The sequence below is a fragment of the Beutenbergia cavernae DSM 12333 genome, from assembly GCF_000023105.1.
Lineage (GTDB): Bacteria > Actinomycetota > Actinomycetes > Actinomycetales > Beutenbergiaceae > Beutenbergia > Beutenbergia cavernae.
Map to the genome: position 1 here is coordinate 4223006 of NC_012669.1, position 54638 is coordinate 4277643.

A 54638-nucleotide genomic window follows, 5' to 3' on the forward strand; every position below is an offset into this window, starting at 1 on the left:
GGCGGGCGACGTCCAGGAGCTCACCAGCCGCGAGCTCGAGATCCTGCGCCTGCTCGCGGCCGGGTACTCCAACCGGGAGATCGCCGAGGCGCTCCATCTCGCCGAGGGGACCGTGAAGAACCACGTGTCGACGGTGCTGCTCAAGCTCGGCACGCGGGATCGCACGCGCGCCGTGCTCCGGGCGCTGCACCACGGCCTCCTGCGGTAGCCACCGAATTCCCTCGACGCCGCCGCCGGCCGAGGGGCATGCTCGCGGGCAGGCACCCGGCCCGACCCGCGAGAGGACGATCATGCGAGCAGCTTCCACGCCCCGGACCCTGACCCGTCCCACCGTGGAGCCGTTCGTTGCCCTCACCCCTGCCCTACCTCAACCTCGGGATCGTCGCGCACGTTGACGCCGGCAAGACGTCCCTGACCGAACGCCTGCTGTACGACGCGGGCGTCGTCGACGCGCCCGGGAGCGTCGACGCGGGCACCACCCGCACCGACTCGATGGATCTCGAGCGCCGCCGCGGCATCACGATCCGCGCGGCCGTGACGTCGTTCCCGGTCGACGACGTCACCGTCACCGTCATCGACACGCCGGGCCACCCCGACTTCATCGCCGAGGTCGAGCGCTCGCTCGCCGTGCTCGACGCGGCGGTGCTCGTGCTCTCGTGCGTCGAAGGGGTCCAGTCGCAGACGGTCGTGCTGTGGCGGGCTCTGCGACGCCTGCGGATCCCGACCGCGCTGTTCCTCAACAAGGTCGACCGCGCGGCCGCCGACGTCGAGCGCACGCTCGCTCAGGTGCGCCGACGACTCGACGCCGATCTGGTCACGCTCACGCGCGCCGAGCACGTGGGCACACGCGAGGCGCGCGTCCACGCCGTGCCGCTCACCGACGCGTCGGTCGTCGAGGCGGTGGCCGCCGCCGACGACTCGGTCCTCGCGCGGTGGGTCGACGGCGCCCCGGTGCGCGCCCGTCAGGTGCGCCACGCGCTGCGCCGCGGCGTGCGGGCCGGCACGCTCGTCCCCGTCGTGTGCGGCTCGGCGATCACGGGAGCCGGGACGGGCATGCTGCGGCAGGTGCTCACCGACGTGCTCCCGCGAGCGCCGCGCCGCGAGGGTCCCGACGACGGCGGACCCGCCGCCACCGTGTTCGCCGTCGACCGCGACGACCGCGGCCGGCGCGCGTGGCTCCGCTCCTGGTCCGGGACGATCCGGGTGCGCGACCGCGTCTCGCTCTCGGGGAGGGCACCGGAGCTCGTCACGGAGATCGCCGTGAGCGGGGCGTCGGGGCTGCACGCGGCGGACGAGGTGCGCGCCGGGGAGGTCGCCGTCGTCCGCGGCCCGACCACGTCCCGCATCGGCGACACGGTGGGTCGCCCCCCGGTGCGACAGGAGTACCGGTTCACCCCGCCCACGCTGCAGTCGCTCGTCGAACCGGTGGACCCCGCGCAGCGCACCGCGCTGTACGCGGCGCTCACCGACCTCGCCGACTCCGACCCGCTCATCGGACTTCGACTGGACGAGACCGACGGCGAAGCGGCCGTCAGTCTGCACGGCGAGGTGCAGCGGGAGGTCGTCGCGGCGCTGCTCGAGGAGCAGTTCGGCGTGCGTGCCCGGTTCACGTCGACGTCGACGATCTGCCTCGAGCGGGTCGTCGGCGTGGGTGAGGCGGTGGAGCAGATCAGCGCCGGCGGCAACCCGTACCTGGCCGGCATCGGCCTGCGGGTCGAGCCGCTGCCCGTGGACAGCGGCGTGAGGTTCTCCCCGGGGATCGAGCGGGGCAACCTGCCCCCCGCGTTCATCGCCGCCACCGAGGCGGGCGTGCGTGCCGGTCTGCGCGCAGGCCCGTCCGGCTGGGCGGTGACCGACTGCCTCGTCACGATGACCGCCTCCGGGTACTACCCGCGCCAGAGCCACGCGCACCAGAAGTTCAACAAGGCCATGTCGAGCGTCGGTGCGGACTTCCGCAACCTCGCACCCGTCGTGCTGCACGCCGCGCTGGCCAGCGCCGGCACGCAGGTGTGCCGACCGTTCGACGCGTTCGAGCTGGACCTTCCGGAGCGGACGCTCGGATCGGTGGCTGCGCTGCTCGGCAGGCTGAGCGCGGCGACGACGGCCTCGACGGCGGAGCGCGGCAGCGTCCGCCTGCTCGGTCACGTCCCCTCGGCGCACGTCGACGCGCTCGCCCGCGCTCTGCCGGACCTGACCGCCGGGGAGGCGGTGCTGGTCACGCGGCTCGACCACCACGCGCCGGTACCGCGCGGGACGGAGCCGCCGATACGGCGTCGGACGGGGCCCGACCCGCGGGACCGGGAGGGATGGTTCCGCGACGTGCCACGCTGAGGCAGGCGCGCCGGCGGTCGCTTCCCCCTAATCGCCGAGGGCCGCGATCGCGTGTGCCGCCAGGTGCTCGGATCGTTCCGGACGGTAGAAGCCGTAGCCGCCGTCGTCGTCGAGCACGGGTGTCTGCCCAGCACGCACCGCCTCGCGATACTCCAGGCACGCCAACCACAGTGGTCGCATGTTCAGGACGGCAGGCAGCCGGTCGATCTCCGCGTCGGTCAGCGACACGTGCTGGCGGTAGCCGCGCATCACGGCGTCGACGAACTCGGGCCGCCCCTCTGACGCCGTGCGCAGCAACCACGCCAGCGCCGGGAGTCTCGGACCACGACCGGACCCCGCCCACCCGACGATGCTGAGCCTGCCGGGGTCACCGACGGCGGCCCACACGTGGAAGTTGCTGTGCGTGAAGGCCTCGGGCAGCCCCTCGGCGTCGTCCGTGGACTCGACCTGGTCACGCAACCGCTCGAACGTCTCCCTGCCCGGGGGCGCGACCTTGTCCTCGACGCTCACCAGGAACCGCATCGCAGCCACGAGGTCCTGCCGCGGTCGCCCGAGGTGGAAGCCGCCGTCGTGCTCCTCCGCACCGCCGTCGCGGGCGGCAGCGCCGCGTCCCTCGGGCAGGGTGTGCAGGCGGCCGAGGAGGCTCGCCAGCTCGTGGAACACGTCCGGCGAGGTCACTCGAGCGTCGGCGTCGGTCGGTCGCCCACCAGGGATGAACTCGGTCAGCAGGACGCCGCTGCCGTCGACCACCGAGACGCCGCCCTCGACCGCCGGACGCTCGGCGGGAAACCCGTGGTCCGCGAGGAAGCCGAGGATCTCGGCGTCCTCCTTCACGCGGCTGACCTGGTCGGCCGGCGACGAGAAGACCCGGGCGATCCAGGGCGTCCCCTGCTCGCGCTCGACGAGCAACGTCGACGGGTAGTGGCCGGGCCAGGATCCGCGCGGCCGCGTCCGGGGATCGTCGTCGATCGGCAGCATCGACGTGATGCGGATCCCGTAGCTCGCCTCCAGGTGCGCCTTCAGCGCGTGCGGATCGAACGGCCGCGTGTCGGCGAACGGTCGGCTGATGTTCTCCAGGTCTGCCCGGGCCTGGGTGTAGCGCTGTCCGGTCCTCCGCGCGTGATCGCGAACCGCGCGCTTGAAGCTCCCGCTCTTCGTCATGACAAGCCCTCCTCGACGTGCCCTCGCCCCAGCTGCGCGGCACTCGAAAACAGGCTCGACTCGACGTGACTGACCTGAGGGCAGAGATCCCCTTCGCCGTCATGAGGATCGGCTGGGACGAGTCCTCACGGGCTGGGCGTTGGTCGACGCCGGCTTCCGATGCTGCTCGTGATCCTCACGCCTGTCAACCAGAGGCCGACGCCGTCGACCACGTTGCCGACGGCGTGCCGCGCCCGTGGTCGGGAGGCTGGGCGGCCGGGGCGGGTCAGGGGCGCGGGAGCCGGAGCACGCCGCCGGGGTCGACGGCGAGCGTGACGACGTCGCCGGGGTGCACGGCGATCTCGGCCGGCACGACGGCGACCTGCTCGCCCCAGCCGTCGACGTCGAGGACCGCCTCGACCGCCCCGCGCCGGAAGCGCACGGCCCGCACGACTCCGGTGCGCCGCGCCGAGGCGTCCCCAGGCACGACCCGCAGCGCGCCGGGCCGGAGGGCGAGCGCGACGCCGTCGTCGCCGGCGTCGGAGGCGTCGGAAGCGTCGACGACGCCGGCATCCGCGGCCGAGGGACCGTCGCCCGTGCGGCCAGCTCCCCCTGGCACGACGCCGTACCCGAGGAACGCCGCGACGTCGGCGTCGCGCGGCCGAGCCCAGAGCGCGGCGGGCGTGTCGACCTGGAGCAGCCGGCCGCGGTGCATGACGGCCACGCGGTCGGCGACGGTGAACGCCTCGTCGTGGTCGTGCGTCACGTACAGGGCGGTCGTGCCCGCGGCGAGCAGCACGCGGCGCAGCAGGGGCGCGAGCGACTCGCGCAGCGCACGGTCGAGCGCGGACAGCGGCTCGTCGAGCAGGAGCAGCCGCGGCGACGGCGCGAGGGACCGCGCGAGCGCGACCCGTTGCGCCTCCCCGCCCGAGAGCGTGGAGACGGCACGGCGCCCGAACCCGGTGAGCCCCACCAGGTCCAGGAGCTCGTCGACCCGCGCCGCGCGCGCCGCCGCAGGCAGCCGGCGCACGCCCGGCAGCCCGTAGGCCACGTTCCCGGCGACGTCGCGGTGCGGGAACAGCTGGCCGTCCTGGAACATGAGCCCGAACGAGCGGCGGTGCACGGGGACGCCGGCCAGGTCGGCGTCGTCCCACGCCACGGCGCCGGCTGCGAGCGGCTCGAGACCGGCCACGGCACGCAGGAGGCTGGACTTGCCGCACCCGCTCGGCCCGAGCAGCGCGACCACCTCGCCCGGCGACACAGCGAGCGACACCCCGGCGACCGCCGTCGTCCGCCGCTCGCCGGCTCCGTAGGTGACGACGGCGTCCGTCACCCTCAGCCCGGCGCTCACAGCTCTCCCGCGTGCGGTGGGCGCAGCCGCTCCGCGAGCGCCATCACCGCGGCGACCAGCGCGCCGAGCACGACGGACGCCGCGAGCGCCATCCCGTAGTTGTCCTCGCCGGGCCGGCCGATGAGCCGGAAGATGACGACGGGCAGCGTGGGCCGGTCGGGGCGGGCGAGGAACGACGTCGCCCCGAACTCGCCGAGGGAGACGGCGAACGCGAACCCGACCGCCAGGCCGAGCGACCGCAGCACGAGGGGCAGGTCGACGCTCGCCAGGACGCGCGCGGGGCCGGCGCCGAGCACGGCCGCCACCTCGCGCTGCCGGGGGTCGATCGCGCGCAGCACGGGCAGCACGGTACGCACCACGAGCGGGATCGCGACGACCGCCTGCGCGATCGGGATGAGCACGAGCGAGCTGCGCAGGTCGAACGGAGGCCGGTCGAGCGTGATGAGGAGGCCGAAGCCGACGGTCACGGCGGAGACGCCGAGCGGCAGCATGAACAGCCCGTCCAGCACGCCGACGGCGCGGCGGGCCGTCGCAGCCCGCGGCCGGCGCGACACGACGAGCGCCACCGCGATCCCCACCACCACGGCGAGCAGGGTGGCGTCGACGGCGACGCGGAGCGAGTTGCCGGTGGCCTCCCACACCGTGGCGCTGAGCGTGTTGGCGTCCCCGGTGGAGCCGAGGAGCTCGTAGTGGCGCAGCGACCACGCGCCGTCCACGCGCAGGGACCGGATCAGCAGCATCCCGAGCGGGAGGACGAGCAGACCGGCGACGACGACGGCCGTCACCACCGCCGGGACCGCCTCGCCCGTCGGGCGACCGTCACGCCAGAGGCGGAGCGGGCGTGCCGTGACGCGGGCTTCCTCCAGGCGCAGGGCGCGCTCCCGACGCCGGCGCGAGCGGGCGCTGACCGCGAGCGCGACGGTGACGACGGCGAGCTGCAGCACCGACAGCACGGACGCCGCCCGCAGGTCGAGGAACTGCGTGGTCTGGGTCCAGATCTCGGTCTCGATCGTCCCGTAGCGCGGACCGCCGAGCACCTGCACGACGCCGAACGCCGTCGCGCAGAACAGGAACACCACCGACGCCGCCGACGCGATCGCCGGCCCGAGCGCCGGGAGCGTCACGGTGCGGAAGGCACGCCACGGCGTCGCCCCCAGGGCGCGGGCCGCCTGCTCCGCCCGCGGGTCGAGCCGCTCCCAGACCCCGCCCACGGTCCTCACGACCACCGCGTAGTTGAAGAACACGAGCGCGGCCACCACGGCCGGGAACGTCCGGTCCAGCCCGAGGAACCCGAGCGGTCCCGTGGGGACGAGGAGCGAGCGGAACGCCACCCCGACCACCACCGTGGGGAGCACGAACGGCACCGTGACGAGCGCGCGCACGAGGCCCCGGCCGGGGAACGAGCGCCGGTACAGCACGAACGCCGCCGGCAGCCCGAGCAGCACCGCCAGCGCTGTGCCGACGGCCGCCTGCCCGAGCGTCTGCCCGATCACGCGCCACGTGCGCGGCCGTGCGAGGACGTCGGCGAACCCCGAGAGGTCCAGGGCGCCGTCCGCGGTGAACCCTCGCGCGACCATCGTCGCGACCGGCCACGCGAAGAACACCGCCAGGAACGCGAGGGGCACAGCGGCGAGCAGCACCCAGCCCGCCGCCCACGCGAGCCGACCCCCGCGGCGTCTCAGCGCCGAGTGCATGATCCCTCCCCGCGACACGCCGGCGAAGGTGGGCAGAGGTCACGCACTCGGCGACGAGGGCAGCCCGCGTCCGCGCTCAGGACCGTCACCCCGAGCGCCGCTCCGACGCTCACCCGATGACCGTGTCCGTCCACTGCTCGATCCAGGAGTCGCGGTGCTCGGCGATGTCGGCCGGCGCCACCTCGAACGGCTCGGGTGCGAGCGGTGCGAACTCCACCCACTCCGCCGGCAGCTCGACGGCGTCGTCCACCGGGTAGACGTACATCTGCTCCGGAAGGTCGGCCTGGAAGTCCTCCGACAGCAGGAAGTCGACCAGCGCCTGCGCCCCCTCCGGGTTCTCCGCCCCGGCGATCACGCCGGCGTACTCGACCTGGCGGAAGCACGTGTCGAGCAGGGCGCCGGTGGTCGATCCGCCGTCGTCCCCCACGGTGAAGGCGGGCGAGGACGAGTACGACAGCACGATCGGCCGCGGCCCGCCGCCGCCCGCCCCGGAGAAGTCGACGTAGTACGCGTCCTCCCAGCCGTCGACGACGGAGAGACCGTTGTCGCGCAGCTGCGCCCAGTAGTCGAGCCAGCCGTCCTCCCCGAACGCGCCGACCGTGGCGAGCAGGAACGCCAGGCCGGGCGACGACGTCGCCGGGTTCGTCACGACGGTCAGGTCGCGGTACTCGGGCTTGAGCAGGTCCTCGAAACCGGCCGGCTCGGCGAGGCCGCGCTCGGTGAACCAGGCGTGGTCCACGTTGAGGCACACGTCGCCGACGTCGACCGGCGTCAGCAGGTCCTCCGCCCCGTCGATCCGGTACGGCTCGGCGCTCGCCGGGACGTCGGACGGCACGTACTCCGCGAAGACGCCCTCGTCGATCGCCCGCGAGGCGAACGTGTTGTCGACGCCGTACACGGCATCGCCGAGCGGCGAGTCCTTCGTGAGGATCAGCTGGTTGACGAGCGCGCCGCCGTCGCCGGGGTTGATGAGCTCGATCGTGTAGCCGCTGGACTCCTCGAAAGCGGCGCGCACGTCGTCGCTGATCGCGAACGAGTCGTGCGTGACGAGGCGGACGACGGCGCTGCCGCCGTCCGTCGTCTCCTCACCGCCGTTGCCCCCGCCGCTGAGCGAGCAGGCGCCCAGGGCGAGGACGCCGATCGTGGCGGCGGCCGCCGTCGTTGATCGCGTCGTGAGTCGCCGACGACGCCGGCTCCGTCCTGTGGTCATGCGTGGTCCTCCCGGTCCATCTGGGAGGGCCCGGCGCGCACGGGTGCGCACCGGGGAGAGATCCCGACTTCCTTCGCCGGTGCTAACCGGAGCAGGTTCGAGGGTCTGCGGCTGCCCGCACTCTCAGCGCCCTGTGCCGGCGGGAACTCCCGACGGCGACGCTCCCCTGTCGTTCGCCGTCGAGCCTACTCCGGGTCCCGGGTCGTGGGTCCCCGGTGGCGGCCGGCTATCCCGCGACAGCCGCGCCGTCAGCCCCCGCGGCCACGACGTAGTGCCGCACCCGATCCTCCTGGGCCAGGAGGTACCCCTCGTCCTCGGGGTAGTACTTCGCCGCCTCGACGTCGTCGCCCGCGAAGGCCCGGATCGCGTCCATCCCGTCCCACCAGCTGAGCGTGAGGATCTCCGTGCGCCCGTCGGGCTCGTCGCGGGTGACCATCTGCGCGCCGCGGTTCCCGGGCGTCTCGAGGTACTCGCGCACCCCCGTCTCCTCGATGTACGCGACGTACTCGGGGAGACGTTCCGTGGCGACCCAGCCCCGCCAGACCCGCATGATCATCGCGCCAGCTCCGTTCCTCGTGTGGTGGCTCTCCCGGCCCCTCGCACGATGGCACGACGGCGGACGGCTGACTAGGGTCGACCGGAGCGAGGACTCCGGAGCGAGGAACGCGCGCAGGAGGATCGCCACCGAGCCGGAACCGAGCGCGACCAGCCCAGCGAGCCAGGAGTACGGGATGAACCTGCAGAAGATCGTCACGACGTTGTCCGTGCTCGCGGCAGGGTTCGCCGTCTCCAAGGTGCTCGAGCTCGTGTGGCGCAAGGCGACCGGCCACAAGCCGCCGAAGGGTGACGAGGAGGGCGCGAAGCTCGGTGAGATCGTCGCGTACGCGGCGCTCAGCGGAGGGCTCGCGGCGCTGGCACAGGCCGGGACGTCGCGCGCGACGGCGAAGTGGCTCGGATCCGCGGAGCCGGCCCGGAAGGACTAGGCGTGACGGCGGTCAAGCGGGTCCAGGTCACCTTCGACTGCGCCGAACCCGAGCGCGTGGGCCTCTTCTGGTGCGAGGTGCTGGGCTATGTCGTCCCGCCGCCGCCGGAGGGTTTCGCGAGCTGGGACGAGTTCGATCGCACGCTGCCGGCCGAGAGCCAGGGCGCGGCGTTCGCCTGCGTCGATCCCTCAGGTGTGGGCCCGCGGCTCTACTTCCAGCGCGTTCCCGAGGGGAAGGTCGTCAAGAATCGGGTGCACCTCGACGTGCGGGTCGGGACCGGGCTCGTGGGTGCCGAGCGCCTCGCCGCGCTCGAGGCCGAGTGCGCGCGGCTGGTCGCGCTCGGCGCGACGCGTGTGCGGCTGCTGCCTGCCGACGGCGGCGAGGAGTCGACGATCGTGATGCAGGACATCGAGGGCAACGAGTTCTGCCTCGACTGAGGACCGCCTGGCAGCCGTCGCCCAGCGGTCGCTCGGCGGCCGTCACCTACCGCCCGTCGTCGTCCTCGGCCGCGCCACGGCTCGTGCGCCGCACGTTGGTGTTCTCGGGGTCTGCCGTGGCCACGTTCGCGACGCGCGCGAGGTCGTCCGTGAGCTCGTCGACCACGAGGAGGTCGGTGCGCACCCGCCCGGTGCGGTAGCCGGCCCGGCCGACCATGTGGGCGGACACGGGCGCCGTGATGAGCTGGAACAGGACGATGAGGAGCAGCGTCCACCCGACGGCCCCGATCCTCAGCTGCACGGCGAGGCCGACGACGAACAGCACCAGGCCGAGCACCTGCGGCTTCGTCGCGGCGTGCATGCGGGACAGCAGGTCCGGGAACCGGGCGATGCCGATGCCCGCGACCATGACGAGGAAGGCGCCACCGAGGAAGCAGATGGTGGCGACGACGTCGGCGATCGTGTCGGTCACGACTCCTCCTCCTCGACGTCGGAGCCGCGCGCGTCGGCCCGTTGCCGCTCTGCCTCGATCTCTTCGGCCGTGAGGATGCGACGCTCCTCGTCGGACTCCGTGGCCGCGAATCGAGCGATCGATACCGAGCCGACGAAGCCGACCAGGGTCAGGACGACCATCACCGGCACCAGGTCCGTGCGGTGCGTCCACGCGGAGACGAGGATCATCGTGGCGAGCACGGTGGCGACGAGGACGTCGACGGCGACGATCCGGTCGAGCATGCTGGGGCCGCGCTCGATCCGGGACAGGGCGAGCACCGCCCCCACGGTGACCATGAGGCCGCACGCGACCATCACCCAGACACTCATGGCGCCGTCACCTCCGTCGAGCGACGCGACCGACGCACGAAACGGCGCGGCGGCAGCCCGGCACGTTCGATCTCCTCGTCGGACGCGAGCGCGTACAGGACCCGGCGCTCCTGGCCGAGCACCGTCGCCCGCGCCGCCTCGAGCCCGCCCGCTGCCGCGGCGTCGAGGACGTGCACGTACAGCGTGCCCGTCACGCGGTGCGCCTCCACGATGATCGAGCCCGGCACCAGGGAGCAGAGCTCGGCGGTGAGCGTGAGGTACAGGTCGGAGCGCGAGAGCAGGGGCACCCGGATCACGGCCCCGCGAGGCTCGTGGCGCCGCAGCGCGACGGATGCCACCTGGGCGGAGGCGACGACGACGTCGACTGTGAACCGACCGAGGAGCACGAGGAGGCCCGGCAGGTACACGCGGCCGGAGAACTCCACGGCCGGGAGCGGCAGGACGCGCGTCACGATGACGGCGATCAGGGCGCCGGCGAGGACGTTCGCGAGCGTCAGGTCGCCCCAGAGCAGGATCCACACGAGCGTCAGCCACAGGATGTGGGCCCACCGGGTCCGCAGGAGCCGGCGGTCGCGCGCGGGCGGGCGCGGGTACGGCGACGGTGTGCGTCCCATCAGCCTTCACCCGCCTCGGACGACTGCCCCTCGCCGCGGTCGCCGTGCACGAGCACCGCGTCCACGTACGGGGAGCGGGCGCGCAGATCGGTCGCGGCGCGGTCCGTGTAGTCGAAGAGCGGGCCGGCGACGACCGTCAGGGCGACGCTGACGGCGACGATCGCCGCCGCGGGGCCGAACATCGTGCGCGGGGTGTCGCCCTGCGGCAACCCCTCCGGCGCCTCCTGCCAGAACGCCTTGTTCCAGGCCTTGATGATCGCGTAGAGCGTGAGGAGGCTGGTCAGCAGACCACCCGCGACCAGGGCGTACGCCAGCGGGGTCCCGAGCTGTACACCTGCCTGGAGCAGCCCGAGCTTGCCGAGGAACCCGGAGAGCGGTGGGATCCCGGCCAGGTTCATGGCCGGCACGAAGAAGATGATCGCGAGGGCGGGCGCATACTTCGCGAGGCTGCCCAGCTTCTCGAGCGACGTCGTCCCGCCCCGCCGCTCGACGAGCCCCGACACGAGGAAGAGCGCCGTCTGCACGGTGATGTGGTGCGCGACGTAGAAGATCGCCGCAGCGAGCCCCGCCTGGGACGACAGCGCGATCCCGAAGATCATGTAGCCGATGTGGCTGACGAGCGTGAACGACAGCAGACGTTTCAGGTCCTCCTGCGCGACGGCGCCCACGATCCCCACCACCATCGTGAGCAGCGCCGCCCACAGGAGCAGCGTGTCGAGACGGCCGTCCGGGAAGAGGAGCGTCTGCGTGCGGATGATCGCGTACACGCCCACCTTGGTCAGCAGGCCGGCGAAGACAGCCGTCACGGGCGCGGGCGCCGTCGGGTAGGAGTCCGGCAGCCACGCGGAGAGCGGGAACACGGCCGCCTTGATGGCGAAGGCCAGGAGCAGCATGACCTGCAGGACCAGCTGCACGCCGGGATCGAGCTCGCCGAGCCGCACCGAGAGCTGCGCGAGGTTGAGCGTGCCGGTCGCGGAGTAGATGAGGGCGATCGCGACGACGAACAGCACCGACGAGAGCAGCGAGACGACGACGTAGATCGTGCCCGCCCGGATGCGCTCGCCCGTGCCGCCGAGAGTGAGGAGCACGAAGCTGGCCCCGAGCAGGATCTCGAAGCCGACGTAGAGGTTGAACAGGTCGCCGGAGAGGAACGCGTTCGCGACGCCCGCGGAGAGCACGAGGTACGTCGGGTGGAACACGGCGACCGGGGCGCCCTCGTCGCCGTCGGCGATGCCCTGCCCGAGCGCGTAGAGCAGCACGCCGAGCAGCACGATCGCCGCCACCACGAGCATGAGCGCCGACAGGCGGTCCGCCACGAGGGCGATCCCCACCGGGGCGGCCCAGCCGCCGACGTTGACGACGAGCGGCCCGGAGTCCGAGAGCACGAGCAGCGCGATCGACGTCACGAGCATCGTCGAGATCGCGACCACGCTGATCAGCCCCTGGAGGCGGGGGCGGCGCACCTGGGTCAGGGCGAGGCCCGCCGCGATGAGCGGGATCACCACGGGGAGCGGGACGAGCCAGTTCATCGTCGTCCCTCCTCGGCGTTGGCAGCGATCTCGGCGGCGGTGAGCTCCTCGGTCTCGTCGCGCACCTGCGCGGCCTCGAGGTCGACGCTCGTCGTCGCGTCGTCCGTCCGGGGGTCGAGCTCACCGCGCTCCGCGCGACGCGCGATCCGACGGTCCTCGAGGTCGTCCTGGACCTCGTCGTGACCGTGCAGCTGCCACGAGCGGTACGCCATCGCGAGGAGGAACGCCGTGAAGCCGAGTGTGATGACGATCGCTGTCAGCACCATCGCCTGGGGCAGCGGGTCGCTCATCTCGTCCTCGGGTCCGGAGCCGAGCAGCGGCGGCCCGCCGGCGGCACCTCCGGCGACGAGCAGCAGCAGGTTCGCCCCGTTGCCGATCAGTGCCACACCGATGAGCACGCGCGTGAGGCTGCGCTCCAGCAGCAGGTACACGCCCGTGCCGAACAGCACGCCGATGACCACGACGAGCACGAGGTTCGGGCTCATGTCGATCACGTCGCACCTCCGTCGTCGCGGGTCGTGTTCGTGCCTGCCGGCGCTCCGGCGAGGGCGGAGTCGCCGTCGTCGTCCGCGTCGTAGGCGACGTCCGGCGCGGCGCTCCCCTCGGTCTCCCCCTGCCGGTCGATCTCCGCGCCGAGCGTGCGGAGCACGTCGAGGGCGAGGCCGATGACCACGAGGTAGACGCCGATGTCGAAGAACAGGGCGGTGGATCCGTGGAGCTCCCCGAGCGGGCCGAGGTCGACGTCGAGGACGGCGGACTGGAGCACCTGCCCGCCGAACAGCACCGGGACGAGTCCCGCGCCCGCGGAGAGGAACAGGCCGCTGCCCAGCAGGAGGCCGGGGTTGATCGGGGCCGCCTCTGCGAGCTCGTAGCGGCCCCCGGCGAGATAGCGCACCACGAGCGCGATGCCCGCGACGAGCCCGGCGGCGAACCCGCCGCCCGGCGCGTTGTGGCCGGAGAAGAGGAGGAACACCGAGAACACGATCATCGTGTGGAAGACGAGCCGGGTGGTGATCTCGAAGATGACCGACCGGCGTTCCGGTGCGAGGGTGGCGCCGGCCGTGAGCCACTGCCGGTTGCGCTGACCCTCCGCCGCTGGTGCGTCGGAGCCGCGCAACCGGGCAATCTGCTGCATCAGCCGGCCGGACTCCTCGCCGGCCCAGACGCCGCCGAGGTCCGACGAGGCGACGTCACGAGCCCGCTCGATCCGCCCGCCGCGCAGGCGCCGGAAGACGAGCGAGGCGACGCCGGTCGCGGCGACCAGGAGCACGGAGATCTCGCCCATCGTGTCCCAGGCGCGGATGTCGACGAGCGTGACGTTGACGATGTTCTTGCCGTACCCGTACTCGTACGCCTCGGCCGGGAAGTACACGGAGATGGGCGCCTCGATGCGCGCCGTCGGGATGATGAGCGCGAGGAAGGCGAAGAACGCCCCGACGAGCACGCCGAGGGCGGCGCGCCACCACCGGCTCGCGGCGAGCGGGCGGTTCGAGAAGTACGGCGGGAGCCGGCGCAGCACGAGGACGAAGACGACGAGCGTGATCGTCTCGACCAGCACCTGGGTGAGCGCCAGGTCGGGGGCGCCCTGCAGCTCGAACAGGACCGCGACGCCGTACCCGCAGGCCCCGAGGAGGAGCACCGCCTTCATCCGCCGGCGGGAGCGGGCGGCGAGGATCGCGCCCAGGATCACGATGACGCCGACGACGAGCTGGACGGGCGTGTCCCAGGGGCGCACCGGGCCGGGCGTGCGACCGGAGGACAGCGCGGCCCAGCCGCCGACGACGACCCCGGTGAGCAGGATGATCGACAGGTACATCGGCAGCGAACCGCGCTGGGTGAAGCTCGTGATGTAGGCGGAGGCACGGTCCAGCCGGCGCATCGTCTGCCGGTAGGCGACGTCGGCGTCGAGGACCAGCTCGACACGGCCCTGTGCGGCCTCCACCCTGGTGCGCGCCACGAACAGCAGCGCGCCGAGGACGAACACGGCGAGCGTGAGGACGACGGGCCACCCGAAGCCACCCCAGAGCGTGAGGTGGCCGGGGTCGCCGGTCGGATACGTGTCGGCGAACGGCTCCAGCAGGCGCTCCCCGAGAGCGGGCACCAGACCCGCGGCGAGGCCGGCAACGGCGAGCACCGTGGGGGCCGCGAACATGGGCCAGGCCTCGCGGTCGACCTCCGTGTCGGCCAGGTCCTTCTTGATGCCGAAGGCACCCCACCAGAACCGCAGCCCGTACGCGACGGTCAGGATCGAGCCGAGCACGACGACGGCGAGCAGCATGATCGAGGTCGGGTCGCCGTCGTGCACGAATCCCTCGAGTGCCGCCTCCTTCGCGACGTAGCCGGCGAACGGGGGCAGCCCGATCATCGAGGCGGTCGCGAGACCGGCGACGACGGCGAGGAAGGGTTGCGTACGGACGAGGCCGGAGAGCTGGCGCAGGTCGCGCGTGCCGGCGGCGGCGTCGACGATCCCGACGCTGAGGAAGAGCGCCGCCTTGAACATGGCGTGGGCGCCGAGCAGGGCGAGGCCGGCGAGCGCGACGGCGCGACTCGGTTGGCCGACCAGGAGGATGAGGAACCCGAGCTGGCTCACGGTGCCGTAGGCGAGGAGGAGCTTGAGGTCGTGCTGGCGCAGCGCCCGGTAGCCACCGAGGATCATCGTGGCGGAGGCGAGCACGAGCAGCGTCCACTGCCAGGCCGGCAGGGTGGAGTACCCCGGGGCGAGCCGGGCCACGAGGTAGACGCCGGCCTTGACCATGGCCGCCGCGTGCAGGTAGGCGCTGACCGGGGTCGGGGCGGCCATCGCCGACGGCAGCCAGAAGTGGAACGGGACGAGCGCCGACTTGCTCACGGCCCCGACGAGGACGCACACGATCGCGATCGGGAGGAGCGGTGACTCGGGGGCGGAGGCCACGAGCTCCGTCAGGGAGTACGAGCCGCCCGGCAGCTCGCCGAGCATGACGAGACCGGCGAGCATGACGAGGCCGCCGAACGTCGTCACGATGATCGCCTGCATGGCCGCGCGGCGAGACACCTTGCGATCGAAGTAGTGGCCGATCAGCAGGTAGGAGAAGACGGTGGTCAGCTCCCAGAACGCGTACAGGGCGAAGGTGTTGTCGGTCGTGACGAGGCCGAGCATGGCGCCGGCGAAGGCGACGAACACCCCGGCGAAGCGGGGCAGGTTGCTGGCGCCGGAGGCGAAGTACCAGGCGCAGTACAGGAGCACCAGCGCGCCGACGCCACCCACGATCAGGACCATGAACCAGCCGAGGACGTCCAGGCGGAACGACAGGTCGATGCCGAGCGCCGGCACCCAGGACGTCGTCACGACCGGGGCGTCCCCGGCCATCACCGCAGGGGTCTGCGCGAGGGCCCACACGGTCGCGGAGAGGGGGGCGAGGGCGAGAACGGCGAACATGCGCCGCCCCCACAGGCGCACCAGCACAGGGCCGACCAGGGCCACCGCGAGGTGGACGGTCAGCAGCTGCAGCATGGGCGTCCCCGTCGTTCACGTGGAGGTCGGACGTGTGAAGTTGGCGGTCGTGGACTCGATCTCGGCCGCGGACACGCCCGGCGGGTACGCCGTCACCACCCTTGCGGGTGGTACGTGACACGGTCCGACGATCGTACCAAGGGCTCGGTGGTGGCCTGCCCGCGCATCCTCTCAGCGGGACGGCGTCGAGCGGCTCAGTGGGGCGACCTCGAGCGGCCCGCGGGCGACGGGGTCACGCGGCCGCCGCTCGGGGAGACTGCGTGCCTTCGTTGGGGTCCTCCCGCTCCCGGCGCGGCCCCGCGCCGGGAGCCTCCTGCCGCTCCCGGCGCAGGTTCGCACCGGCGGGAGCATCGCGACGTGCCCACGTGCCATCGATCGCGCGCCGGCGGACCACGCCCGACGGCGTCGTCCAGCTCGTCGAGCCATCGGCTTCCACGCTGAGCCGATGACCGGCGCGGGTCTTTAGGAGGTGATGCCGTCGACACAACGGCCGCAGGTTCCAGGCATCCGTCGGCCCCAGCGGAAAGGAGACCACGTGGTCCAGGTCGCACGACGTCGCCGGTACGGAGCATCCGGGCGCGACGCACGTGCCGTCGCGAGCACGCACGAGCCGCGCGAGCGCCGCCGGCGGGTGGTACGTCTCGCGTCCCGCGTCCCACTCAGTCGCCGCGCCTGGAACAGCTGTTGCGCGACGCCAAGCCTCGAGCTCCGCGTCGGTCACCACGACCCGGACCAGGCCCTCGGCCGCTAGCGCCCGAGCCGTCGCCGGATCGACCGCACCGTACCCGGTCAGCAGCGGCACAGGCTCCGGCGGTGCGGGCTCATCCTGGGCGCCGCCGAGCGCGCCTGCCGCGGCGCCGTCCTTCCCACCCGCGACCTCGCCCGCATCGTCCGGAAGACGACTCGGCCAGAGGTCCTCGGCGACGTCGTGCGCCGTCCCGACCCAGTCCTGCCCGCTCAGCGTCGCGACCGAGACACTGAGCTCGAGCCTGGCGGCCGGCCCGCTGAACCGGAACGACTCCACCTCCGGGGACTCCGAACGAGGGGGATGCTTCGGTTCCCTCGACGTCGTCGATTCCCGCTCACTCTTCCCCGCACGCGGGCCGGACGCCCCCAGAGCATCCCCCGCACGCGGGCCCGATTCCCGCACAGCCTCCCCCGCACCCAAGCCCGACGCCGGCACATCCTCGTCGGCGCCGGGACCAGGCGCACGGCGTCCGGCGGCGTCCCCAGCCTCCGGCGACGTCGGAGCTCCTCGATGCTCGACCGACCCCTCGGGCCCGATCCGCCCCTGCGCGAGCGCCTCAGCGCCGAGCGCCGCCAGGGCATCCGCCCGGAGCTGCTCCAGCGTGCGGGAGTCGCCCGCCGCCCGCTTCGCGCGAGCCGCCGCCTCACACGCGGCATAGACACCGGCGGCCTGCGCCGCGGTCAGTACGGCTGACAGCCGAGCCATCCCGTCCGGAAGCACGCGCACGCGCTCCACGCACCGCCTGCGCGCTGCTCGCTCGTGCCGCTCCGAGGCACCCTGCGGGTCGACGCGCACGACTGCGCGCTGGATCGCCGTCGCCACCTGGCGCTGCGAGAGCGTGGGCGCCTCGGGCAGCACCTCGTCGCACACCGCGAGGACTACCGGCAGATCCTGCTCGGCCAGCGCGTCGACGAACTCGCGCGCCTTGCCGGCGTCGATCACTCCGGCCTGGAGGGCGACACCGACGTTGCCCAGCTTCCCCGCGAGCAGCTCGCCCTCCGCGATCCATCGAGCGGCCGCCATGCGGGAGACCCCCACCCGGACCGCGATCTCGTCCCCGGCCACCGACGGCACGGACACGCGACGCCGGAGCTCCCGCCAGTCGGGCGTCTGGGAGGGACGCCGAGCCAGCGCCGCCGCCCACGCTCTCTTCGCCCCGGCCGCCCGAGCCTCCACGGCGGCCCAGCCCGCGACCACGTCGAGCACCTGCGCATCCGAGAGCGATCCGCCGTCGTGCTCCGGCAGCGCATCCAGCGAGGCCAACGCGGCGAACTCTTCGACGCCGACAGGCTCCGGCTGGAGGCCGTCGCTGACCGCCGCCGTCACATCCGCTCGCGTCTCGAACATGTGATCGATTCTGGCATGCACATCCGACATCGCGTCGTCAACTATCCACAGGCACGACACCCCGCCCTGCGCCCACTAGGTTGGGCTCCGCACGAGGCGAGGGGGACCGATGAGCCGGGACGACAGGCGCTTCCGCCCTGCCTCGGACGACGACGACGAGTACGCCGTCGGTGACGACTACGCACCTGCTCCCCCGCCCGGCTCAGCCGACCCGACCGACCCGCCCCGTGCGACCCCGCCCGTCTCGCCCAGCCCGGAACGCGAGCTCCCCGACCCGGCCGCCGCCACGGAACCCGCGGCACCGGCGACGCCCGCACTGCCCTACGCGACCCCGATCCCCATCCCGCCGCCCGGCGCCGCGACGCCGCCCGGCGGGCCGCCATCCGGCGCTACCCCGCCCGCCGGCCCACCATCCGGCGCGGCCCCGCCCGGTCCGAGCCCGTACATCCCGTCTCCCGCCGGCGGACCCTCCCCGACGCGCAAGCGCACCTCCGCCCAGGTCGGCTGCGCCGTCGCCGTCGCGTTCTTCGCGCTCATGGCGGTGATCGTGATCGTCATCGGCGCGATCGCCGGGAACGGGGACGGGGACGACGACGCCGCCGCTACCCCACCCGGCGTCGACTCGCCGCCGGACCTGGACGTCGCCTGGATCCGGTACACGGACGACATCGCCGCCGGCGTCCCCGCCGTGTCCAACCTCCTCCCGACGACCGACGGCTCGTTCGGCGGTGACGCCGTCCTCGACGCGGGGAGCACCTGGCTGATCCGGTTCGGCAACAGCGCCGGCGAAGGGCGGCTCCTCGTCGCCGTCGACCCGGCCACCGGAGAGACCGCCTGGGAGACCACCTTCGACGACGCCCTCGACATCGTGTGCGACGCCCGGGCGGCCGACGCCACCGTCATCTGCCTCAGCGAAGGCGCCGACGGCGCCTACACGGGCCACGTGCTCGACGCGGCCACGGGCACCGCACGCACCAGCTGGCCGGCTCCCGGAGTGACGTCCGTCGCGTTGATCCACCTCACCGGCGACGGCGTGATCGTGGTCGGGGACGCCGATCCGGCTCCGCACGCCCGCCTCGCCTTCCTCGGACTGGACGGCGTCGAGCGGTGGAGCCTCGACGTCGCGGACCTGGAGAACGCGGATCTCCTCTTCGACGACTTCCTCGCCCAGGACTTCTCCGACGAACCCACCCTCACGATGGAGCGCACACGCTGGCGCGACCTGCCCGAGGGGCACGTCCTGCTGTGGTCGACGCCCGGCGTGGCGCTCATCGACACGGCGAGCGGCGCCGTCGTCGTCCATGAGTGCCTGCGGGCCACCGCCCAGGGCGAGGCGTACTACTGCGTGGCGGACGACGGCGTCCAGCGGCGTGGTCTCGACGGTTCCGTCGTGTGGACCACACCGGGGGTGGACCTCGCGTTTCCCGCGGACGTCGGGCACCACGACCCGATCGCGATCAACGACCAGGCCCAGCTGTTCGCGTTCGACACCGAGACCGGCACGCTCGGCGACGTGCTGTACGACGTCGACCCGGCCACCGACTGGCTCGGGCCGAGTGCCCTCGGCAACGAGGAGTGGACGGTGGTGGAGACCCCGCGCACGCTCGTCGGGGTTGCGACCGGGTCGACGACGGCCGCCTGGACCTACGACGCCACGGATCGGATCTGGGACACGGTGCTCGTGGGCGACGCCGTCGTCGTCGACACGTCGGGGACGTTCGTCGGCCTCGACGCCGCCACGGGCGACGTGCTGTGGGAGCGCGGACGGTCCTACGACAACACCGGCTACAACGTCCAGGGCATCGGCGACGACCTCGTGCTGTCCGGGCTCGACGGCCTCACCGCCTACGACCTGCCGTAGCCGGGCCGGGCGCGGCGGGCCACGCCGGGCCGGGCCGGCGAACGCGGCACGCGCGACCCCCGTCCGGGCGCCCCGGCGCCCCAACCGCCAGGATGTCCGCATGGGAGACGTCAGCGGGATCGCGCTCATCGTGGCGCTCGGCGTGGCTGGTCAGGTCGGCGCGAAGGCCCTCCGCGTGCCGTCGATCCTCCTGCTGCTCACGCTCGGCCTGCTCGCCGGTCCGGTGCTGGGCTGGCTGGACCCGGACGCGATCTTCGGCGAGGCCCTGTTTCCGCTCGTCTCGATGGCCGTCGGGCTCCTGCTCTTCGAGGAGTCGCTCAAGCTCGACTTCGCCCGGCTCCGCGGTGGCGCCCGCCGCCCGGTGATCGGCCTGGTGACGGCAGGAGCGCTGCTCACCGGCATCGGCGCGACGGTCGTCGCGCACCTCGTTCTCGGCCTCGCGTGGTCGCAGGCGGCGGTGATCGGCGCCATCCTCATCGTGTCGGGACCCACCGTCGTCGGGCCGCTGCTGAAGATCATCCGCCCCAAGCAGCCGCTGGAGTCCGTGCTCGCGTTCGAGGGCATCTTCATCGACCCGATCGGTGCCGTCCTCGCCCTCGCCGTCGCGAACGTCGCGCTGCACGCCGAGGCGACGCACCTCGGGCTGACCGCCCTGTCCGGCCTGGGGATCGGTGCGGCGGCGGCCCTGGTGCTCGTCCTGCTCATCCGGACCGGTCTCGTGCCGAAGGAGACCGAGGTGATCCTCGCGCTGGCGTTCGCGCTCGGCGCCTACACGGTCGCCGAAGGGCTGCACGACGAGGCCGGCCTGTTCGCGACGACGGCGCTCGGCGCGGCGCTCGCGAATCAGCGGATCGCGCGCACCGAGCCGCTCCACGAGTTCGGTTCCCACCTCGGCCTGCTGCTCGTCGGAGCCCTGTTCATCATCCTTGCTGCGCGCGTCGACCTCGACGCACTCGTGCGCTACCTCCCCGCGACGCTCGGTGTCGTCGCGGTCCTCGTCCTCGTGCTGCGCCCGCTCGTCGCCGCTGTGTCGACGCTCCGGAGCACGCTCACGCCACGCGAACGGATGATGGTGGGCTGGATGGCGCCGCGGGGCATCGTCGCGGCGTCCACCGCATCGGTGTTCGCGCTGCGGTTCGACGACGCCGGGCAACCGTTCCCGCAGCTCGTGCCGGTCGTGTTCGGCGTCGTGCTGCTGACGGCGATCGTGTACGGGCTCACGGGCGCGCCGGTGGCACAGGCGCTCGGCGTGCGCTCCAGCGGCGCCGAGGATCTCGACGACGACGGCGTCGCCGTCGTCCCGGCTCCCGCCGGTCGTGTGTGAGGGCGCGCTCCCGGCCACGACCGCCTCAAGAGGCGTCGCCCTCGCCGTCGCCGCCGAGCGTCTGGGGGTCGACGAGGAACCCGTCCTCGTCGAGCACCTCCCCGCCGACGGCGTCGTGCAGCGCCGCAGCGGCCCGCTCCATGCGCACGGCCACGGCCGCCCGCCGCTCCCGGTCGAGCAGGCTGAGCCGGCCGCCGCGGCGCACGTCGTCGTCGGCCTGCCACCGCAGCTCGTACGAGATCACGCCGGCCGCCGTCCACGGCGCGAACCGCACGGCCGGCGGCACGACCTCCGCACCCTCGACGGTGACGACGACGGCGTCGGGCGAGGACGTGGATCGCCACAACGCCGAGTAGCCGTCGAGCACGTCACCGGTGGCGCGGGCCGCCGCGTCGACGCCGTCGAGCGCTTCCTGGATGCGCGCCCGCTCCGCCGGGTCGAGCGTGGGCAGACCCGCCTCGGCAGCGGCGCCGAGCCACGTCGGCGGAGCGGTCGTCCCAGGCTCGGGGAGCACGTCCAGGCCCGGCAAGGTCTCCGCGAGGACCCGTTCGAGCGCCGGCGGGTCCAGCCACACGGGCGCGTGGACGGCGAGGTCCACCGCCGAGTCGGCGTCCGGCACGAGCACCGGGCCGGGCGCGAGCCGGACGGCACCGGCGAGCCGCCGCGCCGCCGCGAGGAGGAAGTCCAGCACGTCGCGCTCCACGCCCTGCGGATGACCTCCGGGGAACGCCTCGAGCAGGTCGCCGAGCCGCGAGAGCTCCGGCGGAGGGGGCGCCGAACGGTCCGGGGTCACCCGGGTGAGGTACGCCCGGGCGGCCCACGGGGGCAGATCCAGCGTCGCGCGGACGTCCGCGGGGCACACCCACGGCCCGGTCAGCATCGCCGCCGACCCGAGCCACAGCACACGGTGGCCCGCGTCGTCGACCCAGCCCGCGCCGTCGAACCGGCTCAGCGCGAGCGCCTCGACCTCGTCGTCGGTGACGTCGTCGGCGACGACGAGAAGGTGGTGCGGCGCCGCGATCTCGGCGTCGAGCGTCGCGCTCACTCGACGTGCGTCCGGTGGAACTTCACGTGGGACCGGGACGCCGTCGGACCCCGCTGCCCCTGGTACCGCGACCCGTCGGCCCCCGAGCCGTACGGCCGCTCGGCGGGGCTCGAGAGCCGGAAGAAGCACAGCTGCCCGATCTTCATGCCGGGCCACAGCATGATCGGCAGCGTCGCGACGTTCGAGAGCTCCAGCGTGACGTGGCCCGTGAACCCGGGGTCGATGAACCCCGCTGTGGAGTGCGTGAGCAGGCCGAGCCGACCGAGCGAGGACTTCCCCTCGAGACGCGCCGCGACGTCGTCGGGCAGCGTGATCGTCTCGTGCGTGGAGCCGAGCACGAACTCGCCCGGGTGCAGCACGAACGCCTCGTCCGGGTCGACCTCCACGAGGCGGGTCAGCTCCGGCTGGTCCTCGGCCGGGTCGATGACGGCGTACTTGTGGTTGTCGAACAGCCGGAAGTAGCGGTCCAGCCGGACGTCCACGCTCGACGGCTGCACCATCGCGTCGTCGAACGGGTCGAGGGCCACACGTCCCGAGCCGATCTCGGCCCGGATGTCACGGTCGGAGAGCAGCACGCGCCTACGGTAGCGCCGTCCCGACGTCATCCGTGCGTGCGGTGATCGCCAGCTCGTTGCCCTCGGGGTCCGCGACCACGCACCGGCCCGGACGCTCGTCCTCGACGACCCGGCCCCCGGCCGCGAGCGCCGCGTCCACGCGCGCGTCCACGGCGTCGTGCGGGACAGCGAGCTCCACGTGGATCCGGCCCCGCTGCCGCCGTCGAGCGTCGTCGGACGCCTCCATGTCCTGGAAGAACATGACGGGGCCGAACCGGCGCGGGTCGTACAGGTCCGTGAGGCCCTGGCGGGGGTCCTCGACGTAGCCGAGCGCCGCGGCCCAGAACGCCCGGGTCGCCGGCACGTCGACGGCGTCCATCCCGATCTGCACGAACCGCGCGCCGTCGCGGGCCGGTGCGCCTCCCGCGGCGCGCGCGGCGGCCTGCAGCGGGCCGGCGAGCCCCGAGAACGCGGGCTGCACGTCCGGGTGCCACTGGTCCTTCCCGGTGTCGATCGTGACACCACCCGGGCGCACGTCCACGAGCAGCGGGATGCCGGCGTCGTCGGCCAGGTTCGCCACCGCGACGGCGAGGCTCGCCGCCTGCTCGGGGGACGACGTCGCGTAGAACGCCGTCCCCGCGAACACCGCCCACCAGTCCTCGGTGTCCGCGCCGCCTGGCACCCTCTCGCCCGGCACGAGGTCGACCTCGTTGCCCTCGTCGTCGGCGATCATCACGCCGAACGGCCCGGTCGGCGTCCGGGCCAGCGCCCGCTGGACGGCACCGACCGCGTCGGGTGGGCGGACGACGTCGAGGTGGAGGCGGTTCCGCAGAGGCGGCACCGCCTCGCGGACGCGGAACGCGACCAGCGGGTCCCGATGCCGCGGATCCATCAGCACGTGCTCCCCCACCGGCTCGTAGTCGAGCACCTCCCGCCAGAACGAGCGGGCGGCGTCCGGCGTCGCCGTCTCGACGACGAGCCGCACGTCCTGCAGCGCCGCCGGGTCGGCCCGCAGCCCCAGCTCCCTGGCCTCCGCCGAGATCGCGCGCGCCGCCTCGACCTGAGCGGGATCCGCGGTGCCGTCCCCCGCGCCGCGCAGCCGAACCCGCACCCCGGTGGCGCGCACGTCCACGTCGGCGGCGGCGTCGGGCAGCCCGGCCACCCGGCTGCCGAGCGCCGCGCCGGTGGCGTGGGAGGAGGCAGGGAACCAGGCGCTCGCGTCGCCGCCGAGGACCCGCCAGTCCTCGACGCCGTCGGCGAGCTCGAACGACGTCGTCATGCGCTCACGGTAGGCCCTATCGCGGACGATCGACATCCGGGTTTGTCGTCGCGCTCCACCTGCCCGCCTTCGCCCGCACCTGGTATCGCGGCTCTCCCGGCGGCGTGACGGGACCTCATGTCATGGACGTCGACGTCGCCTCGCGGGCGGAGGGGGACGGAGCGCGCGGCCGGCGTGACGAGCGGCAGCACCGCGTGCACGATCGGGCCGACGGCGAGCGCATAGAGAACGGTGCCGATCCCCACGGTGCCCCCGAGCGCCCAGCCGATCGCGAGCACGCCGACCTCGATGCCCGTGCGCACCGCGCGGAGCGGCCAGCCCGTGCGGGCCGCGAGCCCGGTCATGAGGCCGTCGCGGGAACCGGCGCCCAGCCCGGCTCCGATGTAGAGCGCCGTCGCGACGCCGTTGAGCAGGATGCCCGCGACGAGGTACGCGAGCCGCCCCGGGTAGCCGTGCGCCGTCGGGAGGACGGCGATCGCGCCGTCGAGCACGAACCCGCTGACGACGGCGTTGCTCACCGTGCCGATGCCCGGCCGCTCGCGAAGCGGCCACCACAGGAGCAGGACGGCGACGCCGACCACACCCGTCACGAGACCGATGCTGGTGCCTGTGAGGCGCGCGACGCCGTCGTGGAACACGTCCCACGGCCGCAGCCCGATTCCCGACTCGACGAGCATCGCCAGGCTGAGCCCGTACAGCAGCAGCCCGAGGTGAAGGCGCACGAGACGCTCGGCGCGGCGGTCGCTCGGGAGACTCAGGGTCAGGATGCTCACCCGGTCAGTGATGTCACCGCCGTCTTGCAGATCGCTTACAGGTCGGGCCTCGCCAGCTCGAGCACGCGCGCCGCACACGGCCCGTACGAGGCGTAGCCGGGGTCGCCCGCCGGGCGCCCGTTCAGATGGTCGGCCAGCAGCCGGAACAGCAGGGCGCGCACGAGGTGCTGCGGCGCCGCTCCGAGTTCCGTGAGGAGGTCCACCGGCTCGCGGTGCCAGCACACGGCGTCGACGGCGACGACGGCGCTCGCGTAGGCGGGCGGGCGCCAGTAGAGGCTGAGGTCGAGCAGGGCGGGCGGCAGCGGCTCCGCGAGCGTGTCGGCGAAGAGCACGTTCCCGCTGAGGTCGCCGTGCACGATGCTGGGCGCGTCGCCGGACGGCACGGGACGACGCGCGGCGGTCAGGTCAGCGACGTGCGGGACCAGCGCCGCCGCGTCGTCGCTCGCCTCGCCCCAGGCGAGCGCGTCCGCGCGGGCCCACGCGTCGTCGCGGGTGTCGAGGAACGCGGGGCGGGCGACGTCGGCGAGCAGCGCGGCGAACTCCTCGCCGACGGCGGCAACCTCCCGCCAGCGGCCGCTCTCGTGCCGGCCAGGCAGGTACGGCGCCGCGGTCCACCCGTCGACGACGAGCGCGCCGTCGCCGCTGCGCAGCGGCAGGCTCACGCGGATCGCGGCGTCGCGGACGCGAGGCGCGACCTCGGCCGCGAGCCAGTCCAGGGTCTCGGGCGAGGAGTCGAGCGGCTTGAGCACGAGGCCGCCGGCGCGCCACGACCGACCCTGCCCACCCGCTAGCGGGACGGCGTCGCCCGCCGCCCCGAACGCGGCGAGGACCTGCGGCGGCGGCGCCGAGGCCGTCACAGGCCCCTACCCGACGGTCGGCTCGACGACGAACACCGGGATCTGGCGGGAGGTCTTCTTCTGGTAGTCGGCGTATGGCGGGTAGGCCTCGACGGCACGCGCCCACCACAGCGCCTTCTCCTCGCCGTGCACCTCGCGCGCGACGGCGTCGAACGCACGGTCGCCGTCGCGCAGCTCCACGTGCGGGTGCGCGACGACGTTGTAGTACCAGACGGGGTTCTTCGGGGCGCCACCGAGCGAGGCGACGACGGCGTACGTGCCCTCGTGCTCGACGCGCATGAGCGGCGTGCGGCGCAGCTTCCCCGTCCGGGCACCGACCGTGGTGAGCAGGACGACCGGACGACCGTGGAGCGTGGTGCCCTTCGCGCCGTCCGACGCGACGTACAGGTCAGCCTGCTTGCGCGCCCAGTCACTCGTGCTCGGCACGTACTCGCCCTGCAGCGGCATCGGACCTCCGGGTTTCGAACTGGCCCGCGAGGACCGGTATGCTGGCGCGCGGCGTCGCCTTCGAGCGGCGTCACGCGGGTGTAGTTCAATGGTAGAACTTCAGCTTCCCAAGCTGATAGCGCGGGTTCGATTCCCGTCACCCGCTCCCTTCGAAGGCGCTGGCGTCACGCCGAGTCGCCGGCCGCGACGGCCAGCACCCCCTCGCTGAACGCGGCGATCAGCTCCAGCCGCTCGTCGAGCCCGGCCGCGCTCCAGATGCGCTGCTCGACGTCGATGAGCTCCGGCTCGAGCCCGAACCGCTGGGCCCACGCGGCGGTCCGCTTCGGGAACGGGCAGTAGCGACAGTGCGCCGCGAACCACGCGAGGTACGCGGTCCGCACGAGGTCGCTGGCCAGCTCGTGGAAGAGCCAGCCGTCCGACCGGCGCACGCATCCGGCCAGCTCGGCCAGGACCGCGGGCCGCATCTGGTCGAGGTGCGTCCGGGTCGTGTCGTGGAGCCGAGCGGGAAAGGCCTCGAGCCGTGCGCGGACCTCGCGCGCGAGGCCGGCGTCGTCCGCCAGGATCTCGCCGTAGGCGAAGCCGGACACCGCGAAGAGCGGCGACGGCCACTCGGACTGTCGCTGCCAGCCGGCACCGTCGAGCACCTCCGCCACCCAGCGCCTGAACTGCTCCTGCGTGTGGTGCGCGACATCGACGGGCCAGCCGTCGACGTCGAACGAGTCGAGGCCGCCGAACGCACCGTCGTGCTGGACCGGGTCGGTACCCGGGGTCGCGAGCGCCCGTGCCGGTCGGGCCGATCGAGTCGGGACGCCGTCGGCCCAGATCATCACGACGTCGAGGTCGGAGTCCGCCACGATGCCCGACAGCACCGAGCCCTGCCCGTAGGCGAACGCGAGGGATCCGCCGGGTCGGTACCGCTCGATCACCCGGGCGACGACGTCGCTCACCCCGGCCCGTCGTCCCAGCTCCGTCATCCCGACCTCCGAGCAACTCGGACGAGACCTGCCGGCCCGACAGGCTGCCCCAGTCTGCTCCGAACGACGTCCCGGAGATGTGCCGCACCGACGGCGCGCTCCCTTGTGCCAGGCTGGCCGCATGGACGTCCCCACCCTCGCCGGTGAGGCCGTGACGTTGCGGGCCTGGCGTCTCGAGGACGCCGACTGGTACGTCACGGCGCGCGACGACACGGTCTTCACGTTCACCACCGAGAGGCGCGACCTCACGGCCGCGGACGTGGTGCGCGCGATCGAGCGCGCTCGCTCCAGTGCCACGACCGCCGCCTTCGCGATAGAGGACGAGCGCGGAGCCCTCGTGGGCAACCTCGCGCTGGAACTCGACGACACCGCCGGGGTCTCCTACTTCCTCGCGCCCGCCGGTCGCGGCCGTGGGCTGGCCACCGACGCCGTCCGCACCGCACTGGGCTGGCTCCGGTCGCTGCTGGTCACCGAGGTGCGCGCGGTCACCGCCGCCGACAACGTCGCATCGTCGGCCCTGCTCGAGCGCCTCGGATTCCGGCCGGTCGGCGACGTCGAGCACGAGTGCCTCGGCCCGTCGACGCGATGGGCGCTGGAGCTCACGACGGCGCCGGCCGCCTCGGGCTGATCAGGCGCCGCGCGCGGCGCGCGCCGTCTCGCCAGGCGTCGCCGTCATCCCGGCGAGGATGCCAGGTCCCGCGACACGGCTGATGGGGAGTCCTCCCCATCGGCTGCGGCCCCTCCCGCGCATTACGGTGGTCGGCGGTACCTGTGCACAGTCGAGGTGGGGATGGCATGACCGGATCGAGCGATGACCTCTACGAGCTCCACGACGAGATCGACAGTCAGGTCCAGTCCTTCGAACGCGCTGCCGCGGCCTCGGCCGGACCAGCGGAGGCGACCGACGAGTCACGTTCCATCGAGGTGCGCGCCGCTGCCGACGGCGGCATCGAGCAGCTCACGATCCGCGACACCTGGCGCGAGCACTACCCGCCCGCGGGACTCGGCGCCGCCGTCCTCGCCACCTACGCCTCGGCCGGCGCCGAACGGGCGCGCGGGTGGTCGACGACCCTCGCCGAGGATCTCGACGACGACAGCGCACGGCCACGGCCGACGCCGTTCGCGCACGAGACGGTCGTCGGTCAGCTGCAGGAGATCATGGACGCGCAGCCCGACCGGGCCGTCGACGTCGAGACGTCGCTCAACGCGCTCGTCGGCATCCTCCACGAGATGAACCAGGGCCTCGACCAGACGGTCCGCATCGTGCGTGAGCGGGCGGCCGCGGAGCACCCGGGGCGCAGCTCGTCCGGCAAGGTCGTCGCCACCGTCAACGGGGCGGGAGTCCTCACCGGGCTCGAGTACGACGAGCAATGGCTCGAGAACCGGCACGCGTACAACATCACGCGCGAGACGACCGAGGCCGTCGAGGCGGCCCGCCGGACCGCGGCCATGGCCACGCCGTCGGACCCCATCGACGGCACCCCCCTCGCCGACGTCATCCGCACCACGCAGGACCCTCGCGCTCTGGCGGAGCGCATGCGGTTCACCGGCTGAGCCGGACCGCGCACCACCGACGAGCAGCGACGACCCGCCCCCGACCACCTAGGAGCACCCGATGTCCTTCGAAGCCGCGATGCAGGCGCTCACCGACGATGCCAACCGCTGGCGCACCGTCGCCGGTGAGCTGAACTCCGCGAGCACGTCGGCGGGCGGTCTGGGCCTGGCCGCGAGCCAGTTCTCGTTCGCCGGAGCCACGGTCTCCCAGACGTACGAGAACCTGCGGGCGCACGTGCAGGAGGTGCTCTCGCAGGGGAACACCGAGATCACCGGTGCCGCCGCCGAGCTCGACCAGGTTCGCACCACGTACGAAGGAACGGACCAGGCCGCGAAGGACCGCCTCAACGGCACCTGGAACTGGAACTGAAGCAGCAGAGACCACTGGAGCGAACCAATGCATCCCGTCATCCAGGAGGTCATGGACCTCATCGCGGAGATCGAGCGCAAGATCGAGGAGCTCCGGACCGGCATCAACGACATGCTCGAGTCCATCCCCGGCTTCCTCGACTGGATCTTCGACCGGGTCCGCGACGGCTGGAACTGGCTCGTGGAGAAGCTCGACGAGTTCTGGGGCTGGGTGAACGACGTCGTCGCGATGGCCGGCGACCCGTGGGGGCTCAGCTCCGCTGCGGACACCTGGAACACCGGCGTCGGCGAGCCCGCCATGACGCAGTCACGCGAGGTGGACGCCGGTGACCTGCTCGTCGACGACAACTGGACGGGCGACGCCGCCGACCAGTACAAGCAGAAGCTGCCGGAGCAGAAGTCCGCGATGGAGGTCATCCGCACCGAGTACGCCGCGAAGATCGCGACGGCCCTCGACGCGGTGAAGTCCGGGATCATCAAGTTCTGGACGTCGATGGCCGTCGCGTTCGGCGCGCTCGTGGCCGGCATCATCGGCGCGATCGCCTCCAGCGCCACGGTGTTCGGGCTGCCGGCCGCACCGTTCATCGCCGGCGGCGCGGTGCTCATCGCGATCATCGCCGTGACCGTCGGCGTGAAGCTGCTCGAGTCCGACTGCGCCACCGCCAACACGCAGCTGACCAACGCGCAGTCCGCCGGCCTCGCGCGCTGGCCGGCGTTCGCGCTCGCGTGAGCCCGGCGCCCGTGCCCGGCGACGCCGGCCGGGCCGACCGCCGACGCCGGACGGCCACCGCCCGCGGGGTCGGAGCAGTGGCGATCGGCGTCGGGCTCGTCGCGCTCGCCCTGGCCCTCCTGCCGGGCCGGACCTGGGACGAGGGCGGGTCGGAGGCCTGGGCGATGACCGTGTACCTCGTGGTGGCCGGAGCGAGTCTGCTGCTCGCGCTCGTCGTCGCGGCGCAGGCGTTCGCGATCGCGCGTCGGCGCGACCGCCAGGGCTCGGGCGGCGGCGCCGACCTCGTGACGGTGCTCGCCGTCGTGCTCCTGCTGGTCGGCGCCGGGGTGGCGTTCGTGCGGGGGGTGCCGGACGGCGCCGGACCGTACGTGCTCGGCGTCCAGGTGCTCGGTGGGATCGCGCTCGTGATCCTCTCCGCCGGGAACGGGAAGGCCGCCCGGGAGCGCGACTGAACCCTTGTCGGATCGCCATCGCCGCACTACGGTGGCCCCCTCGCCCGGGGGCACGGGCACGAGGGGGAACGATGGGGGCAGACCTCGAACGGCTTGCTGAGCTGCGCGAACGACTCGATCGGGTGGTGCAGGTCGCGGGCTCCGCAGCGGTCGCGCCGCGCGACGGCGAGGCGGCGGACCCGTCCGGAGCGGTCCACGTCCACCTCGGCGCGGACGGCGAGCTCGCCACGCTCGTCGTGAGCGAGACGTGGCGCGAGCACCATGCGCCCGGCTCGCTGGGCGCCGTCGTCCGCGACACGTTCATCGCCGCCCAGACTGCCCGGGCCACGGCCGCCGCCGAGGAGCTGGCGGCACGTCTGGCGGAACCGGAGCCAACGACCCGTCCGCTCGTCCCCGACGGCAGCTCGACGGCGGACCGGCTCCAGCGGATCCTCGCCGACCAGCCCTCCGGACCCCACGCCGCGTCGATCGCCATGACCGGTCTGGAGGGCTTCCTGACCGAGGCGCTCACGGCTCTGGACGACGCCGCACGTGAGGCCGAGCGACGTCGGCACGTCGAGCACACGGCCACCGTCGGCAGCGCGGTCGCCGCGCGTGTGGACGGAGCCGGGCACCTGATCGCCGTCGAGTACGACGAGCGCTGGCTCGCCGACGCCAGCGCGTTCACGATCTCGCTCGAGACCACCGAGGCGATCAGCGATGCCCGTGCCGCAGCTGCGGCGTCGCTCGACGAGCCGCTCGCCGGCACGGCGCTCGCCGACGTCGCCCGCACCATCGACGACCCGGTGCTGCTCGCGCAGCGTCTCGGGCTGAGCGTCTGAGGCGGGACCGGAGATGGCGTTCGAAGAACCGGCAGGTGAGGCAGGGTCGTCCGGGGCGCAGCCGAGCGGGCCACCCACGTTCGAGGCGGCGATGGACGCCCTGAGCGCGGACGCCGTGCTGTGGGAGGGCGTCGGCGAGTCGCTCGCGTGGACCTCGGAGGTCACCGCAGGCCTCACGCTCGAGTCCAAGGCGTTCTCGTTCATGGGCTCCGACACCGCACAGAGCTACGAGGAGGCACGCCTGCTCGTCCAGACCATCCTGCTCCAGGGCTCGGCGACGACGCAGGACGCGGCGCACACGCTGAGGATCGTGCGGGAGACCTACGAGGGCGCGGACGAGGCGGCCAAGGCCCGCCTCGAGGGCACCTGGGACTGGGAGTGAGGAAGGGCCATGGTGGACGTGCAGCAGCAGGTCCGGGAGCTCGCGGGAAGGACGAAGCAGAGCCTCCTGGAGGCCAGGCAACGAGCGATCGACGAGGTCGAGATCACCTCGCCCGGTGACGTGCTCGGCGTCGCGGTCCTGGCGGAGGTCCTCGAGGAGTTCGACACGACCGTCGACGAGTTCTACACGTGGCTTGACGACAAGATCGACTACCTCGGGATGCCGGACGAGCTGCAGCTGACCGCGTCGAGCTGGATCGAGAACGTCGCCGGCACGATGACCGGTCTCGCGCAGAACGTCGAGACCGGTGACCTGCTCGTCGACGACAACTGGACGGGCGAGGCCGCCGACCGCTACAAGCAGCGGGTCCCGGACCAGGTGGACGCGCTGGCGGCGATCCGTGGGGAGTACGCCCTGCCGCTCGCGAGCGCGCTCAACGGTGTGAAGGACGGGGTGATCGCGTTCGTCGCCGGCCTCGTCGTCGCGCTGCTCGCCCTCGGCATCGCCCTGCTGACCGCGACGACCCTCGTCGGCGCGCTGGGCGCGCTCCTCGTCGCGGCCGGGGCGGTGTACTTCGCCGTCGTGATGCTCCAGGGCGGACTCGAGTCCGCCGACGCGACGCTGCGGGGCATCCTCACCAGCCTGCTGCAGCGCTGGCCGGCCTTCGCCCACTGAGCGGCCACGTCGCCGCTCACGTGCGCAGGACGACGACGGCGTCCCGGCCGTCGTTGCCGAACGTGACGGTCCCGTCGTGGTCGGGGGTGACGACGACGCCGTCGACCTCGACCTCACGGGGCGCCGGGCCGTGGACGACGAGCCGGAACGCGGTCCGCGCGAATCCCTCGTAGCCGGCGCCGTCCGCCGCCGCGACGACGGTGATCTCGTCGCCGGCGTGGCGCAGCGTGAACGTGGTGCGCACTAGGGCGCCGTCGGCGGCGGCGTTCGTGACGCCGTCGTCCTCCTGCAGGGCGCTGACCCACTCGCCGTCCTGGCCGGGCACGAACACGTGCAGCTCGAGCAGGTCGGGGCGCAGGCCCGCGGTGGTGGCGGGCGCCTCGGGGAGGAGCGGGACGACGGCGCCGCCCCGGCCGTACAGCGGGATGCGTTCGCGCGGGGTCGCCACGGTGCGCGTGGCGGGACCCGTGACGACCTCGCCGGTGTGCCAGCAGTGCCAGGTGCCTGCCGGGAACACGACCTCGCGCTCCGTGGCGCCGGCCGCGAGGACGGGGGCGACGAGCAGGTCGCGCCCGAGCAGGAACTGGTCGTCGAGGTCGCGCACGCGCGCGTCGTCGGCGTGGTCGAAGACCAGCGGTCGCTGCACGGGCTCCCCCGTCTCGCCCGCGCGCACGAACGCGGAGTACAGGTAGGGCAGCAGCCGGTAGCGCAGCCCGACGGCCTCCCGCACGAGGTCCGCCACGTCGTCGCCGAACGACCACGGGTACTGGTCCACGGTGCCCGCGACGGTGTGGTTGCGGAAGAACGGAGTGAGCGCGGCGTACTGCATCCACCGCAGGAACAGCTCGGGCTCGGCGTCCCCGCCGAACCCGCCGGCGTCGGCCCCGACGAACGGCTGCCCCGACACCCCGAACCCCGCCGCCATGGGCAGGCTCATCCACAGGTGGTCCCAGCGGGAGACGTTGTCACCGAGCCAGTTCGCGGCGTAGCGCTGGATCCCCGCCGAACCCGCGCGGGTGAGCACGAACGTGCGCAGCTCCGGCATCGCCCGACGCAGCCCCTCGACCGTGCCTCTCGCCATGAGCAGCGCGTACGCGTTGTGGAACCGCTCGTGCGACGCGCGACCGCCGTCGAACAGCATCCGCTCCGGCGCGATCTCGCCCGTCGCGGGCTCGTTCATGTCGTTCCAGATCCCGGCGAGACCGGACGCGACGTGCGCCGCGTTGAGGTCGCCCCACCACTCCCGCGCCTCCGCTGTCGCGAAGTCGGGGAACGCGGTGTCGCCCGGCCACACCTGGCCGATGTAGGTGTCGCCGCCCTCGGTGCGGCAGAACACGTCGCGCGCGACGCCGTCGTCGAACACGGCATACCCCGGCTCGTACTTCACGCCGGGATCGATGATCGTGACGAGCTTGAAGCCCTCACCGGCGAGCCCGTCGATCAACGCGGCCGGGTCGGGGAACTTCTCGGCGTCCCAGGTGAAGACCCGGTAGCCGTCCATGTAGTCGATGTCGAGCCACAACGTGTCGCACGGGATCCGCTCCGCCCGCATCCGCGCCGCGAGCGCCGCCACGTCCTCCTGCCGGTAGGCGTGCCAGCGACACTGGTGGTAGCCGAGGGCCCAGAGCGGCGGCAGCGCGGCGCGGCCGGTGAGCCAGGTGTACGCCTCGAGGACCCGGGCCATCGTGGGGCCGGCGAACACGTACTCGCAGTACTGCCCGCCGCCTGCGTGGATCGCGTACTCCGACTCGGGCGTGAAGTCGTAGGCGGTGCGGTAGCCGTTGTCGAGGAACGAGCCGCCCACGGCGCCGGTGGCGGCGTCGAGATGGTGGAAGAAGGGGATCGACACGTAGTACGGGTCGAACTCGGTGCTCATGCGGTCGGCGCGCGGGTCGTCGGCGTCGCGGCCGGCGGTGAACTCCCCCGACGACGTCGGGTTGAGCACGTCGGTGTTCCACAGCGTGAAGTCGCGGCCGCGGCGGTTGAGGCGACCCGACTTCTCGCCCAGGCCGTAGATCGCGTCGGGGGGCGCGATGCGACGCCGGACGACGAACGCGTCGTTCAGGGTCGCGTACGCCCAGGGGGCGCCGGCGTGGTCGCGGGCCGTCTCGATCACGGCGCTGCCGTCGGCCCGGTGGACGTCGATCGTCAGGTCGACCAGGCCGATGCTCACGGTGAGCTCAGCGGTGCGGACGCGCGCGACGTCGTCGTCCACCTCCGTGGTGACCTCGACGTGGGTGGCGAGCGGGTCGACGCACACGGCGGGCGACGGCGTCTCGTCGAACCGGCCACCGCGGCTGATCCGGATCCGGACGACGTCGGGCCGCACCGCGACCACCTCCAGCCGCTCGCCGTGCAGCTCCGCCAGCAGGCCGCGCTCGGTGGGCGTGACGGAGTCGACGCGGTGGAACCGGCGGTAGTGCTCGGTTCGCGGGAACGTCGGGGTGCTGGCCGGGGCGGCGTCACCGGCGTCGGCGACGGACAGGGGCGGGGTGGGAGCCACGGCACGATCCTGCCGCACGCCTCGGCCGAGCGTTCGCCCGCACCGTCAGAACACGGCCCTGCCGCCCGTCACGCCGACCACGGTGCCGCTGACGTACGAGGCGTCGTCGGACGCCAGGAACACGAACGCCGACGCGACCTCGACGGGTTGGCCCGCGCGCCCGAGCGGCGTGTCCGCTCCGAACGAGGCGACTTTCTCGGCGTCGAACGTGCTCGGGATCAGCGGGGTCCAGATCGGTCCGGGCGCGACGGCGTTCACGCGGATCCCCCTCGGGCCTAGCTCGGCCGCGAGGTTGACCATGAGGTTGTTCAGCGCCGCCTTCGTGGCGGCGTAGTCGAGCAAGGGCTGCGATGGGTCGTACGCCTGGATCGACGTCGTGATGGCGATGCTCGCGCCCGCGCCCAGGTGCGGTGCGACCGCCTTGACCAGCCAGAACGTGGCGAACACGTTCGTCTCGAACACTTGCCGGAGCTGAGAGTCGGTGAAGTTCTCGATCCCCGTCTGCCTGCCCATCTGGAAGGCGGCGTTCGAGACGAGCACGTCGATGCCGCCGAGGCCCTCCAGCGCGGCCCCGGCCAGGTCGCGGTTCGCCTCCTCGGTGCGCTGATCGGTCGGGAGCACCAGGCAGCGCCGGCCCGCGGCCTCGACCGCGCGGCGCGTCTCCTCGGCGTCGCCCTGCTCCTCGGGGAGGAAGCTGATGGCGACGTCGGCCCCCTCCTTGGCGAACGCGATCGCCGTCGCCCGCCCGATGCCGGAGTCCCCGCCGGTCACGAGCGCGCGCTTCCCGGTGAGGCGGTCCCGCCCCACGTAGCTGGACTCGCCGTGGTCCGGGCGCGGCTCCATGGCGTCGGTCCGGCCGGGCCACTCCTGCTGCTGCGGCGGGATGTCCGTCTCGGAGCCGCCCATCACGAGTTCCGGAGGGCCTTGATGAGCTCGCCCTTGCGCATCGACGAGCGGCCCGCGATGCCGATCTCCGCGGCGCGCTTGCGGAGCTTGTCCACCGTCCAGTCGTCGTAGTCGCCGGCCTTGCCGCCCTTGCGGCCGACCTTCGAGCGCGACGACGCCGCCGCCGCGTTCGCGATGCGCGCGGACTTCTGCTTCGAGCTGCCCTCGTCCCGGAGCTTCTCGTACAGCTTCTCGTCCTTGACGCTCGGTCCGGGGCTGCGCTTACCAGGCATCTGATCCTCCTTCGGCTCCTCCACGTTAGGTCGGCCGTGGCAGCCCTGCATCCGCGGTGCTCCACGCCCCATGACGTGCGCCGGCGCCGATGCGGTGCCACGGTGGTGGGCGGCGCGTGGAGGTTCGTCCATCGAGACCGAGGACCGACGCATGACGGCGAAGAAGCAGGCACGACCGAAGCTGCTCTCGGGCGGCAACCCGCAGATCCCCAAGGGCGACGGGAACGGCCCGGTGCAGGACTACCTCGACGCGATGCCCGGCTGGAAACGCGACGTCGGGCGGCGCCTGGACGACCTGGTCGTGAGCACCGTGCCCGACGTCAACAAGGCGGTCCGGTGGAACCAGCCGTTCTACGGACTCGACGGCTGGTTCCTGTCGTTCCGGTGCTACACGGACTACGTCCAGGTGCAGTTCCTCACGGGCACGTCGCTCGATCCGATGCCCCCGAAGGACTCCAAGCACGCGGACATGCGCTACCTCGACATCCGGGAGGACGACGAGGTGGACGAGGGCCAGCTCCGGTCCTGGATCGAGCAGGCCGGCAAGCTGCCGGGCGAGCCCTTGTGAACGCACGGGCGCGGCGGGACGGACGACGACACGACACCAGGGAGGACCCATGCCAGACCTCGTGATCGACTTCATCACCTCGCTCGACGGGTACGCCTCGGCCGAGGGCTGGCCGGGATGGTGGGGCCTGGAGGGACCCGAGTACCTCGGCTGGCTGGAGGAGGACGGCAAGATCGAGTCCACCATCCTCATGGGGGCGAAGACCTACCGGCTCATGTCCGGTTTCGCGGCCTCGCAGTCCGAGGGTGTGGAGGAGCTCGACGCAACCCCGAAGGTGGTGTTCTCCTCGACCCTCACCGAGCCGCTGGAGTGGGTCAACACCCGGCTCGTCCGCGGGGACGCCGCCGACGCCGTCCGCGAGCTCAAGCGCGACGGCGACCGGGAGCTACGCACCCTCGGCAGCCTCTCGTTGTGCCGGTCGCTGCTCGAGGCGGGCCTCGTGGACCGCTTCCGCGTGGTCATGTTCCCGGTCATCACCGGCAGGACCGGCAGCGAACGGATCTACGACGGCTACCCCGACGTCGCGCTCGAGCTGGTCGAGACCCGCACCTTCGACGGGCGCACGCAGCTGCTCGAGTACGTCCCCACGCTGCTCGCGGGACCGCCGGGTAGCGACTCGGCAGGAGCGTCGAGCGACTGAACCCTGACGCCACGGGCCCACCTCAGGTGAGCTGCGCGTGCTGCCCGAAGGAGCGAGAGCATGGAGGACGACTCCGAGACCACTGGCCGTGACGAGACGCGCACCGAGCGCGCCGACCGCAACTGGGACGAGCTTCTCCAGGAGCTCCGCGTCACCCAGACCGGCACGCAGATCCTCACCGGCTTCCTGCTCACGCTGCCGTTCCAGCAGCGCTTCGCCGAGCTCTCGTCCGAGCAGGTGGCGATCTACCTCTGCCTGGTGGGACTGGCCCTGCTCGCGACGGCGTTGGTCGTCGCGCCCGTCAGCATCCATCGCGTGCTGTTCCAGCAGCGCCGCAAGGCGGAGATCGTCGACCTCGGCAGCACGCTCGCCCGGGTGGGACTCGTCGCGCTCGCCCTCGTCGTCACCGGGACCGCGCTGTTCATCTTCGACGTCGTCGCCGGTCGGACGGCCGGGCTCGTCGCGGCCGGCGCCGTGATCCTGCTGCTCGTGGTCGTCTGGGTGATCGTGCCCGGCCGCCTGCACCGCGGCCGGCAGGCCTGACGGGCGCGGTCAGCGCAGGTCGAGCCGCATCAGCACGCGCGGAAAACCGTTGAGGACCGAGTCCGTGTCCGCGACCTTCGTGAAGCCGGCGGCCTCGAACAGCGCACGCGTGCCGACGTACGCCATCGTCAGGTCGACCTTCCGCCCCTGGTTGTCGACCGGGTACCCCTCGACGGCCGAGGCCTTGTGCGCGCGGGCGAACGCGACGGCGCCCGCGAGCAGGTGATGCGAGAGGCCCTCGCCGCGGTGGCCGGGGCGGACGCGGATGCACCACACGGACCAGACGTCGACGTCGTCGACGTGCGGGATCTTGCGGTTGCGCGCGAAGCTCGTGTCGGCGCGCGGGTGGACGGCCGCCCACCCGACCGGCTCCTCGCCGTCGTACGCGATGACGCCGGGTGGCGGGTCCTCGGCCACGAGCTGGGCGACGCGTTCGCCGCGCGCCGGTCCCCGGAGCGCGACGTTCTCCTTCGACGACGTCAGCCGGTAGCTCAGGCACCAGCACACGTTGGCGTCGGGGCGCTTCGGGCCGAGCACCGCGCACACGTCGTCGAACACCGTCGCGGGCCGCACCTCGATCGCCATGCCTCAAGATTGGCTCAAGATCGGCTGTCGTGACGCGATCGCCATCGCGTTTCCCCCCGCGGCGCCCGACGGACCCCTAGCGTTCTGGCGTGCCCGCCACACGGACGTCGCGCCACGGCCGAGTCCGACGACGGCGCCTCCGCCGTGCGACGGCGCTCGTGGCGCTGGCGGTCACGTCCTTCTCGGTGACGTTCGGCGTCGCCGCGTACGCGGAGCTCCAGCGGCGGGTCGACACCCTCGACATCGGTGGGCTCGTGACGGCGCAGACGGCCGACGCGTCCGCGGACGGCGCGCACCCGGAGGACCCGAACGCCGGACGTGCGCTCGACATCCTCGTGATCGGGTCGGACAGCCGGAGCGACGGCGCCGTCCAGGACGAGGTCACCAGCGAGCTCGCGGACACGCACCTCCTCGTGCACGTCTCGGCTGACCGGTCCCGCGTCGAGCTCGTCTCGATCCCGCGCGACGTCATGGTCGACGTCCCCGCGTGCACGACGACCGGCGGCGAGACGATCCCCGCCCGGTTCGACCAGTTCAACAGCGCGTTCGCCGTCGGAGCGTCCGTCGGCGGCGACCTCACGTCCGCCGTGGCGTGCGACGTCGAGCTCGTCCAGTCCGTCACGGGGCTGACGCTGGACGGCTTCGTCGTCGTCCAGATGGGCGGGTTCATCGAGGTCGTCGACGCGCTCGGCGGCGTCGACATCTGCATCCCGGCACCGCTCGACGTGCCCAAGGCGTCCCTGGCGCTGCAGGCGGGCCAGCAACGCCTCGACGGCACCCAGGCCCTCGCCTACGCACGCGCGCGAGTGGGTGTGGGCGACGGCTCGGACCCGGACCGGATCGCCCGGCAGCAGCATCTGCTCGCGGCGATGGTCGAGGAGGTCCTCTCCCGCAACGTCCTCGCCGATGCTCCGGCCCTGTACCAGGTGGTCGCGGCCACGCTCGGTTCCCTCACCACGAGCCCGAACCTCGCGTCCATCCCGGAGATGGTGAGCCTGGGGCTGAGCCTGAGGTCCGTGGGCCCGGGGAACGTCACGTTCATGACGACGCCGTTCGAGGAGTACGAGGCGGAGCCCGGGAGGCTGGTGTTCACGGACGGGGTCGAGGTCCTGTGGGAGTCGCTCGCTGCCGACGTCCCGCTCGCGTCACCGCCGGTGTCACCGAGCGCTCCGCCGTCGGCCGGCGAGGCCGCGACGACGCCGCCGGCGGCGGACGATCCGGACGCGGCGACCGAGCCTCCGCCCGACAACTCCGCCGAGGCGCTCGACGCCGAGTGCTGAGGCGCGGCGGCGCGGCGCTTCTCGTGGCCTGTCACGAACCTCTCGCGAACGGGCCACGAACCTCTCGCGAAGGTCAGGGCGCCGCGAGGAGGACCGCCGAACCCTGACCGCCGCCGCCGCACAGGGCGGCGGCGCCGACGGAGCCGGACCCGAGCGCGCCGAGCCGCCGGCCCAGGTGGCCCACGATCCGCGCCCCGGACGCCCCGATCGGGTGCCCGAGCGCGATCGCGCCGCCGTTCGCGTTGACGATGGCCGGGTCGACGCCGAGCAGGTCGGTGGACGCGATGCCGACGGCCGCGAACGCCTCGTTGATCTCGACGGCGGCCAGGTCGCCGGCGGCGAGACCGGCGTGCTTCAGGGCCGCGTTGACGGCGTTCGCGGGCTGCGCGTGCAACGCCACGTCGGGACCCGCCACGAGCGCGTGCGCCAGGACCCGCGGGCCCGTCAGCCCGTGCGCCTGCGCGTACGCGTCGCTCACGACGACGAGCGCCGCCGCGCCGTCGGAGATCTGCGACGCGTTGCCCGCGGTGATCGTGCCCTCGGGCGAGAACGCCGGCCGGAGTCCCGCAAGCACGTCGGCTGTCGTGTCCGGCCGCACGCCGTCGTCCGCCTCGACGGTGACCCCACGGCGGCCGCTCGTCGTGAACGAGGCGATCTCCTCCGCGAGCGCCGCCGCACCGGCCGCCGCCCGCTGGTGCGACGCCGCCGCGAAGGCGTCCTGCGCCTCGCGCGAGAGCGCGTACGACGCGCCGTGCCGCTCCGTGCTCGCCCCCATCGAGTCGCGCTCGAACGCGTCGGTGAGCCCGTCGTGCTCCACGGTGTCGAGCAGTGTCACGGACCCGTACCGCTGCCCGGCGCGCGAGGAGACCCACACGTGCGGCGCCAGGCTCATCGACTCCTGCCCCACCGCCGCGACGACGTCGTACTCCCCCGTGCTGATGACGCGGTGCGCGTGCACCACTGCCTCCATGCCCGAGAGGCAGACGGCGTTCAGCGTCGTCGCGGGGACAGTCATCGGCACCCCGGCGCCGACGGCGGTCTGCCGCGCCGGGTTCTGCCCGGCACCGCCCTGCAGCACCTGACCCGCCACGGTGAGCTGGACCGCCGGCGCCGGCACCCCCGCCCGCTCCAGCGCGGCCCGCAGCGCGTGCGCCCCCAGCTCGGTCGCGGGCACCCCCGTGAACACCCCGTTGAACCGGACGAACGGCGTCCGCGCGTACCCCACGATGACGCTCATGACCGAGCCTCCTCCTCCGAGACGGGATCGAGGGCGACGACGACGTCGGCCTCCGTCGCGGCCAGCACGTCGTCGGCGCTCACGTCGGGCGCGAGGCGACGCAGCACCAGGCTCCCCCGGGCGGGGTCGACGTCGAGCACCGCATGGTCGGTGACGACGCGGTCGACGACGCCGCGCCCCGTCAGCGGGAGCGTGCACTCGCGCTTCAGTTTGGGTGAGCCGTCGCGCGCGACGTGGTCCATGAGCACGACGATGCGCGGCGTGCCCGCGACGAGGTCCATGGCGCCGCCCATGCCCTTGACGAGCTTCCCGGGCACCGTCCAGTTCGCGAGGTCCCCGGTCTGCGACACCTCGAGCGCGCCGAGGATCGCGATGTCGATGTGCCCGCCGCGGATCATCCCGAACGACGCCGCCGAGTCGAAGAAGCTCGCGCCCGGCAGCACGGTGACCGTCTGCTTGCCGGCGTTGATGAGGTCGGCGTCCTCCTCGCCGTCGAACGGGAACGGCCCGAGGCCGAGGATCCCGTTCTCGCTCTGCAGCGTGATGCGCACGCCCGGCGGCAGGTGGTTCGCGACGAGCGTCGGGATGCCGATGCCGAGGTTCACGTCGTCGCCGTCGTGCAGCTCCGCGGCGGCGACCGCCGCCATCTCGTCCCGCGTCCAGACCATGGGTCCTCCTCCGCGTCTAGGGGGCGACGTGAGCGGCGTCGTCGCCGGTCACGGGTGCGTCGGCCCGCTGCGCGTCCTCGCGCGGCCGGACCGTGCGCTGCTCGATGTCCTTGACCCGCTCGCGCGCGAGCACCAGGCGGTCGACGAAGACGCCGGGGCTGACGATCGTGTCCGGGTCCAACGGCTCCTCCTGCACGATCTCGGCCTCGACCACCGTGACCCGACCCGCCGTCGCCACGAGCGGGTTGAAGTTCCGCGCGGCCATCCGGTACACGAGGTTGCCCCAGGCGTCGGCCCGGTACGCGTGCACGAGGGCGAGGTCGGCGACGATCCCCCGCTCGAGCACGTACTCGACGCCGTCGAAGATCTGCGTCTGCTTGCCCTCCGCCACCGGCGTGCCGACCCCCGTCGCCGTGTAGAAGCCCGGGATCCCGGCGCCGCCGGCGCGCAGCCGTTCCGCGAGCGTGCCCTGCGGCACGAACTCCACGTCGAGGACGCCGTCGAGGTACTGCTGCGCGAACAGCTTGTTCTCCCCGACGTAGGAGGAGAGGACCTTCGCGACCTGGTTGTTCTCGAGCAGGAGCCCGAGGCCCTTGCCGTCGACGCCCATGTTGTTCGAGACCACCGTCAGCCCCGTGACCCCGGAGTCGCGGACCGCCTCGATGAGGTCGGACGGGATCCCGCACAGGCCGAACCCGCCGACGGCGATCGTCATGCCGTCGCGCAGCGTCCCGTCGAGCGCCTCCGCGGCGCTGTCGTACCGCGTCGTCATGTGCTGACCTCCTGGTTGGTTGGTCGGCCGCCCGCCGTCGCCTGTCGGTCGAGAACCTCCCGCGCGTGCAGCAGCACCGGCCCGTCGACCATCTGCCCGTCGTGCACGAACACCCCGTCGTGGTCCTGCGCCGCGGCGAGGATCGCGGCGGCACGGGCGACGGCGTCCGGCGCCGGGGCGTACGCCGTCCGGATCACCGGCACGTGGGACGGGTGGATGCACGCGGTCGCCGAGAAGCCGACGGCGGCGGCGTCCTGGGCCTCGTCGCGGACGCCGTCGAGGTCGGGAATGTCGAGGTGGACCGCGTCGATCGCCGCCTTCCCGGCGGCCGCCGCGGCGAGCAGGACGGCGGAGCGCGCGTGCTGGGCGACGTCCCGGTACGGGCCGCGCTGGCCCCCGGACCGACGGCTCGACGTCCCTCCGAGCGAGGCCACCAGGTCCTCGGCGCCCCACATGAGCGCGACGACGCCGGGACGCCGCGCCAGCTCGGGCGCCGCCAGCACGCCCGCCGCGCTCTCGCACAGGGCGACGACGGCGTAGGGCAGCTCCGGGAGGCTCGCGTCCGCCTTCGGCACCATGACGTAGCGGTAGTCCGTGCCGGCGAGAGCGGCGAGGTCGGCGGCGTGGTCCGGCGTCCCGACGGCGTTGACCCGCACGATGGTGCGCTCCGGATCGAGCGTGCTCGCGCGCACCTCATGCCGGGCGGCGTCCTTGTGCGCCGGAGCGACGGCGTCCTCGAGGTCGAGGATGACGGCGTCGGCGCGCTCGGCCGCCTTGGCGAACCGCTCGGGCCGGTCGCCCGGGCAGAACAGCAGCGCCGGACCCATCGCGAAGCCCGCGGGACCACCGGCGCCAGGGACGTCGTCGTCGGTCCCGGAACCGCCCATCCCGACGTCGCTCATGCGGAGCCGCCAGACGGACGGTCGGCGTGCGCCCGATGACCCTCGACCGTCCAGAACAGGGCCGTCCGCACCGCGCGCGCGACGACCACGCCGTCCTGGTTCCGCCCGACGTGCTCGAGCGTGACGACGCCCTGGCCGGGCCGCGACGACGACGGCCGCTTCGCCGTCACCGTCGTCTCGGCGTACAGCGTGTCGCCGTGGTGCATCGGGTGCGGGAACTCGACGTCGGCGAACCCGAGGTTGGCCACGATCGTGCCCTGCGTCAGCTGGCCCACCGAGAGCCCGACGAGCGTGGCCAGCGTGAGCATCGAGTTCACGAGGCGCTGCCCGAACGGCTGCGTCGCCGCCCACGCGGCGTCCAGGTGCAGGGCCTGGCCGTTCATCGTGAGCGTCGTGAACAGCACGTCGTCGGCCTCGGTGAGCGTGCGTCCGGGCCGGTGCCGGTAGACGACGTCGGGCTCGAGCTCGTCGTAGTAGAGCCCGCGCTGGGTGATCTCCCGCATCAGCCACGCCCCTTCGCTAGGCGGAGAGCCCGAGGCTGCGGGCGATGACCATGAGCTGCACCTCGGTCGTGCCCTCGCCGACCTCCAGCACCTTCGCGTCGCGGTAGTGCCGGCCCACGGGCGACGAGTTGAGGAAACCGTAGCCCCCGAAGATCTGGGAGGCGTCCCGGGCGTTCGCCATGGCCGCCTCCCCCGCGACAAGCTTCGCCATCGACGCCTCGGCCTTGAACGGCAGCCGGGCGTCGATGCGCTGCGCGGCGTCGTAGTAGGCCAGGCGCGCGGTGTGCGCGCGGGACTGCATCCGGGCGAGGGTGAAGGCGATGTGCTGGTTCGCGCCGATCTCGCGGCCGAACACGTGCCGTTCCTTGGCGTACCGGAGCGCCTCCTCGAGGCAGCCCTGCGCGGCTCCGGTGGCGAGCGCGGCGAACGCGACCCGCCCCTCGTCGAGGGCGCGCAGGAAGTTCGCGTAGCCCCGACCGCGGTCGCCGAGCATGTCCGACGCCGGCACGCGCACCCCGGAGAGGGTGAGCGGATGCGTGTCCGAGGTGTGCCAGCCGACCTTGTCGTAGCTCGGCCCGACCTCCAGGCCGGGGGTCCCCGACGGCACGAGGAAGCTCGACAGCTCCTTGACCGTCGCACCGTCGTCGCGCACCACCTCGCCCGTCACCGCGGTGATCGTGATGACCGACGTGATCGGCGTGCCGGAGTTGGTGATGAACTGCTTGCTGCCGTCGATGACCCACGCGTCGCCGTCCTGGACGGCGGTGGTGCGGGTGGCGCCGGCGTCCGAGCCGGCCTCGGCCTCGGTGAGCCCGAACGCCGCGAGCGCGCGCCCGGTGAGGAGGTCGGGCAGCCAGCGCTGCTGCTGCTCGGGCGTGCCGTGCCGGTAGATCGGCATGATCCCGAGCCCGACGCCGGCCTCGAGGGTGACGGCGATGCTCTGGTCGGCCCGGGCCAGGGCCTCGACCGCGAGGCACAGCGACAGGTAGTCCTTGCCCTGGCCGCCGACCTCGGTCGGGAACGGCAGCCCGAAGAGCCCCAGGTCGCCCATCTGGGCGATGATCTCGACCGGCAGGCGGCGCTGGGTGTCGTACTCGTACGCGGCCGGTGCGACGACGTCGTCGGCGAACTCGCGCACGACCTGGCTGAGCTTGGCCTGCTCGTCGGTGAGCTGGAGGGTCATGGCTCTCCCTGGGGGTGGTGGGGACCTGGGGGTGCGCCCGCGGCGGGGTGTGCCGCGGGAACGGGGGTGGGCTCGGGCTCGACGACGGCGACGACCTGGCCCGCGCGCACGAGGTCGCCGGTCCGCACCTCGAGCCGGGCGAGGCCGGCGTGCGGTGCCGTGAGGGGGTGCTCCATCTTCATGGCCTCGACGACGACGAGCGTGTCGCCGGCCTCGACCCGCGCCGAACCGTTCGTCAGCTCGGCGACGGCGACGACGGTCCCCGGCATGTGGGCGAGCACCTCGGGACCGGTGGGTCCGGACTGCGTGGCGGCGCGTTCCCGCGCCTCGGGCGTCCTCAGCTCGACGGTCGCGCCGCCGAGCGCCACCCACACCGCCCCGGTCTCGGGGTCCGACGCCAGGTGGACGACCTCGCTGACGCCGTCCACGTCCAGGCGCCAGGCGTGCGCCGCTCCGCCGGGACGCAGCGCGGCGGCCACGGGCGCCACGCCGTCGACGCCGACCCGCGCGTCGGACGACGCCCCGACCACCTCCACCACCGACTCGACGCCGTCGAGAACGAACCGGATGGCCGTCGCCCGGGGCGGGGCGTTGAGCCGCCACCCGTCGCGCGCGGCCCACGGCCCGAGCCCCTCGGCGGCAGCCTCGACCTCGACGAGCCGGAACAGACCCGCCGCAACGAGATGGAGACGGTCCCGACCGGCCGCCCCCGGCGACCGAGGCGCGTCAGCCGAGGCGAGGAACCGCCCGATCAACCCGGTGTCGAGACGGCCGGCGCGGACGTCGTCGTCGGCGAGGAGCGCACGCAGGAAGCCGACGTTCGTCTCGACGCCGAGGAGCACGGTGCCGGCCAGGAGCGCGTCGACGCGCCTCAGAGCCTCGGCGCGATCGGCGCCGTGCGCGACGGCCTTGGCGAGGAGCGGGTCGTACTCGGTGCCGACGCGCTGGCCCTCGACGACGCCGGCGTCCATGCGCAGGCCCGCGCCGTCGGGGTGGCTGAAGGCGAGCACGGTCCCGGTGGCGGGGAGGAAGCCGCGCGCGGGTGACTCGGCGTAGACCCTCGCCTCGATCGCGTGGCCGCGCAGCTCGACGTCGCCTTGGCGCAGGGGCAGCGGTTCGCCGGCGGCGACGCGCAGCTGGAGCTCGACGAGGTCGAGACCGGTGACGAGCTCGGTCACGGGGTGCTCGACCTGGAGCCGCGTGTTCATCTCGATGAAGAAGAACTCGTCGGGGTCGTCCGCCGGGACGAGGAACTCGACGGTCCCCGCCCCCGTGTACGCGACGCTGCGGGCGACGTCGCAGGCGGCGGCGCCCATCCGCTCGCGCATCGCCGGGGTGAGCAGGGGCGACGGCGCCTCCTCGACGACCTTCTGGTGGCGGCGCTGCAGCGTGCACTCGCGTTCGCCGAGGTGAACGACGGCGCCGGCCGCGTCCGCGAGCACCTGCACCTCGATGTGGCGCGGGGTCTCCACGAGGCGTTCCAGCAGGAGGGTGTCGTCGCCGAACGACCCGCGGGCGATGCGGCGCGCGGACGCGAGCGCCGCGGGCAGCTCGTCGGCGGACGAGGCCACGGCCATGCCCTTGCCGCCGCCGCCGGCGGACGGCTTGACCAGCAGCGGGAACCCCAGGTCGGCGGCGGCCTGCACCAGGGCGTCGTCGTCGAGACCCGCGGCCTGCGTGCCCGGGACGACCGGAACGCCCCGCTCGGCGACGCGGGCCTTGGCGGCGAGCTTGTCGCCCATGAGCTCCAGCACGTCGGGCGACGGGCCGACGAACGCGATCCCGGCACGCTCGCACGCCCGGGCGAGCGCGGGGCTCTCCGAGAGGAAGCCGTAGCCGGGGTGGACGGCGTCGGCGCCCGTCGCGTCGGCGGCGGCCACGATCGCGTCGACGTCGAGGTAGGACCGGCCGATCCGCACGGCGACGTCGGCCAGCGCCACGTGCGGGGCACCGTCGTCGGCGTCCGAGGACACGGCGACGGACCGGATGCCGAGCTGCCGCAGCGTGCGCAGGATCCGGCACGCGATCTCGCCGCGGTTCGCCACGAGCACCGTGCCGAACGGCCGCGCCCCGGCGAGCGCCGTCGTCGTCGCTTCAGCGTGCTCCCCCACGGCGCTCACATCCGGAACAGCCCGAAGCGCGGGCCGTCGTCGTCGGGCAGCGGGGTGCGGGCGCACACGCCGAGGGCGAGGCCGAGCACGCGGCGGGTGTCGGCGGGGTCGATGATCCCGTCGTCCCAGAGGCGCGCCGTGGCGTAGTACGGGTTGCCCTGCTCCTCGTAGCGGGCGTGCATCGAGGCGCGGAAGGTGGCCTCCTCCTCGGCGGGCCAGTCCTCGCCTCGGGCATCCACCTGGTCGCGCTTGACGGTCGCGAGCACGCTCGCCGCCTGGGCGCCGCCCATCACCGAGATCCGGCTGGCGGGCCACGACCACAGGAACCGCGGCGAGTACGCGCGCCCGCACATCGAGTAGTTCCCGGCACCGAAGGAGCCGCCCACGATCACCGTGAGCTTCGGGACGCGCGTGGTGGCGACGGCCGTGACCATCTTCGCGCCGTCCTTCGCGATGCCGCCGGCCTCCGCGTCCCGCCCGACCATGAAGCCGGAGATGTTCTGCAGGAACAGCAGCGGGATGCCGCGCTGGTCGGCGAGCTCGATGAAGTGCGCCCCCTTGAGGGCCGACGTGCCGAACAGCACGCCCTGGTTGGCCAGGATCCCCACCGGGTGGCCGTGGATGCGCGCGAAGCCCGTGACGAGCGTGGTGCCGTACTCCCGCTTGAACTCGTGGAGCTCGCTGCCGTCGACGAGCCGGGCGATGATCTCGCGCGGGTCGTACGGCGCCTGGACGTCGGTCGGCACGACGCCGTAGATCCCCTGCGGATGCTCCGGGTCGACGGCGGGTGGCCGGGTCTCGGCGACGTCCCAGGCGGGGTCCGGGTCCGGCGGGAGGGTTGCGACGATGCCGCGGACGATGCGCAGCGCGTCCTCGTCGTCCTCGGCCAGGTGGTCGGTGACGCCGGACGTGCGGGCATGCAGGTCGCCGCCTCCGAGCTCCTCGGCCGTCACCACCTCGCCGATCGCGGCCTTCACGAGCGGCGGGCCGCCGAGGAAGATCGTGCCCTGGTTCCGCACGATGACCGTCTCGTCGCTCATCGCGGGCACGTACGCGCCGCCCGCCGTGCACGAGCCGAGGACGGCCGCGATCTGCGGGATGCGCGCCGCCGAGAGCCGGGCCTGGTGGTAGAAGATGCGGCCGAAGTGGTCGCGGTCGGGGAACACCTCGGCCTGGAGCGGCAGGAACGCGCCGCCGGAGTCCACGAGGTAGACGCACGGCAGCCGGTTCTCGAGGGCGATCTCCTGGGCCCGCAGGTGCTTCTTGACCGTCGTCGGGTTGTACGTGCCGCCCTTCACGGTCGCGTCGTTGCTCAGCACCATGACCTGGCGGCCCTCGACCACCCCGATGCCGGCGATGACACCCGCGGCCGGGGACTCGCCGTCGTACATCCCCTCGGCGGCGAGCGGGGCGATCTCGAGGAACGGCGTCCCGGGATCGAGGAGGTGCTCCACGCGTTCGCGCGGCAGCAGCTTGCCCCGCTCCACGTGCCGCGTCCGCGCGCGCTCCGGCCCGCCCCTGGCCGCCGCTGCGGTGCGCTCGCGCAGCTCGGCGGCGAGGGCGCGCTGGGCGGCGTCGTTCGCCCGGGCAGTGGCCGGGTCGACGGCGCTGGCGAGGGTGGTCATGCGGCCCCGCCGGCACCGGAGAGCACGAGCGCGAGGGCAGGGTCGGCGAGGAGCTCGCCGAGCTGCGCCAGGAACCGGGCCGCCTGCTCGCCGTCGACCATGCGGTGGTCGAACGAGAGGCCGAGCTCGACCACGTGCCGCAGCGCGATCTGGTCCTCGTGCTCCCACGGCCGCCGGCGCACGGCCCCGAGCGCGAGGATCGCCGCCTCGCCGGGCACGAGGATCGGAGTGCCGCCGTCGACGCCGAACACGCCGACGTTCGTGATCGTGAACGTGCCGCCCGTCAGTCGCTCCGGCGTGGTGCGGCCGGCACGCGCGGTCTCGACCAGGTCGGTGAGCGCGGCGGCGAGGGCCGGGAGACCGAGTGCCTCGGCGTCGAGCAGGTGCGGGACGACGAGGCCGCGGTCGGTCGCGACGGCGATCCCGAGGTTCACGTAGCCGTGCTCGACGATCTCGGCGCCCGCATCGTCCTCGGCCCACGCGCTGTTGAGCGCCGGGTGGCGCGGCAGCAGCAGGCAGACGGCGCGCGCGACGAGGGTGAGCATCGTGACGCGCACGTCGCGGGTGAGCGGGTGGGCCCTCAGCCGGTCCAGGAGCTCGAGGCTCGGCGTGACGTCGACGGTGAGGTGCGTGCTCGCGTGCGGCGCCGTGAACGCGCTGGCCACCATCGCCGCGGCCGTGTGCTTCCGCACCCCCCGGACCGGCAGCCTCCGTTCGCGAGAGGAAGTCTGCGCCACCGCGAGAGGTTCTCTGTCGGTCCCCGAGAGGGTTTCTGCGGCGTGCCCGTTGGCCGGGCTCTCGACGGCGGCTCCGGCCGCCGCCCCGGATGACGCCAACCCTCTCGCGGAGGCGCCGCGGTCCTCCCGCGCCTGGGCGGCGAGGACGTCGTCGCGCGTGACGAGGCCCTGCTCGCCGGTGCCGGCGACGCCCGCGATGTCCACGCCCAGGCGCAGGGCCAGGGCGCGCACCGGCGGCGTCGAGCGCGGCCGTTCCGCCGGTGGTGCGGCCTCGGCGGCGGCGGCGCCGTTCGACGGCGTCGAGGCGGCAGCGGTCCGACGACGGCGACGTGCGGGTCGGCCGGACCGCTCCGGCCGGGCGCCGTACCCGACGAGCGTCGCCTCGCGCGCCGGAGCCGGCTCCGTCTCGGGCGCGCCCTCCGGGGCGGCGTCACCCGCCTCACCCGAGCCGGCACCGGCCGCACCCGACGACGCCGCGGCCGCGCCGCCGTCGTCCTCGGCCCCACCGCCGCCCGCCACCGCGACCTCGAACGTGACGAGCGGCTCGCCGACCTGCACGGTCTGCCCCGGCTCGGCGTGGAGCGCGGAGACGACGCCCGCGTACGGCGAGGGCAGCTCGACGAGCGCCTTCGCCGTCTCGACCTCGGCGATGATCTGGTTGAGCTCGACGCTCTCGCCCGGGGCAACCCTCCAGGAGACGATGTCGGACTCCGTGAGTCCCTCGCCGAGGTCCGGGAGGCGGAACTCGCGCACGGCCATCACCCGAGCACCTCCTCGAGCGCCGGCGCGCCGGACCGGACGCGGTCGACGCCGTCGAGCATCCGGTCGAGGTCGGGCACATGCGGGCCCTCGAGCTTGGCCGGCGGGTACGGGATGTCGAAGCCGGTCACCCGCACGGGTGGGGCCTCGAGGTGGAAGAAGCAGCGCTGCGTGGCGACGGCGACGATCTCCGCGCCGAGCCCCGCCTGCCCCGGCCCCTCGTGCGCAACGACGAGTCGCCCGGTGCGTCGCACGGAGGCGGCGACGGCGTCGTGATCGATGGGCGACAGCGACCGCAGGTCGATGACCTCGACAGAGACGCCCTCGTCGGAGGCCGCGACGGCGGCGTCGAGCGCCACCGGGACGAGGCCGCCGTACGTGACGAGCGTGACGTCGGACCCCTCGGCGACCACGCGCGCGCTCGTCATCGGCGTCGCCTGCGCGAGGTCGACGTCGAGGTCGACCTCGCCCTTCGCGTGGTAGCGCCGCTTCGGCTCGAACACGATGACGGGGTCGTCGCACGCGATCGCCTGCCGGATCATCGTGGCGGCGTCCTGCGGGCTGCTGACCTCCACCACGCGCAGGCCCGCCGTGTGCGCGAAGTACGCCTCGGGCGACTCGGAGTGGTGCTCCGCCGCGCCCGTGCCCCCGCCCACCGGGACCCGGATCGTCAGCGGCAGCCGCACCTTCCCGTTCGTGCGCGCGTGCATCTTCGCCACCTGCGACACGATCTGGTCGAACGCCTCGTACACGAACCCGTCGAACTGGATCTCGCACACGGGCCGGTAGCCGCGGAACGCGAGCCCGATCGCCGTCCCGACGATCGCGGCCTCCGCGAGCGGGGTGTCGATCACGCGGTGCGGCCCGAACTCGGCCTGCAGCCCGTCGGTCACGCGGAACACGCCGCCGAGCCGGCCGACGTCCTCGCCCATCACGAGCACCCGGTCGTCGTCGGCGAGCGCCCGGCGCAGGCCCGCGCCCATCGCCTTGGCCAACGTCAGCGTCGTGGTCATCGCACGGCCTCCTCGGCGACGTCGGCTCCCTCGGCGAATCCTTCGGCATAACGTTCGTACTCCACACGCTGGGCCGCCACCACAGGGTGTGGCTCCGCGTACGCGTGGTCGAAGATCGCGCCGGCCGGCGGGTCGGCGAGCCCGATGCACCCGGCGCGCAGCTCGGCCGCCGCGGCGTCGGCCGCGGCCCGGACGCGGGCGGCGTCGTCCTCGCTCAGCGCGTCGCGGGCCGCGCAGGTGCGCCTCGAGCCGCGTGATCGGATCCCGACGGCGCCACGCGTCCAGCTCTGCGGCGTCGCGGTAACGCGTGGGGTCGTCAGCGGTGGTGTGCGGCCCCATGCGGTACGTGACGGCCTCGACGAACGTCGGGCCGCCCCCGTTCGCCGCCCGCGCGACCGCCTCGCGCGTGACGGCGAGCATCGCGAGGACGTCGTTGCCGTCGACGCGCACGCTCGGGATCCCGAAGCCGGCCGCTCGCCCGGCGAACGGCACGGGGGACTGCAGCCCGGCGGGCTCGGAGATCGCCCACTGGTTGTTCTGGCAGACGAAGACGACCGGTGCGCGGAACGAGGCGGCGAAGACCATCGCCTCGTTGACGTCGCCCTCGCTCATGGCACCGTCGCCGAAGTACGTGACGGCGACGTCGCCGTTGCCGGCCTCGCCGTCGAACGTCACCCCCATCGCGTACCCGGTGGCGTGAAGGGTCTGCGCGCCGATGATGACCTGCGGGGTCGCCATGTTGACGGCGAACGGGTCCCAGCCCGACGCCGTCAGCCCACGCCACACCCGGATGAGGTCGACGACGGCGACGCCGCGCACGTAGGCGACGGCGTGCTCGCGGTAGCTCGAGAACACGAAGTCGCCGGGGCGCAGCGCGCGTGCCGACCCGATCTGGGCGGCCTCCTGGCCGAGCAGCGGGGGCCACAGGGCGAGCTCGCCCTGTCGCTGCAGCGCGGTCGCCTCGGCGTCGAGCCGGCGCACGACGACCATGTCCTGGTAGAGGCTGCGCAGCGCCGCGTCGTCGACGTCCTCGACCCAGCCGTCGTACTCCGCTGATTCGCGACGTCGCCCGTCGGGGTCCAGCAGCTGCAGCATGTTCGGCTCCATCGCCTCACCTCGTCGTGTCGGCAGGCGCTCCCCCTGAGCGTCCGGATGATGAGACGGTACCTCGGGAGCGCGGATCGCTCTAGTGTTTCGGTGCATCTTGCGCGGACTGCGTCACGGTTTGGGCGTACGCTGAGCACTATGCGCAGCTACGACGCTGTCGACCTGGACCTGCTCGCCGCGCTGGCGGACGACCCCCGCGGCACGGTGGTCGCCCTCGCCGAGCGGCTCAAGGTCTCCCGCAACACCGTGACCGCGCGCCTGGCGCAGCTCGAGTCGTCGGGGGCGTTCCTCGACTTCGACCGGCGGGTCGACCCGACCTACCTCGGCCACCCCCTCACCGCGTTCATCGAGGTGCAGGTGCGGCAGAAGGAGCTCGCCCGGATCGTCGAGGCGCTCGCGGAGATCCCCGAGGTGCTCCAGGCCCACGGGCGCAGCGGCACCGCTGACCTGCGGGCGCTCGTGGTTTGCCGTGACGCCGACCACCTCTTCCGCATCGACGCCGCGATCCTCGCGATCGACGGCGTCGAACGCACGGAGACGTCGCTCGCGATGGGCGAGCTCATCCCGTACCGGGTGCGGCCGTTGCTCGAGCGGCTGCGCGCGGCGCTGTGAGCTGTAGGTCGATCACGCTCGCACCCGGAGCCGTCGCCGGCTACTCCTCACACGGGTGATGTGCGAGGACCCTCCGGCAGCTCGGGCTCGGGCCAACCGCCGATCGTGGCGAGCCAGGCGAGTTCGAGCCAGGCTCCTTCGAGCTCCAGGCCATCGTTCTCGGTACCACCGTCGCGGCACGCCAGCCGGACTCGCCAGCGGCTGTCTTCGGTCTTGGGATGTCTCCACCGGCGCAGTGGTGTCGCCCCCCGAATCTGCAACACCTGCAGGTCGAGCGTTTCGCAGCTGTCCGGGTCGTCGTAGACATCCAGCCACGCGCGACGACGGGATGCCTGTACGGGAATCCAGACTGAGCTCCCAGCTCTGCGTGCCTGCGTGCGGTACATGTCGACGGAGTCGTCCGGGTCGTCCGGGAGCCTGCGATTCAGCACGGTGGCCGGACCCGATGCGTCGACCAGAATCGCCACCAGATAGCCCACCGTGTAGGCGGCGTACCGTCCGACGACCCGTATCCGAGGCGTCTTCTCGATGGTCCATTCGACATAGTCCCGAATCTGCGTCCGCGGCTCGCTCATACGAGCAGATCCCTGAGACAGGGCCAGGTCGACTCCAGCTGGAGGAACTTGTCCGACGTGAGTTCCAACCCGACGAATGTTCTCCGACGCCACGGCATCAGCGCGATCGTTTGCTCGCGTTCCGACCTGGACGGCCCAAAGGTTCCCGTCACACAAGCCGGCACCACATCGGCGAACCGCTCGAGAACCTGAGCGGGCGGCATGAGCCGCAGCACGTCCCGCATGAAGCGCCAAGACTCAGCAAACCCGTCGAGGGATGCCTCGTACGACTGCGTCGGGTCCCCTTCCATGTGGCACTCACCACCTCGTCCGAGGCCTCTCTGGTGGCCAGACACTAGGGCATCTGACGGCGCACCCAGGTGCCTCTTGGGTCACAGTTCGATGACGTCGTCGCTCACGGCCGCGAACGAACGCTTCGTGCCACCGATCGCGCTGGCTTCGGCGCCTACCGTGGGCAGATGTCACCTACGACGGACGGGGTCGTCTCGATCCGCCCACCGGTCCCCGGCGACGCCGCGATCCTCGTCGCCGGCCGCGACGCGGAGTTCCACCGCTTCCTGGGGAAGGGCAGCGACGAGCCACGACCGAGCGACGTCGTGCTCGTGGACGGCCGCGTCGTGGGGTGGGTCGACGTCGACCCCGACCATCCCGCCGTCGGCCCCGGCGAGATCAACCTCGGCTACCACCTGTTCGCCGCCGAGCGGGGCCACGGCGTCGCGACGCGCGCCGTCCGGCTGGTCCTGCAGCGGCTCGCCGAGGCCGGCGAGACGTCCCTCGTGGTCGTGCTCATCGATCCCGCCAACGAGCGCTCACTCGCGCTCGCGCGGCGTGCGGGCTTCACCGCCGACGGCCAGCGCGACAGGCAGCTCCGACTCGTGCGACCCGTCCGGGCGTGACGGTGTCGAGCGCAGGCAGCGGAGGTCATAGGGCGGGCGCTACGTCAGTGACCCGCCCAGCGGGTCACTGACGTAGGACCGCGACACCTACCCCGCCCCAAGGCCCCGCAGCCCTCACCACGGCAGCGCGAGCCCGACCTCGGCGACCTGCCGCCACGCCACCCACGTCGCCCCAGCCAGCACCAGCCCGAACGAGAACACCCAGAGCCAGCCGGGCACCCGCGTCAGCGCGGCGAGGACCGCCGGATCGCTCCCCCGCGGCGACCCCGCGACCGCCCCGAGGTGTCGCCAGGCGCCCAGCACCAGCACGGCGCCGACCCCGAGCAGCACCGCCGCGGAGCGCGCGTCGTCGCGCCACCACCACAGGGCGGCCACGCCGGCGAGCACGGCGACGAGAGCGAGCCCGGTGTAGAACGACCGGACGCGGATCGCGACGACGACGAGCAGCACCCCGACCGCCGTCAGCACCGGCGCCGCCCAGCCGTGCGCCGCGGCCAGCACGAGCACCGCGCCGACGATCCCCGGCGCCGGATACCCCGCCCACGTCGTCGCCACGCGCCCGGCGCCGCGCGCCGCGCCGACGGTCACGGCCTCCCCCGACATGTCCGCCCGCAGCACGAACCCCGTGAACCGCCGCCCGCAGAGGATGCCGACGACGGCGTGCCCCAGTTCGTGCACGAGCGTCACCACCACGCGCAGCACGCGCCACAGCGGCGGGACGGCGACGACGGCGAGCGCCGCCGCGAGCGCGAGAGTCACCGTGCGCGCGTCGAGCGTCACGGCCGACGACGGCGTCACGCGCGTGACGACGTCGTCCCACCACCCGCTCACGCCGGGTCCCAGGCGTC

The 54638-nt window shown here is 73.4% G+C and carries 57 protein-coding genes, 1 tRNA gene and 1 pseudogene (2 of these 59 running past the window's edge); 21 read left to right on the top strand and 38 right to left on the bottom strand.

Annotated elements, in window-relative coordinates; genetic code table 11:
- A protein-coding gene (locus tag BCAV_RS19155) for a response regulator (protein WP_015884283.1) crosses the window boundary here: on the top strand, window positions 1-208 show its 3' portion. The gene continues 443 nt to the left of window position 1, outside the view; only the last 208 of its 651 coding nucleotides appear in the window; its start codon lies beyond the left edge, outside the window; its stop codon occupies window positions 206-208.
- A gap of 149 nt (window positions 209-357) precedes the next feature.
- The gene (locus BCAV_RS19160; protein ID WP_043350686.1) at window positions 358-2331 is read left to right on the top strand and encodes a GTP-binding protein; all 1974 of its coding nucleotides are present in this window, start codon (window positions 358-360) and stop codon (window positions 2329-2331) included.
- A gap of 27 nt (window positions 2332-2358) precedes the next feature.
- On the opposite strand, the gene BCAV_RS19165 is transcribed toward BCAV_RS19160, so the two are convergent.
- The 5 genes from BCAV_RS19165 to BCAV_RS19185 form a co-directional block, all read right to left on the bottom strand.
- On the bottom strand, window positions 2359-3492 hold the full coding sequence (locus tag BCAV_RS19165; RefSeq protein ID WP_015884285.1) for a phosphotransferase enzyme family protein: 1134 nt from the start codon (window positions 3490-3492) through the stop codon (window positions 2359-2361).
- A 265-nt stretch (window positions 3493-3757) separates the two neighbouring features.
- The gene (locus BCAV_RS19170) at window positions 3758-4822 is read right to left on the bottom strand and encodes an ABC transporter ATP-binding protein (RefSeq protein ID WP_015884286.1); all 1065 of its coding nucleotides are present in this window, start codon (window positions 4820-4822) and stop codon (window positions 3758-3760) included.
- Window positions 4819-6516, bottom strand: a complete 1698-nt coding sequence (locus BCAV_RS19175) for an ABC transporter permease (protein WP_015884287.1) — start codon at window positions 6514-6516, stop codon at window positions 4819-4821. The genes BCAV_RS19170 and BCAV_RS19175 overlap by 4 nt, the downstream gene beginning before the upstream one ends.
- Window positions 6517-6625: 109 nt before the next feature.
- Window positions 6626-7726, bottom strand: coding sequence for a thiamine ABC transporter substrate-binding protein (locus BCAV_RS19180; protein WP_015884288.1), 1101 nt, complete (start codon window positions 7724-7726; stop codon window positions 6626-6628).
- Window positions 7727-7952: 226 nt separating this feature from the next.
- The gene (locus BCAV_RS19185) at window positions 7953-8282 is read right to left on the bottom strand and encodes a hypothetical protein (protein ID WP_015884289.1); all 330 of its coding nucleotides are present in this window, start codon (window positions 8280-8282) and stop codon (window positions 7953-7955) included.
- A gap of 175 nt (window positions 8283-8457) precedes the next feature.
- On the opposite strand from BCAV_RS19185, the gene BCAV_RS23070 reads away from it, so the two are divergent.
- Both BCAV_RS23070 and BCAV_RS19195 read left to right on the top strand, forming a co-directional pair.
- Entirely contained in the window at window positions 8458-8709 is a 252-nt protein-coding gene (locus tag BCAV_RS23070) for a DUF4235 domain-containing protein (protein ID WP_015884290.1), read from the top strand.
- A 2-nt stretch (window positions 8710-8711) separates the two neighbouring features.
- Entirely contained in the window at window positions 8712-9146 is a 435-nt protein-coding gene (locus tag BCAV_RS19195) for a VOC family protein (protein ID WP_015884291.1), read from the top strand.
- Window positions 9147-9192: 46 nt separating this feature from the next.
- On the opposite strand, the gene mnhG is transcribed toward BCAV_RS19195, so the two are convergent.
- The 7 genes from mnhG to BCAV_RS19230 form a co-directional block, all read right to left on the bottom strand.
- A complete protein-coding gene (gene mnhG / locus BCAV_RS19200) occupies window positions 9193-9618 on the bottom strand; it encodes a monovalent cation/H(+) antiporter subunit G (RefSeq protein WP_015884292.1) in 426 nt (141 codons plus the stop codon).
- Window positions 9615-9968: an MrpF/PhaF family protein gene (locus BCAV_RS19205; RefSeq protein ID WP_015884293.1), complete on the bottom strand. Its 354-nt coding sequence runs from the start codon at window positions 9966-9968 to the stop codon at window positions 9615-9617. The genes mnhG and BCAV_RS19205 overlap by 4 nt, the downstream gene beginning before the upstream one ends.
- Window positions 9965-10582: a Na+/H+ antiporter subunit E gene (locus BCAV_RS19210; protein WP_015884294.1), complete on the bottom strand. Its 618-nt coding sequence runs from the start codon at window positions 10580-10582 to the stop codon at window positions 9965-9967. The genes BCAV_RS19205 and BCAV_RS19210 overlap by 4 nt, the downstream gene beginning before the upstream one ends.
- On the bottom strand, window positions 10582-12111 hold the full coding sequence (locus BCAV_RS19215; RefSeq protein ID WP_015884295.1) for a Na+/H+ antiporter subunit D: 1530 nt from the start codon (window positions 12109-12111) through the stop codon (window positions 10582-10584). The genes BCAV_RS19210 and BCAV_RS19215 overlap by 1 nt, the downstream gene beginning before the upstream one ends.
- Complete coding sequence (locus BCAV_RS19220; RefSeq protein ID WP_050761937.1) at window positions 12108-12596, bottom strand: Na(+)/H(+) antiporter subunit C; 489 nt, start codon at window positions 12594-12596, stop codon at window positions 12108-12110. The genes BCAV_RS19215 and BCAV_RS19220 overlap by 4 nt, the downstream gene beginning before the upstream one ends.
- A 5-nt stretch (window positions 12597-12601) precedes the next feature.
- On the bottom strand, window positions 12602-15601 hold the full coding sequence (locus BCAV_RS19225; RefSeq protein ID WP_015884297.1) for a Na+/H+ antiporter subunit A: 3000 nt from the start codon (window positions 15599-15601) through the stop codon (window positions 12602-12604).
- Between the two features lie 232 nt (window positions 15602-15833).
- The gene (locus BCAV_RS19230; RefSeq protein WP_015884298.1) at window positions 15834-17696 is read right to left on the bottom strand and encodes an HNH endonuclease signature motif containing protein; all 1863 of its coding nucleotides are present in this window, start codon (window positions 17694-17696) and stop codon (window positions 15834-15836) included.
- 109 nt (window positions 17697-17805) lie between these two features.
- Between BCAV_RS19230 and BCAV_RS22810 the strand changes: the two genes are divergently transcribed.
- Window positions 17806-19557 (top strand): PQQ-binding-like beta-propeller repeat protein, encoded by a 1752-nt coding sequence (locus BCAV_RS22810; RefSeq protein WP_015884299.1) that lies wholly within the window; start codon window positions 17806-17808, stop codon window positions 19555-19557.
- Between the two features lie 100 nt (window positions 19558-19657).
- The gene (locus BCAV_RS22815) at window positions 19658-20881 is read left to right on the top strand and encodes a cation:proton antiporter (RefSeq protein WP_015884300.1); all 1224 of its coding nucleotides are present in this window, start codon (window positions 19658-19660) and stop codon (window positions 20879-20881) included.
- Window positions 20882-20906: 25 nt separating this feature from the next.
- On the opposite strand, the gene BCAV_RS19245 is transcribed toward BCAV_RS22815, so the two are convergent.
- From BCAV_RS19245 to BCAV_RS19270, 6 genes are read right to left on the bottom strand one after another with little or no spacing between them, the layout of a single operon-like run.
- Window positions 20907-21926: a hypothetical protein gene (locus BCAV_RS19245; protein ID WP_015884301.1), complete on the bottom strand. Its 1020-nt coding sequence runs from the start codon at window positions 21924-21926 to the stop codon at window positions 20907-20909.
- Window positions 21923-22501: a dCTP deaminase gene (dcd, locus tag BCAV_RS19250; RefSeq protein WP_015884302.1), complete on the bottom strand. Its 579-nt coding sequence runs from the start codon at window positions 22499-22501 to the stop codon at window positions 21923-21925. The genes BCAV_RS19245 and dcd overlap by 4 nt, the downstream gene beginning before the upstream one ends.
- A gap of 4 nt (window positions 22502-22505) precedes the next feature.
- Window positions 22506-23759: a VOC family protein gene (locus BCAV_RS19255; protein WP_015884303.1), complete on the bottom strand. Its 1254-nt coding sequence runs from the start codon at window positions 23757-23759 to the stop codon at window positions 22506-22508.
- Complete coding sequence (gene yczE, locus BCAV_RS19260) at window positions 23756-24532, bottom strand: membrane protein YczE (RefSeq protein ID WP_015884304.1); 777 nt, start codon at window positions 24530-24532, stop codon at window positions 23756-23758. Before yczE ends, BCAV_RS19255 begins: the two co-directional genes overlap by 4 nt.
- A 35-nt stretch (window positions 24533-24567) precedes the next feature.
- Window positions 24568-25389: an aminoglycoside phosphotransferase gene (locus BCAV_RS19265; protein ID WP_015884305.1), complete on the bottom strand. Its 822-nt coding sequence runs from the start codon at window positions 25387-25389 to the stop codon at window positions 24568-24570.
- 6 nt (window positions 25390-25395) lie between these two features.
- The gene (locus BCAV_RS19270) at window positions 25396-25836 is read right to left on the bottom strand and encodes a nitroreductase family deazaflavin-dependent oxidoreductase (protein WP_015884306.1); all 441 of its coding nucleotides are present in this window, start codon (window positions 25834-25836) and stop codon (window positions 25396-25398) included.
- Window positions 25837-25910: 74 nt separating this feature from the next.
- Here BCAV_RS19270 and BCAV_RS19275 point away from each other — a divergent pair.
- A tRNA-Gly gene (locus BCAV_RS19275) sits at window positions 25911-25981 on the top strand.
- A 19-nt stretch (window positions 25982-26000) separates the two neighbouring features.
- On the opposite strand, the gene BCAV_RS19280 is transcribed toward BCAV_RS19275, so the two are convergent.
- Window positions 26001-26810, bottom strand: a complete 810-nt coding sequence (locus tag BCAV_RS19280) for a hypothetical protein (protein ID WP_015884307.1) — start codon at window positions 26808-26810, stop codon at window positions 26001-26003.
- A 121-nt stretch (window positions 26811-26931) separates the two neighbouring features.
- Between BCAV_RS19280 and BCAV_RS21860 the strand changes: the two genes are divergently transcribed.
- From BCAV_RS21860 to BCAV_RS19320, 8 genes are all read left to right on the top strand, one after another.
- The gene (locus BCAV_RS21860; RefSeq protein ID WP_015884308.1) at window positions 26932-27438 is read left to right on the top strand and encodes a GNAT family N-acetyltransferase; all 507 of its coding nucleotides are present in this window, start codon (window positions 26932-26934) and stop codon (window positions 27436-27438) included.
- 167 nt (window positions 27439-27605) lie between these two features.
- Window positions 27606-28364 (top strand): hypothetical protein, encoded by a 759-nt coding sequence (locus BCAV_RS19290; protein WP_015884309.1) that lies wholly within the window; start codon window positions 27606-27608, stop codon window positions 28362-28364.
- Between the two features lie 61 nt (window positions 28365-28425).
- Window positions 28426-28734, top strand: a complete 309-nt coding sequence (locus BCAV_RS19295) for a hypothetical protein (RefSeq protein ID WP_015884310.1) — start codon at window positions 28426-28428, stop codon at window positions 28732-28734.
- A 27-nt stretch (window positions 28735-28761) separates the two neighbouring features.
- Window positions 28762-29463 carry a hypothetical protein gene (locus tag BCAV_RS19300; protein ID WP_015884311.1) on the top strand — a complete coding sequence of 234 codons (702 nt, stop codon included), beginning with the start codon at window positions 28762-28764 and terminating at the stop codon, window positions 29461-29463.
- On the top strand, window positions 29460-29915 hold the full coding sequence (locus tag BCAV_RS19305; protein ID WP_043347568.1) for a hypothetical protein: 456 nt from the start codon (window positions 29460-29462) through the stop codon (window positions 29913-29915). The genes BCAV_RS19300 and BCAV_RS19305 overlap by 4 nt, the downstream gene beginning before the upstream one ends.
- 71 nt (window positions 29916-29986) lie before the next feature.
- Entirely contained in the window at window positions 29987-30736 is a 750-nt protein-coding gene (locus BCAV_RS19310) for a hypothetical protein (protein ID WP_015884313.1), read from the top strand.
- Window positions 30737-30749: 13 nt separating this feature from the next.
- Window positions 30750-31118 (top strand): hypothetical protein, encoded by a 369-nt coding sequence (locus tag BCAV_RS19315; protein ID WP_015884314.1) that lies wholly within the window; start codon window positions 30750-30752, stop codon window positions 31116-31118.
- A gap of 9 nt (window positions 31119-31127) precedes the next feature.
- On the top strand, window positions 31128-31793 hold the full coding sequence (locus BCAV_RS19320) for a hypothetical protein (protein ID WP_015884315.1): 666 nt from the start codon (window positions 31128-31130) through the stop codon (window positions 31791-31793).
- A 16-nt stretch (window positions 31794-31809) separates the two neighbouring features.
- On the opposite strand, the gene BCAV_RS19325 is transcribed toward BCAV_RS19320, so the two are convergent.
- Genes BCAV_RS19325 through BCAV_RS19335 form a run of 3 tightly spaced genes read right to left on the bottom strand, consistent with a single transcriptional unit; the run spans window position 31810 to window position 35474 of the window.
- The gene (locus BCAV_RS19325; RefSeq protein ID WP_015884316.1) at window positions 31810-34296 is read right to left on the bottom strand and encodes a glycoside hydrolase family 31 protein; all 2487 of its coding nucleotides are present in this window, start codon (window positions 34294-34296) and stop codon (window positions 31810-31812) included.
- A gap of 45 nt (window positions 34297-34341) precedes the next feature.
- Entirely contained in the window at window positions 34342-35202 is an 861-nt protein-coding gene (locus BCAV_RS19330) for an SDR family oxidoreductase (protein ID WP_015884317.1), read from the bottom strand.
- Entirely contained in the window at window positions 35202-35474 is a 273-nt protein-coding gene (locus BCAV_RS19335; RefSeq protein WP_015884318.1) for a DUF7218 family protein, read from the bottom strand. Before BCAV_RS19335 ends, BCAV_RS19330 begins: the two co-directional genes overlap by 1 nt.
- 151 nt (window positions 35475-35625) lie before the next feature.
- On the opposite strand from BCAV_RS19335, the gene BCAV_RS19340 reads away from it, so the two are divergent.
- From BCAV_RS19340 to BCAV_RS19350, 3 genes are read left to right on the top strand one after another with little or no spacing between them, the layout of a single operon-like run.
- The gene (locus BCAV_RS19340; protein ID WP_015884319.1) at window positions 35626-36042 is read left to right on the top strand and encodes a DUF1801 domain-containing protein; all 417 of its coding nucleotides are present in this window, start codon (window positions 35626-35628) and stop codon (window positions 36040-36042) included.
- Window positions 36043-36091: 49 nt separating this feature from the next.
- Window positions 36092-36682, top strand: coding sequence for a dihydrofolate reductase family protein (locus BCAV_RS19345; protein ID WP_015884320.1), 591 nt, complete (start codon window positions 36092-36094; stop codon window positions 36680-36682).
- Window positions 36683-36742: 60 nt separating this feature from the next.
- Window positions 36743-37225 (top strand): DUF6328 family protein, encoded by a 483-nt coding sequence (locus BCAV_RS19350; RefSeq protein ID WP_015884321.1) that lies wholly within the window; start codon window positions 36743-36745, stop codon window positions 37223-37225.
- 9 nt (window positions 37226-37234) lie between these two features.
- On the opposite strand, the gene BCAV_RS19355 is transcribed toward BCAV_RS19350, so the two are convergent.
- Window positions 37235-37810 (bottom strand): GNAT family N-acetyltransferase, encoded by a 576-nt coding sequence (locus tag BCAV_RS19355; RefSeq protein WP_015884322.1) that lies wholly within the window; start codon window positions 37808-37810, stop codon window positions 37235-37237.
- Between the two features lie 89 nt (window positions 37811-37899).
- Here BCAV_RS19355 and BCAV_RS19360 point away from each other — a divergent pair, with 89 nt between their 5' ends.
- Complete coding sequence (locus BCAV_RS19360; protein ID WP_083770102.1) at window positions 37900-39090, top strand: LCP family protein; 1191 nt, start codon at window positions 37900-37902, stop codon at window positions 39088-39090.
- 73 nt (window positions 39091-39163) lie between these two features.
- Here the strand turns inward: BCAV_RS19360 and BCAV_RS19365 are convergent, their stop codons facing one another.
- The 11 genes and pseudogenes from BCAV_RS19365 to pdhA form a co-directional block, all read right to left on the bottom strand.
- On the bottom strand, window positions 39164-40327 hold the full coding sequence (locus BCAV_RS19365) for an acetyl-CoA C-acyltransferase (RefSeq protein ID WP_015884324.1): 1164 nt from the start codon (window positions 40325-40327) through the stop codon (window positions 39164-39166).
- Entirely contained in the window at window positions 40324-40995 is a 672-nt protein-coding gene (locus BCAV_RS19370) for a 3-oxoacid CoA-transferase subunit B (protein WP_015884325.1), read from the bottom strand. Before BCAV_RS19370 ends, BCAV_RS19365 begins: the two co-directional genes overlap by 4 nt.
- 16 nt (window positions 40996-41011) lie before the next feature.
- Entirely contained in the window at window positions 41012-41767 is a 756-nt protein-coding gene (locus tag BCAV_RS19375; protein WP_015884326.1) for a CoA transferase subunit A, read from the bottom strand.
- Window positions 41764-42654: an HpcH/HpaI aldolase/citrate lyase family protein gene (locus BCAV_RS19380; protein ID WP_015884327.1), complete on the bottom strand. Its 891-nt coding sequence runs from the start codon at window positions 42652-42654 to the stop codon at window positions 41764-41766. Before BCAV_RS19380 ends, BCAV_RS19375 begins: the two co-directional genes overlap by 4 nt.
- An 11-nt stretch (window positions 42655-42665) precedes the next feature.
- Window positions 42666-43172, bottom strand: a complete 507-nt coding sequence (locus BCAV_RS19385; protein WP_015884328.1) for a MaoC family dehydratase — start codon at window positions 43170-43172, stop codon at window positions 42666-42668.
- A 16-nt stretch (window positions 43173-43188) separates the two neighbouring features.
- Complete coding sequence (locus BCAV_RS19390) at window positions 43189-44355, bottom strand: acyl-CoA dehydrogenase family protein (protein WP_015884329.1); 1167 nt, start codon at window positions 44353-44355, stop codon at window positions 43189-43191.
- Window positions 44352-46466 carry an ATP-binding protein gene (locus BCAV_RS19395; protein ID WP_015884330.1) on the bottom strand — a complete coding sequence of 705 codons (2115 nt, stop codon included), beginning with the start codon at window positions 46464-46466 and terminating at the stop codon, window positions 44352-44354. The genes BCAV_RS19390 and BCAV_RS19395 overlap by 4 nt, the downstream gene beginning before the upstream one ends.
- 5 nt (window positions 46467-46471) lie before the next feature.
- Window positions 46472-48091, bottom strand: a complete 1620-nt coding sequence (locus BCAV_RS19400) for a carboxyl transferase domain-containing protein (RefSeq protein ID WP_015884331.1) — start codon at window positions 48089-48091, stop codon at window positions 46472-46474.
- Window positions 48088-49587: a dihydrolipoamide acetyltransferase family protein gene (locus BCAV_RS19405; RefSeq protein ID WP_015884332.1), complete on the bottom strand. Its 1500-nt coding sequence runs from the start codon at window positions 49585-49587 to the stop codon at window positions 48088-48090. Before BCAV_RS19405 ends, BCAV_RS19400 begins: the two co-directional genes overlap by 4 nt.
- Window positions 49587-50600, bottom strand: coding sequence for an alpha-ketoacid dehydrogenase subunit beta (locus tag BCAV_RS19410; RefSeq protein ID WP_043350720.1), 1014 nt, complete (start codon window positions 50598-50600; stop codon window positions 49587-49589). Before BCAV_RS19410 ends, BCAV_RS19405 begins: the two co-directional genes overlap by 1 nt.
- A pseudogene (gene pdhA / locus BCAV_RS22380) lies at window positions 50597-51707 on the bottom strand (pyruvate dehydrogenase (acetyl-transferring) E1 component subunit alpha). Before pdhA ends, BCAV_RS19410 begins: the two are co-directional and overlap by 4 nt.
- A 138-nt stretch (window positions 51708-51845) precedes the next feature.
- Between pdhA and BCAV_RS19415 the strand changes: the two are divergent.
- Window positions 51846-52319: an Lrp/AsnC family transcriptional regulator gene (locus BCAV_RS19415; protein WP_015884334.1), complete on the top strand. Its 474-nt coding sequence runs from the start codon at window positions 51846-51848 to the stop codon at window positions 52317-52319.
- 47 nt (window positions 52320-52366) lie between these two features.
- On the opposite strand, the gene BCAV_RS19420 is transcribed toward BCAV_RS19415, so the two are convergent.
- Together BCAV_RS19420 and BCAV_RS19425 are read right to left on the bottom strand one after the other, a co-directional pair.
- The gene (locus tag BCAV_RS19420; RefSeq protein ID WP_015884335.1) at window positions 52367-52894 is read right to left on the bottom strand and encodes a hypothetical protein; all 528 of its coding nucleotides are present in this window, start codon (window positions 52892-52894) and stop codon (window positions 52367-52369) included.
- Complete coding sequence (locus BCAV_RS19425) at window positions 52891-53184, bottom strand: hypothetical protein (RefSeq protein ID WP_015884336.1); 294 nt, start codon at window positions 53182-53184, stop codon at window positions 52891-52893. Before BCAV_RS19425 ends, BCAV_RS19420 begins: the two co-directional genes overlap by 4 nt.
- A 168-nt stretch (window positions 53185-53352) precedes the next feature.
- Between BCAV_RS19425 and BCAV_RS21865 the strand changes: the two genes are divergently transcribed.
- On the top strand, window positions 53353-53790 hold the full coding sequence (locus tag BCAV_RS21865; RefSeq protein ID WP_015884337.1) for a GNAT family N-acetyltransferase: 438 nt from the start codon (window positions 53353-53355) through the stop codon (window positions 53788-53790).
- 114 nt (window positions 53791-53904) lie between these two features.
- Here the strand turns inward: BCAV_RS21865 and BCAV_RS19435 are convergent, their stop codons facing one another.
- Both BCAV_RS19435 and BCAV_RS19440 read right to left on the bottom strand, forming a co-directional pair.
- Window positions 53905-54621 carry a M50 family metallopeptidase gene (locus BCAV_RS19435; RefSeq protein ID WP_015884338.1) on the bottom strand — a complete coding sequence of 239 codons (717 nt, stop codon included), beginning with the start codon at window positions 54619-54621 and terminating at the stop codon, window positions 53905-53907.
- Window positions 54618-54638 carry the final stretch of a small ribosomal subunit Rsm22 family protein gene (locus tag BCAV_RS19440; protein WP_043350723.1) on the bottom strand. It continues 954 nt past the right edge of the window, so the window shows 21 of its 975 coding nt (coding positions 955-975); its start codon lies beyond the right edge, outside the window; its stop codon occupies window positions 54618-54620. Before BCAV_RS19440 ends, BCAV_RS19435 begins: the two co-directional genes overlap by 4 nt.

Excerpts from the sequence above, each read along its gene's own strand:
- BCAV_RS19165 (WP_015884285.1), bottom strand. The coding sequence starts at position 3,492 with ATGACGAAGAGCGGGAGCTTCAAGCGCGCGGTTCGCGATCACGCGCGG.
- BCAV_RS19175 (WP_015884287.1), bottom strand. The coding sequence starts at position 6,516 with ATGCACTCGGCGCTGAGACGCCGCGGGGGTCGGCTCGCGTGGGCGGCG.
- BCAV_RS19180 (WP_015884288.1), bottom strand. The coding sequence starts at position 7,726 with ATGACCACAGGACGGAGCCGGCGTCGTCGGCGACTCACGACGCGATCA.
- BCAV_RS19185 (WP_015884289.1), bottom strand. The coding sequence starts at position 8,282 with ATGATCATGCGGGTCTGGCGGGGCTGGGTCGCCACGGAACGTCTCCCC.
- BCAV_RS23070 (WP_015884290.1), top strand. The coding sequence starts at position 8,458 with ATGAACCTGCAGAAGATCGTCACGACGTTGTCCGTGCTCGCGGCAGGG.
- BCAV_RS19205 (WP_015884293.1), bottom strand. The coding sequence starts at position 9,968 with ATGAGTGTCTGGGTGATGGTCGCGTGCGGCCTCATGGTCACCGTGGGG.
- BCAV_RS19210 (WP_015884294.1), bottom strand. The coding sequence starts at position 10,582 with ATGGGACGCACACCGTCGCCGTACCCGCGCCCGCCCGCGCGCGACCGC.
- BCAV_RS19215 (WP_015884295.1), bottom strand. The coding sequence starts at position 12,111 with ATGAACTGGCTCGTCCCGCTCCCCGTGGTGATCCCGCTCATCGCGGCG.
- BCAV_RS19220 (WP_050761937.1), bottom strand. The coding sequence starts at position 12,596 with ATGAGCCCGAACCTCGTGCTCGTCGTGGTCATCGGCGTGCTGTTCGGC.
- BCAV_RS19225 (WP_015884297.1), bottom strand. The coding sequence starts at position 15,601 with ATGCTGCAGCTGCTGACCGTCCACCTCGCGGTGGCCCTGGTCGGCCCT.
- BCAV_RS19230 (WP_015884298.1), bottom strand. The coding sequence starts at position 17,696 with ATGTTCGAGACGCGAGCGGATGTGACGGCGGCGGTCAGCGACGGCCTC.
- BCAV_RS22810 (WP_015884299.1), top strand. The coding sequence starts at position 17,806 with ATGAGCCGGGACGACAGGCGCTTCCGCCCTGCCTCGGACGACGACGAC.
- BCAV_RS22815 (WP_015884300.1), top strand. The coding sequence starts at position 19,658 with ATGGGAGACGTCAGCGGGATCGCGCTCATCGTGGCGCTCGGCGTGGCT.
- BCAV_RS19255 (WP_015884303.1), bottom strand. The coding sequence starts at position 23,759 with ATGACGACGTCGTTCGAGCTCGCCGACGGCGTCGAGGACTGGCGGGTC.
- BCAV_RS19270 (WP_015884306.1), bottom strand. The coding sequence starts at position 25,836 with ATGCCGCTGCAGGGCGAGTACGTGCCGAGCACGAGTGACTGGGCGCGC.
- BCAV_RS19280 (WP_015884307.1), bottom strand. The coding sequence starts at position 26,810 with ATGACGGAGCTGGGACGACGGGCCGGGGTGAGCGACGTCGTCGCCCGG.
- BCAV_RS21860 (WP_015884308.1), top strand. The coding sequence starts at position 26,932 with ATGGACGTCCCCACCCTCGCCGGTGAGGCCGTGACGTTGCGGGCCTGG.
- BCAV_RS19290 (WP_015884309.1), top strand. The coding sequence starts at position 27,606 with ATGACCGGATCGAGCGATGACCTCTACGAGCTCCACGACGAGATCGAC.
- BCAV_RS19295 (WP_015884310.1), top strand. The coding sequence starts at position 28,426 with ATGTCCTTCGAAGCCGCGATGCAGGCGCTCACCGACGATGCCAACCGC.
- BCAV_RS19300 (WP_015884311.1), top strand. The coding sequence starts at position 28,762 with ATGCATCCCGTCATCCAGGAGGTCATGGACCTCATCGCGGAGATCGAG.
- BCAV_RS19310 (WP_015884313.1), top strand. The coding sequence starts at position 29,987 with ATGGGGGCAGACCTCGAACGGCTTGCTGAGCTGCGCGAACGACTCGAT.
- BCAV_RS19315 (WP_015884314.1), top strand. The coding sequence starts at position 30,750 with ATGGCGTTCGAAGAACCGGCAGGTGAGGCAGGGTCGTCCGGGGCGCAG.
- BCAV_RS19320 (WP_015884315.1), top strand. The coding sequence starts at position 31,128 with ATGGTGGACGTGCAGCAGCAGGTCCGGGAGCTCGCGGGAAGGACGAAG.
- BCAV_RS19330 (WP_015884317.1), bottom strand. The coding sequence starts at position 35,202 with ATGGGCGGCTCCGAGACGGACATCCCGCCGCAGCAGCAGGAGTGGCCC.
- BCAV_RS19335 (WP_015884318.1), bottom strand. The coding sequence starts at position 35,474 with ATGCCTGGTAAGCGCAGCCCCGGACCGAGCGTCAAGGACGAGAAGCTG.
- BCAV_RS19340 (WP_015884319.1), top strand. The coding sequence starts at position 35,626 with ATGACGGCGAAGAAGCAGGCACGACCGAAGCTGCTCTCGGGCGGCAAC.
- BCAV_RS19345 (WP_015884320.1), top strand. The coding sequence starts at position 36,092 with ATGCCAGACCTCGTGATCGACTTCATCACCTCGCTCGACGGGTACGCC.
- BCAV_RS19350 (WP_015884321.1), top strand. The coding sequence starts at position 36,743 with ATGGAGGACGACTCCGAGACCACTGGCCGTGACGAGACGCGCACCGAG.
- BCAV_RS19355 (WP_015884322.1), bottom strand. The coding sequence starts at position 37,810 with ATGGCGATCGAGGTGCGGCCCGCGACGGTGTTCGACGACGTGTGCGCG.
- BCAV_RS19365 (WP_015884324.1), bottom strand. The coding sequence starts at position 40,327 with ATGAGCGTCATCGTGGGGTACGCGCGGACGCCGTTCGTCCGGTTCAAC.
- BCAV_RS19370 (WP_015884325.1), bottom strand. The coding sequence starts at position 40,995 with ATGGTCTGGACGCGGGACGAGATGGCGGCGGTCGCCGCCGCGGAGCTG.
- BCAV_RS19375 (WP_015884326.1), bottom strand. The coding sequence starts at position 41,767 with ATGACGACGCGGTACGACAGCGCCGCGGAGGCGCTCGACGGGACGCTG.
- BCAV_RS19380 (WP_015884327.1), bottom strand. The coding sequence starts at position 42,654 with ATGGGCGGTTCCGGGACCGACGACGACGTCCCTGGCGCCGGTGGTCCC.
- BCAV_RS19385 (WP_015884328.1), bottom strand. The coding sequence starts at position 43,172 with ATGCGGGAGATCACCCAGCGCGGGCTCTACTACGACGAGCTCGAGCCC.
- BCAV_RS19390 (WP_015884329.1), bottom strand. The coding sequence starts at position 44,355 with ATGACCCTCCAGCTCACCGACGAGCAGGCCAAGCTCAGCCAGGTCGTG.
- BCAV_RS19400 (WP_015884331.1), bottom strand. The coding sequence starts at position 48,091 with ATGACCACCCTCGCCAGCGCCGTCGACCCGGCCACTGCCCGGGCGAAC.
- BCAV_RS19405 (WP_015884332.1), bottom strand. The coding sequence starts at position 49,587 with ATGGCCGTGCGCGAGTTCCGCCTCCCGGACCTCGGCGAGGGACTCACG.
- BCAV_RS19410 (WP_043350720.1), bottom strand. The coding sequence starts at position 50,600 with ATGACCACGACGCTGACGTTGGCCAAGGCGATGGGCGCGGGCCTGCGC.
- BCAV_RS19415 (WP_015884334.1), top strand. The coding sequence starts at position 51,846 with ATGCGCAGCTACGACGCTGTCGACCTGGACCTGCTCGCCGCGCTGGCG.
- BCAV_RS19420 (WP_015884335.1), bottom strand. The coding sequence starts at position 52,894 with ATGAGCGAGCCGCGGACGCAGATTCGGGACTATGTCGAATGGACCATC.
- BCAV_RS19425 (WP_015884336.1), bottom strand. The coding sequence starts at position 53,184 with ATGGAAGGGGACCCGACGCAGTCGTACGAGGCATCCCTCGACGGGTTT.
- BCAV_RS21865 (WP_015884337.1), top strand. The coding sequence starts at position 53,353 with ATGTCACCTACGACGGACGGGGTCGTCTCGATCCGCCCACCGGTCCCC.